46 protein-coding genes and 1 other RNA gene (1 of these 47 only partly in view) are annotated in these 57671 nt (G+C 38.1%); 30 read left to right on the plus strand and 17 right to left on the minus strand.

Features of this window, described 5'->3' with window-relative positions:
* The first annotated feature begins 10 nt into the window (after nt 1-10).
* Nucleotides 11-415, plus strand: a complete 405-nt coding sequence (locus B9A18_RS03770; protein ID WP_144009386.1) for a hypothetical protein — start codon at nt 11-13, stop codon at nt 413-415.
* A 6-nt stretch (nt 416-421) separates the two neighbouring features.
* Here B9A18_RS03770 and B9A18_RS03775 read toward each other — a convergent pair whose 3' ends face one another.
* Nucleotides 422-973, minus strand: coding sequence for a GNAT family N-acetyltransferase (locus B9A18_RS03775; RefSeq protein ID WP_084287317.1), 552 nt, complete (start codon nt 971-973; stop codon nt 422-424).
* Nucleotides 974-980: 7 nt separating this feature from the next.
* A complete protein-coding gene (locus tag B9A18_RS03780; RefSeq protein WP_084287318.1) occupies nt 981-1343 on the minus strand; it encodes a DUF4180 domain-containing protein in 363 nt (120 codons plus the stop codon).
* 75 nt (nt 1344-1418) lie between these two features.
* Here B9A18_RS03780 and B9A18_RS03785 point away from each other — a divergent pair, with 75 nt between their 5' ends.
* On the plus strand, nt 1419-1934 hold the full coding sequence (locus tag B9A18_RS03785; protein ID WP_084287443.1) for an O-acetyl-ADP-ribose deacetylase: 516 nt from the start codon (nt 1419-1421) through the stop codon (nt 1932-1934).
* A gap of 125 nt (nt 1935-2059) precedes the next feature.
* Here the strand turns inward: B9A18_RS03785 and B9A18_RS03790 are convergent, their stop codons facing one another.
* The gene (locus tag B9A18_RS03790) at nt 2060-2650 is read right to left on the minus strand and encodes a hypothetical protein (RefSeq protein WP_235005224.1); all 591 of its coding nucleotides are present in this window, start codon (nt 2648-2650) and stop codon (nt 2060-2062) included.
* A 77-nt stretch (nt 2651-2727) separates the two neighbouring features.
* Between B9A18_RS03790 and B9A18_RS25135 the strand changes: the two genes are divergently transcribed.
* Nucleotides 2728-2889 (plus strand): hypothetical protein, encoded by a 162-nt coding sequence (locus tag B9A18_RS25135; protein WP_159452598.1) that lies wholly within the window; start codon nt 2728-2730, stop codon nt 2887-2889.
* Here B9A18_RS25135 and B9A18_RS03795 read toward each other — a convergent pair whose 3' ends face one another.
* Together B9A18_RS03795 and B9A18_RS03800 are read right to left on the minus strand one after the other, a co-directional pair.
* Nucleotides 2890-3315 carry an acyl-CoA thioesterase gene (locus tag B9A18_RS03795; RefSeq protein WP_084287319.1) on the minus strand — a complete coding sequence of 142 codons (426 nt, stop codon included), beginning with the start codon at nt 3313-3315 and terminating at the stop codon, nt 2890-2892.
* Between the two features lie 190 nt (nt 3316-3505).
* On the minus strand, nt 3506-4636 hold the full coding sequence (locus B9A18_RS03800) for a histidine decarboxylase (RefSeq protein WP_084287320.1): 1131 nt from the start codon (nt 4634-4636) through the stop codon (nt 3506-3508).
* A gap of 150 nt (nt 4637-4786) precedes the next feature.
* On the opposite strand from B9A18_RS03800, the gene B9A18_RS03805 reads away from it, so the two are divergent.
* From B9A18_RS03805 to B9A18_RS03915, 23 genes are all read left to right on the plus strand, one after another.
* Nucleotides 4787-5254, plus strand: a complete 468-nt coding sequence (locus B9A18_RS03805; RefSeq protein ID WP_084287321.1) for an Lrp/AsnC family transcriptional regulator — start codon at nt 4787-4789, stop codon at nt 5252-5254.
* Between the two features lie 123 nt (nt 5255-5377).
* Nucleotides 5378-6598, plus strand: a complete 1221-nt coding sequence (locus B9A18_RS03810) for a sensor histidine kinase (RefSeq protein ID WP_084287322.1) — start codon at nt 5378-5380, stop codon at nt 6596-6598.
* Nucleotides 6599-6630: 32 nt separating this feature from the next.
* The gene (locus B9A18_RS03815) at nt 6631-8202 is read left to right on the plus strand and encodes a hybrid sensor histidine kinase/response regulator (protein WP_084287323.1); all 1572 of its coding nucleotides are present in this window, start codon (nt 6631-6633) and stop codon (nt 8200-8202) included.
* A gap of 89 nt (nt 8203-8291) precedes the next feature.
* Complete coding sequence (locus B9A18_RS03820; RefSeq protein ID WP_084287324.1) at nt 8292-10379, plus strand: PAS domain-containing protein; 2088 nt, start codon at nt 8292-8294, stop codon at nt 10377-10379.
* A 552-nt stretch (nt 10380-10931) separates the two neighbouring features.
* Nucleotides 10932-11375: a restriction endonuclease gene (locus tag B9A18_RS03825; RefSeq protein WP_084287325.1), complete on the plus strand. Its 444-nt coding sequence runs from the start codon at nt 10932-10934 to the stop codon at nt 11373-11375.
* Between the two features lie 228 nt (nt 11376-11603).
* Entirely contained in the window at nt 11604-12182 is a 579-nt protein-coding gene (locus tag B9A18_RS03830; RefSeq protein ID WP_084287326.1) for an RNA polymerase sigma factor, read from the plus strand.
* Between the two features lie 135 nt (nt 12183-12317).
* Nucleotides 12318-13469 carry a FecR family protein gene (locus tag B9A18_RS03835; protein ID WP_084287327.1) on the plus strand — a complete coding sequence of 384 codons (1152 nt, stop codon included), beginning with the start codon at nt 12318-12320 and terminating at the stop codon, nt 13467-13469.
* A 275-nt stretch (nt 13470-13744) separates the two neighbouring features.
* Nucleotides 13745-16405: a SusC/RagA family TonB-linked outer membrane protein gene (locus B9A18_RS03840; RefSeq protein WP_159452599.1), complete on the plus strand. Its 2661-nt coding sequence runs from the start codon at nt 13745-13747 to the stop codon at nt 16403-16405.
* Between the two features lie 71 nt (nt 16406-16476).
* Nucleotides 16477-17613 (plus strand): peroxiredoxin family protein, encoded by a 1137-nt coding sequence (locus B9A18_RS03845; protein WP_084287329.1) that lies wholly within the window; start codon nt 16477-16479, stop codon nt 17611-17613.
* Between the two features lie 923 nt (nt 17614-18536).
* Nucleotides 18537-19127 carry an RNA polymerase sigma factor gene (locus B9A18_RS03850; RefSeq protein ID WP_029275940.1) on the plus strand — a complete coding sequence of 197 codons (591 nt, stop codon included), beginning with the start codon at nt 18537-18539 and terminating at the stop codon, nt 19125-19127.
* Between the two features lie 594 nt (nt 19128-19721).
* Nucleotides 19722-20960 (plus strand): FecR family protein, encoded by a 1239-nt coding sequence (locus B9A18_RS03855; RefSeq protein ID WP_084287330.1) that lies wholly within the window; start codon nt 19722-19724, stop codon nt 20958-20960.
* 344 nt (nt 20961-21304) lie between these two features.
* Nucleotides 21305-24760 carry a TonB-dependent receptor gene (locus tag B9A18_RS03860; RefSeq protein ID WP_159452600.1) on the plus strand — a complete coding sequence of 1152 codons (3456 nt, stop codon included), beginning with the start codon at nt 21305-21307 and terminating at the stop codon, nt 24758-24760.
* Nucleotides 24761-24788: 28 nt separating this feature from the next.
* Nucleotides 24789-26474: a RagB/SusD family nutrient uptake outer membrane protein gene (locus B9A18_RS03865; protein WP_084287332.1), complete on the plus strand. Its 1686-nt coding sequence runs from the start codon at nt 24789-24791 to the stop codon at nt 26472-26474.
* A gap of 41 nt (nt 26475-26515) precedes the next feature.
* Nucleotides 26516-27802, plus strand: coding sequence for a TlpA family protein disulfide reductase (locus B9A18_RS03870; RefSeq protein WP_084287333.1), 1287 nt, complete (start codon nt 26516-26518; stop codon nt 27800-27802).
* Between the two features lie 70 nt (nt 27803-27872).
* The gene (locus B9A18_RS03875; RefSeq protein ID WP_084287334.1) at nt 27873-29933 is read left to right on the plus strand and encodes a carboxy terminal-processing peptidase; all 2061 of its coding nucleotides are present in this window, start codon (nt 27873-27875) and stop codon (nt 29931-29933) included.
* 17 nt (nt 29934-29950) lie between these two features.
* Nucleotides 29951-30850, plus strand: a complete 900-nt coding sequence (locus B9A18_RS03880; RefSeq protein ID WP_159452601.1) for a TraB/GumN family protein — start codon at nt 29951-29953, stop codon at nt 30848-30850.
* A gap of 6 nt (nt 30851-30856) precedes the next feature.
* Nucleotides 30857-32011, plus strand: coding sequence for a TlpA disulfide reductase family protein (locus B9A18_RS03885; protein WP_159452602.1), 1155 nt, complete (start codon nt 30857-30859; stop codon nt 32009-32011).
* A 57-nt stretch (nt 32012-32068) separates the two neighbouring features.
* On the plus strand, nt 32069-33226 hold the full coding sequence (locus B9A18_RS03890; RefSeq protein WP_159452603.1) for a TlpA disulfide reductase family protein: 1158 nt from the start codon (nt 32069-32071) through the stop codon (nt 33224-33226).
* A 107-nt stretch (nt 33227-33333) separates the two neighbouring features.
* Nucleotides 33334-34221: a DUF6263 family protein gene (locus B9A18_RS03895; RefSeq protein WP_084287338.1), complete on the plus strand. Its 888-nt coding sequence runs from the start codon at nt 33334-33336 to the stop codon at nt 34219-34221.
* Nucleotides 34222-34295: 74 nt separating this feature from the next.
* Nucleotides 34296-36167, plus strand: a complete 1872-nt coding sequence (locus B9A18_RS03900; protein WP_084287339.1) for a M61 family metallopeptidase — start codon at nt 34296-34298, stop codon at nt 36165-36167.
* 17 nt (nt 36168-36184) lie between these two features.
* Nucleotides 36185-39145 carry a M16 family metallopeptidase gene (locus B9A18_RS03905; protein ID WP_084287340.1) on the plus strand — a complete coding sequence of 987 codons (2961 nt, stop codon included), beginning with the start codon at nt 36185-36187 and terminating at the stop codon, nt 39143-39145.
* 64 nt (nt 39146-39209) lie between these two features.
* A complete protein-coding gene (locus B9A18_RS03910; protein ID WP_084287445.1) occupies nt 39210-40388 on the plus strand; it encodes a S8 family serine peptidase in 1179 nt (392 codons plus the stop codon).
* The gene (locus B9A18_RS03915; protein WP_144009387.1) at nt 40379-41338 is read left to right on the plus strand and encodes a recombinase family protein; all 960 of its coding nucleotides are present in this window, start codon (nt 40379-40381) and stop codon (nt 41336-41338) included. Before B9A18_RS03910 ends, B9A18_RS03915 begins: the two co-directional genes overlap by 10 nt.
* On the opposite strand, the gene B9A18_RS03920 is transcribed toward B9A18_RS03915, so the two are convergent.
* The 5 genes from B9A18_RS03920 to B9A18_RS03940 form a co-directional block, all read right to left on the minus strand.
* Nucleotides 41289-42272 (minus strand): ISAon1 family transposase, encoded by a 984-nt coding sequence (locus tag B9A18_RS03920; RefSeq protein WP_084287342.1) that lies wholly within the window; start codon nt 42270-42272, stop codon nt 41289-41291. The genes B9A18_RS03915 and B9A18_RS03920 overlap by 50 nt on opposite strands.
* The gene (locus B9A18_RS03925) at nt 42253-42618 is read right to left on the minus strand and encodes an ISAon1 family transposase N-terminal region protein (RefSeq protein ID WP_084287343.1); all 366 of its coding nucleotides are present in this window, start codon (nt 42616-42618) and stop codon (nt 42253-42255) included. Before B9A18_RS03925 ends, B9A18_RS03920 begins: the two co-directional genes overlap by 20 nt.
* A 135-nt stretch (nt 42619-42753) precedes the next feature.
* Nucleotides 42754-43119: a transfer-messenger RNA gene (ssrA, locus tag B9A18_RS03930) on the minus strand.
* A 65-nt stretch (nt 43120-43184) separates the two neighbouring features.
* Nucleotides 43185-44387 (minus strand): pyridoxal phosphate-dependent aminotransferase, encoded by a 1203-nt coding sequence (locus tag B9A18_RS03935; protein WP_084287344.1) that lies wholly within the window; start codon nt 44385-44387, stop codon nt 43185-43187.
* A 96-nt stretch (nt 44388-44483) separates the two neighbouring features.
* On the minus strand, nt 44484-44876 hold the full coding sequence (locus tag B9A18_RS03940; RefSeq protein ID WP_084287345.1) for a DUF1573 domain-containing protein: 393 nt from the start codon (nt 44874-44876) through the stop codon (nt 44484-44486).
* Nucleotides 44877-45007: 131 nt separating this feature from the next.
* Between B9A18_RS03940 and B9A18_RS03945 the strand changes: the two genes are divergently transcribed.
* Nucleotides 45008-47431, plus strand: a complete 2424-nt coding sequence (locus B9A18_RS03945) for an alpha-ketoacid dehydrogenase subunit alpha/beta (RefSeq protein ID WP_084287446.1) — start codon at nt 45008-45010, stop codon at nt 47429-47431.
* A 76-nt stretch (nt 47432-47507) separates the two neighbouring features.
* On the opposite strand, the gene aroC is transcribed toward B9A18_RS03945, so the two are convergent.
* From aroC to B9A18_RS03975, 6 genes are all read right to left on the minus strand, one after another.
* Nucleotides 47508-48596 (minus strand): chorismate synthase, encoded by a 1089-nt coding sequence (gene aroC, locus B9A18_RS03950; protein ID WP_084287346.1) that lies wholly within the window; start codon nt 48594-48596, stop codon nt 47508-47510.
* Nucleotides 48597-48640: 44 nt separating this feature from the next.
* Nucleotides 48641-49900, minus strand: coding sequence for a 3-phosphoshikimate 1-carboxyvinyltransferase (aroA, locus tag B9A18_RS03955; protein ID WP_084287347.1), 1260 nt, complete (start codon nt 49898-49900; stop codon nt 48641-48643).
* Between the two features lie 2 nt (nt 49901-49902).
* The gene (locus tag B9A18_RS03960) at nt 49903-51042 is read right to left on the minus strand and encodes a chorismate mutase (RefSeq protein WP_084287348.1); all 1140 of its coding nucleotides are present in this window, start codon (nt 51040-51042) and stop codon (nt 49903-49905) included.
* A 54-nt stretch (nt 51043-51096) separates the two neighbouring features.
* Nucleotides 51097-51930 (minus strand): prephenate dehydratase, encoded by an 834-nt coding sequence (locus tag B9A18_RS03965; RefSeq protein ID WP_084287447.1) that lies wholly within the window; start codon nt 51928-51930, stop codon nt 51097-51099.
* 339 nt (nt 51931-52269) lie between these two features.
* Nucleotides 52270-53337, minus strand: a complete 1068-nt coding sequence (gene aroB / locus B9A18_RS03970) for a 3-dehydroquinate synthase (RefSeq protein ID WP_084287349.1) — start codon at nt 53335-53337, stop codon at nt 52270-52272.
* Nucleotides 53337-53543 carry an RNA-binding S4 domain-containing protein gene (locus tag B9A18_RS03975; RefSeq protein ID WP_084287350.1) on the minus strand — a complete coding sequence of 69 codons (207 nt, stop codon included), beginning with the start codon at nt 53541-53543 and terminating at the stop codon, nt 53337-53339. The genes aroB and B9A18_RS03975 overlap by 1 nt, the downstream gene beginning before the upstream one ends.
* Nucleotides 53544-53638: 95 nt before the next feature.
* Here B9A18_RS03975 and B9A18_RS03980 point away from each other — a divergent pair, with 95 nt between their 5' ends.
* Nucleotides 53639-54823, plus strand: coding sequence for a proline dehydrogenase family protein (locus B9A18_RS03980; RefSeq protein WP_084287351.1), 1185 nt, complete (start codon nt 53639-53641; stop codon nt 54821-54823).
* Between the two features lie 108 nt (nt 54824-54931).
* Here the strand turns inward: B9A18_RS03980 and B9A18_RS03985 are convergent, their stop codons facing one another.
* Nucleotides 54932-55567 carry an HAD family hydrolase gene (locus B9A18_RS03985; protein WP_084287352.1) on the minus strand — a complete coding sequence of 212 codons (636 nt, stop codon included), beginning with the start codon at nt 55565-55567 and terminating at the stop codon, nt 54932-54934.
* Between the two features lie 127 nt (nt 55568-55694).
* Between B9A18_RS03985 and B9A18_RS03990 the strand changes: the two genes are divergently transcribed.
* Complete coding sequence (locus B9A18_RS03990) at nt 55695-56459, plus strand: hypothetical protein (RefSeq protein ID WP_084287353.1); 765 nt, start codon at nt 55695-55697, stop codon at nt 56457-56459.
* A gap of 272 nt (nt 56460-56731) precedes the next feature.
* Nucleotides 56732-57671, plus strand: partial view of a sensor histidine kinase gene (locus B9A18_RS03995; RefSeq protein ID WP_084287354.1) — the 5' portion only. It continues 248 nt past the right edge of the window; the window shows 940 of its 1188 coding nt (coding positions 1-940); the start codon lies at nt 56732-56734; its stop codon lies off the right edge, out of view.

Genomic DNA, 57671 nt, shown 5'->3' on the forward strand with positions numbered 1-57671 from the left:
TTTAATGATTATGAATTCAATACCTATTCAAGTCACCGAGCTTTTAAATTACAGTTATTCATTAGCAAAATCTCTTCTGGAAGGACAACAGGAGTTCTTCCCATTTGGAGTATTTATGGACTATAGGGGGAATATCTCTCAAAGATTAGTTCATGATGGGGATGAGTTCCCAGTTAGCGAGGTGCTTATTGAGCATATACAAAAGGATTTCGATGATCAACTGGCTTCCAGAAATATAACGGCTTATTCAATCGTCTATAATGCCCGGGTTAAAAACGAACAATTTCCTGTTGGGATAGATGTAGTAGTAGCGAAGGTTAAAGGTATTTATGACGCTCTTGAGGTATATTACTTACCCTATCAAAAGATGGGTGACCAACTGGAATACCTGGAGCCATGGGGCGAAAAGATGTAGTGAGATCTATGCTTTTAGCAAACCATAGATCTCACTATCCAGGAACTTGCCCTCGAAGTAATAATCTTCTCTGAAATATGCTTCTTTAACAAAACCATGCTTCAATAGCAATGAACGGGAGGCTTCATTTGCAGGATTGATATTTGCGCATATGGAGTGTAGTTTTACGTCGTTAAATCCGAAATCAATCACTTTGCTCAGGGCCTCAGAGAGGATGCCTTTTCGCCAGTAATCAGGCTGCAGCATATAACCAATCTCTGCTCTATGATTGGGTAGATCTGTTCGCCAAAAGCCCAGGTTCCCGATCATTAACTCTGGATTTGATTTTAAAGTAATAGCCCAGATCAGATTGGCCCCTTTATTGAAATTGTCATTAATGCTTTGTATGACCTGCTGTGATTCTTCTACATTTTTTGGGGTCGGGCGGTCAATATAACGCATAACCTGTTCATTGGTACGCAGATCGTAGAGTACAGGAGCATCAGAGATGCGTTGTTCGCGTAAAATAAGACGTTCTGTTTCGAGTTCAGGTAGTTTCGGTAGAATGATGTTGAGCATGATAAGTTTAATTTTTAGAAAGCTTCTCTACAGCTTGTGGTAATGAGGTTAAAAAGTTAACCTGTCTGCCTTTGTTGCTTTCATAGATGAAATCTTTAATACTTTGCCCCGGGTAACTGCTGAACTCGCCAATGATGACTAGCTGTACACGATAATTGGAGAACTTTTGAAGAATCTCTCCAGCTATACCGGTTTTTAGGTCGAAGAAATTGGGCGCAATATTCTTTTCGTAAACAATAATTTTATCAAATTCCTGATAGTAGAGATCTGCCAGCAATTGCAACCCATCCTCAGGATTGCTGATCAGGACATCTTCGGAGATGACTTCGGCTATTTTACTTGAATCAGACTGGTGAACTTCAATATTCATGGCGTAATTGATTTTCTTTTGCGCAAAATAGACATTATTTCAAATCAAAAAAAGGCCTGGAATGTTATCTTATCTATGCATAGAATAAAAGTAATCAAAGGAGACATTACCAGTATAGCTGTTGATGCGATAGTGAATGCGGCGAATTCTTCTTTAATGGGAGGTGGTGGCGTGGATGGAGCAATACATCGGGCAGGTGGACCTGCTATTCTTGAAGACTGTAGAAAAATCGTTGCTAAACAAGGTGGTTGTAAAACAGGAGCAGCAGTGATTACTGGTGCGGGTAGGTTACCAGCTAAATATGTAATTCATACTGTAGGTCCTGTTTATAATTCAGGAAAGGGGAAAGTAGCAGAACTGCTGGCTTCTTGTTATCAGGAGTCCTTAAAACTGGCTGTTGCAAATCATTGTAAGACCATAGCATTCCCAAGTATCAGTACTGGTATTTATGGTTATCCGAAGGCTCAGGCTGCAGTAATAGCTATGGATACGGTTAAAACCTTTTTAGCTGAAGATCATGAGATCGAAGAAGTGGTTTTTGTTTGTTTTGATGACGAGAATTACGATTTGTTGAAAAAGGAGTCAGGCTGAGGTTTTGCCCTAAAAAAAAATACATATGGATACAATATTTTTAATGTACCATCGTATTATATACGAGAGCGTTAATTTAGATGAGCGGGGAAAGGTCGGTAGGATCGTTCCCCGCTTTGTTTTATTTAAATTTTATTCTTTTTCAATTCCTTCGCTACTCCCTTAATGAACAAATAATTTACTGTCCCGCCAATAACAGCGCCTACCACCGGGACTAACCTTCGACTTGCTTTGGAGCCAAGATTAACCAGGATTTTCTCCGCAACTTCTTCCATGATGTTCTTACTGATGGCCAATTTTGTATCGGCCTTAAGAGAGGATGCTACAATCTTGAAAAAGTCTTCAAAACTGATTTTGTACTTCCCTGTGTTGTGGTAAGAAATAGCGAGCGTTACCCTGAACTGCTGAGTAATCAGGTTGATCAGGTCCAGGGGTGTGCCAATCAGCATAGTGCTAATTCCACCTACACCGGTAACCACACCAGAGCCTGCAGCCATTAATGCACATTGATTGATAAACTTATCAATACCCATGGTATCAACACCCTTTTTGATGCCTAACTGGTCGATCTGATTAAAGATCTTCTTAAAACCGCCTTCGGCTAGGTTTTTAAAGGCTTCCCGGACATCCGTTCTCATTTTTTTAAAATTAACCCGTTTTAACGATGGTAAATTCATGGTCTTTTGATTAGCTATCATTAGGAGTACTACTTTCATGCCAGAGCTGATGCTGAGGGCGGATTCTTTGCTGCATGCCCTTACAGGAGCACAAAAATTATTAAATTGCGCCAATTATGACAGAAAACGAATTTTTAGTGTATTGCCAGAATCAGGTTTCTGGTCCCTTAAAAGATGAGGATATCGTGCTGATGTTAACTGCCTGGGGTAGTATTAAATTTACCCAGGGTTATAATAAGGCATTAGAAGATAATGACTTGGTAGAGGGAGATAAATAACTATAAGTACTCAAAATCCTCGGTCTTTGGGAAATTTTCCAGTCCGGAAAGTATCGCATCTGGTACAGGTCTGGCTAATTTCCTTTTAACCGTATCAATCCAACTCCCTTCAACTTTGATAATGGCATGGAGTTTATCCTGCTCCGAAAGAAATTCGTGTTGAATGATCCAGAACGAGCCATCCCTTTTCATCTTTAGAAGTTTAGTGATGATATGTACCTTCGAGTTAAGATGAATCTCTCTTCTGAACTCACATTGCTCCTTGAAGAGAACCGGACCAACATTTTGCGCTTTCATCATGTCTATAGTGATGCCATATTGATCTAATATCTCTATACGCTCTTGTGCAGCAAGATCGTAGTAACTACTGTGTCGAAGATGAAAATTAGCATCTAAATCTGACCATCTTAAGCTTAGGTTTTTCATTAGTGTATAATTATTCGTTATAGGGTTTGTTTTTTATTGGTTATGAAGCTATCATAAGTATATTAAATTGCTATTTGTAAGCGGTATGCTTATGATGGTTTCATAATTATGGGTATGCTGCTTCTGATTACAATATAGGTATAATAGTAAAAAAGCCATTCCTGATTTTAACAGGAATGGCTTTTAGTATTTATACAGCCAATTTTTCCATTGACAATGATAAGGCATAATCTGTTAAGAACTCATCAAATTTCGCTCTGCTGATACCCGGCATGCAGATCAGGTGGCTCATGCCATCTTCTGTAGCCAGTTGCCATTTTACTTTTAGAGCTAAAGAGGGGGCAGGGAACACTACTGTTAGGGCCGATGGATTGCACCAGGCATCAACACCCATTTCTTTAAGTCGGCCAAGCACATACTGTGCGGTTTCCAAACTCTCTATCGCGCGTTTTTTCAAACCTTCTATACCCAGTTTTTTAATAGCATACCACATGAATATAGGACTGTGGCCATTTCTACTTCCGGTGATAGTTGTATCTACGGTGCCAATATAAGGAATAGCCTTGCCTATGCGTTCTTTGTAATTTTTCTTTACCAGCACTACACCACAAGGAATAGGTGAACCAATAAATTTATGTCCGCTTATGGCCAGACTGTCGCAACCATATTGAAAATCAAATCCCGGTTCAAGGTTTAACAATGCATTGTAAGTTCCTGCCAGTGCGGCATCACAATGAATATATTGATTTTTTACAGCCAGAGAAGCCAGCGTTTGTTTAATACGACTTAGATCATCCTTAGCTTCGGTCATCGTAGTGCCGATATTGGCTAAAATAATGACAGGCTTATCCCGGTTCATCTGTACCATCTGGCGCAAATCTTCATAGTCCATTTCGCCGTTTTCCTGTTTGCGGATAACGATGCTCTGGCAGTTCAGCAATTGAATGTTTTTTTGCACACTATAATGTGTAGCCTCTGAATAATAAACTACTCCGTTTGGATAGAGCTCACGTGCCACATACAAACCATACAGGTTTCCTTCCGAGCCGCCATTGGTTACATATCCCCACCAATTGTCGGTCGGTGCATGGAATAAATCCGCAAAAAAACGAAGAACTTCCTGTTCAAGAGATCTGGAGTTCAGGTCGTAAGTTGATTCCACCTGTGGATCACCCACGTTATTTAAAGGAAGTTTTAATAAGGGGTAAAGTTCTGAATAATCAAAATCCTGTGCTATAGGATAACCGATAAAATATTTAGAACGTTCTTCCGCCTTTTTCATGTAGGCATTTAATCTTTCACTATCAGTTTTTTGAAGCATTATTTCTTAGTATTTGGTATTGCAAAATTGAGAAATTGTGGATTAATTGTCTACTAATAAGAAATATTCAGGAAATACTTCTGTTAATATGTATTTGATCAGATTAAATAACTTATTTTGTTCTTTAAATCTTCATTTAAAGGAAATACTATGGCATCGGCACTAGACTTAATGGATATAAAAATCCTAAACCTCTTGCAAAGAGACTCATCCCTGCATGTAAAGGAAATCGCAAGTCGGATCGGACTCAGTCAATCACCGACCTATGAGCGTATTAAGAAGCTGGAGAAGGAGGGGTATATTGATCGGTACGTAGCGCTGGTTAACCGCGAGAAGCTTGGAAAGCATTTGATGGTTATTTGTACCGTAACGCTTAAAGAGCAGTCTATCGCTTCTTTAAAGGAATTTGAGCAATCCATCATTAAGTTTAAAGAGGTGCTTGAAGTATTGTGTATCGCCGGAAGTAGCGATTATCTTCTTAAAATAGCTGTGGAAGATGTAAATACTTATCATACGTTTGTAATTGAACAAATATCATCTATTGCAAACATATCTAATCTGAGTAGTAGCTTTGTGCTGAAGGAGCTTAAAAAAGATACAGCGATTGAAATAGGGTAGGATAATAAATCACTATTACTATGAGATACGAAGCACAAATAAACTTATATCCAGATTAAAAACACTAGATTGTTATTAATGCATCGGTAGGTGCAGTGTTGTTATTTATTAATCAAGCGTCTTATGGAGCAATCAGATCTTTCCGAACAAAAGTTCAATACCATTTTTACTTATGCGCCGATGGGATTGGCTGAAATTGACCAGGATGGCAAAATGATAAGGTTGAATTTAATGGGGCAGGCCTTACTAAATCCTATATGTGAGATTTACGAAATTGATGCAGAGAATATTTACCCAATTCTGGACCGTATCTTCCCGGGGATTTCCCAGAAAATTCGGGATTACAAAGAACCCATGGGGCAGATCATTTACAACCATTTGCATAATTTTAAACTACCTCTTCCAAACAACCTATCTGAAAAGCATTTCCAGTTCAACGTTACTAAAATGTTTGAGGATTGTATCATCGTTGGCTTTGAAGACCTTACCAATAAGTATCTGGAAGAAAAAGCCATGCAACAGGCTAATCTGGATAGTGCCGTGGCACAGGGGAAATTCGAAATTGCATCTGAAGTATTGCACGATATAGGTAATGCTGTAGTTGGTTTTGGCTCTTATTTAACACGTATCAGTCGTTCCATGGAACAGAACAATGTGGCGAACCTGCAAAATGTAGTCCTGTTCCTAAAAGGACAGCAAATTGCTTTAAGCACCGTGTTGGGGCAGGAAAAGGCAGAAGCGCTGGTGAATTTAATGGAAGGGATTGCCAAAACGCAAAAAGATAGCTACGAAGAAACCAATGGCTCCATTACCGAACAGCTCAATATCATCAGCCATATTCAGGAAATCCTGGCCATACAACGTCACTATGTAACTGGTCATGGTGCACCGGAACGCAAAGCGGTTAACCTGAAAGAGATTGTTCACGATTGCCAGTCTATGCTATTCGCTTCTTATGATAAAAAGGGGATTGCCCTTAGTTTTAATGCTGCTGAGCAAATGCCAATGATTAAAGGTGATCGCACCAAATTGATGCAGGTGATTTTAAACTTGCTGAAGAACAGTGTAGAGGCAATTGACATGGATGCTCCCCAAAAGAGAATTACTATTGATTTACAGTTTAAAGATAAACTGCTACAACTACGCATACAGGATACCGGAAAGGGTTTTGATACCCATACGGCTGCCAGGATTTTTGAGCGGGGATTTACAACTAAAGACACAGGGACCGGTCTGGGTCTGTACAATTGCAGGTCTATTATAGAGAGCCATGCAGGCTCCATAGATGTGCATAGCGAAGGCACTGGCCAGGGTGCAACTACCCTGATCAGGTTTGCCAGCTAAGTTTATCAATTCATCTCCCTAAATATTTTATAATGAGCCAAGTAAATACATCCGTATTAGTAATCGACGATGAAGAAATGGTACGTGATAATATTGAAGAAATATTGTTGCCCCGGAAAGTTGCCGTAATAGACAGTAAGATTAGTAAAGCAGCTAGCATTTTATTTGATACCCCACAAGAAATACTGATTCCTCGCGCCAGTAAAATCCCTGTTTTTACTGTTGACAAAGCTGCCAATGGAATGGATGGGGTGGAAATGGTAAAAAAGGCGAAAGCTGCAAACCGGCCCTATGCGGTAATTTTCCTGGACATTAGGATGCCTGGTTGGGATGGACTGGAAACGGCTATGCAAATCCGTAAACATGACAGCCAGGCGGAAATTATTTTTATCACTGCTTACAGCGACCGCTCCATAGAGGATATTGTAGATAAGGCAGGGCAAAATGTAGGTTATCATTGTAAGCCTTATGCAGCAGAGGAAATAATATTGCTGGCCACCAAAGCAATAACAGATTACGACCGATTGCGTAGCCTGGAGAAATTGATTGAATCGATATCCTCAATTGGTTTAAACGAGCACCAGTTAAACGCTTTGCTTAAGAATATTTTGGAACAGCTGGCTATGTCCCTGGGTACAGATATGGCTTTACTGGGTAAATTAAATGAAGATTTTAGTTACGAAAAAATACTTTCCATTGGTGCGATTGATTCAAAGATAAATCTGGATGAGCTGATTACCAGGGTGAAAACTATTGAAATTGAGCCGGATGAGGTAGTGCAGCAGGAGGAACTTGTACTGGCACGGCTAGATAGTTACTCGGTTTTTGCCGTACTACAAAAACAGGAGAAGCTGAAAACAGAGAAAATGTATTTGCTTAAATTGTTTGTAAAAAATGCGGCACAGGCCATTAGAAACGCAGAACTAACCGAAAAACTAATCCAAAAAGAAAAACTTTCTATCGTAGGAAAGGCTATCGGTATGGTGATGCACGATCTGCGTTCGCCCATCAAAAATATGAGGATCATCACTACGATGATGCAGGAAGAAAATGACCCAAAGGATTTGATCCCGATGCTGGATCAATGTGCAGTGCAGGCCTCCGAAATATTCGAAGACTTTTTAGATTTTATTAGGGAAAGCCCGGTGAAAAAAGAAACCGTAAACCTTAAACACGTAATTGATGCGGCGGTGAACCTTGCACTGGGTGCTGGTAACCAACAGCAGGTAGTTATTCATACGGATATTCCTGCTGACCTGGTTGCACAGCTTGATGAGCGGAAAATAAAAAGGGCAGTAATGAATTTGTTAAACAATGCTCTCGAGATCCTCCAAAACAAACAGATAGCCGATCCTGCTATCGGAATTAAAGTAAGTACTGATGAAATAAAAGATCAGTTGACTATCATCATCCGGGATAATGGACCTGGAATTGATCCAGAAATTATTAAAACAGTTTTTGAGGCCTTTGTGACCACAAATATAAATAATGGAACCGGACTTGGGCTGGCGATTGTAAAACAATGCATTACCGCACATCGTGGCACCATCGTTGCAGGTAATGACGAAGGAGCTGTTTTCACTATCCATCTCCCCCGTAAATGAACATCACTAGTCCGTAACCAGTTAGTCCTTTCAGCAAGAGATTAACTCTGCCAGATGCCAATTATTTTCACGCTGACTAAAAATGTAATATGTTAACGCTAGAAAATGTAACCACTGTTTTTAGATCTTCTCCAAATGGTTATATGGTGCTGCTACCCAATAGGCCTTATTTTACAATTGCAGCTGTAAACAAGCCATTTCTTGATGTATTAAAGGCCAATCGTGTTGATCTGGTTGGAAAAGGAATTTTTGAAACCATTTACGATAGGCCTGCCATTTGGGGCCCAAAGGGAATGAAAAGTCTGAAAAATGCACTGGAACATACGATGCAGTCTAAAAAGGCCTCCAATTATAACGTGGCAGACTGGGAAATTAATACCTTTCCATTACTGGATGATGAAGAAAAGATAAAGTTTATTGTTCACAATCTGACTGATACCACTAACTATGACCAACAAACAGCGTTAAATAATACGCTTCTGATTCAAAACAGTTTTCAGCACCCCCTTTTCAATGATTATCCTGATGCAGTTTTTACGCTTGATCCCGAAGGAAATTTCCTTAGCGCCAACAAAGCGTTAATTGATCTGACTGAATGTAGGGAGGAAGAGCTATTTAAGCTTTCCTTTACACCGTTTATAGCACCTGGAGATGTTGAAAAAGCGCATGATCATTTCAAAAAGACCATTCAGGGCGAACTCCAGAATTTCGATATCAGGATTATCAGTGCAAAAGGCATGCATCGGATGCTAAATGTGACCAATCTTCCTATTGTAATTAATCAGGAAGTAATTGGCGTACATGTGATCGCTAAAGACATCACTGCTATTACTAAAACACAAAAACAATTGGACGATTACCACTATAGGATATCGGACATTCTGGAAAGTATTACAGATGCCTTTATTGCGTTGGATAGAGATTTAATTGTGACCTATTGGAACAAGGAAGCAGAGCGGCTATTGCTCATGTCCCGGGAGCATATGATAGGAAAAAATATTTGGGAGGTGTACCAGGATACCATCCCAACAAAGTTTTATTCTGAGTATCGCAGAGCGGTTGATGAAAATATTTCAGTAAGGTTTGATGAGTATTTCTCACGCTTAAAGATTTGGGTTGAGGTATCTGTATTTCCTTCTGAGGAAGGTTTGTCGCTTTATTTTAAAGATATTACCAAAAGAAAACATGGAGAAGAACAGCTGCAGCAGGAAAAAGAAAAATACCTGGAACTGTTTAATCTTAGTCCATTGCCCCAATGGGTATTTGATGCAGAAACCCTTCAATTTTTAGATGTGAATAATGCCGCAGTTAAACACTATGGTTATAGTAAGGAAGAATTTTTGGAGATGACCATAAAGGACATCAGACCGGCAGCGGATGTTAAACGATTGGGGAAAATACTGAAGATGACCTTTAACACGGGTATATTCCAGGCGAGAATGGTAAGGCATCTGAAAAAGTCCGGAGAACTTATGCACATTTGTGTAGAGGCCAATGCGGTGACTTTTGAAGGTAAGGCTGCTATGCTGGTACTGGCAATTGATTATACAGAAAAACTGAAATCTGAGCGTGCCCTGGCCGCAAGTGAGCAGCGGTTTAAAGCGCTTGTACAGGATGGATCTGATTTAGTAGCCATACTAGATCCTACTGGCAATTATAAATATGTTAGTCCTACCTCGAAATCTATTTTGGGAATAGATCCTGAACTGCTTATAGGAAAAAATGTGTTTGATTTTATTCATAAAGATGACAAAGGAAAGGTGATTAGTGACTTTGGTTTGCTGACTGAACAAAAAAGGATTAAAATTATGCCTTTCCGTTTTAAGGGTTTTAACGGTCAGTATCATTGGATAGAGACCATCATTACGGATATGACAGAAGATCCTGTTGTTGCTGGTATAGTGGCCAATTCAAGAGATGTAACCCTGCGAATGGAAGAAGAACTTAAAACCCAGAATGGCATTGACCGTTTGCGGGAAATTGCCTGGATGCAATCCCATGAGGTGAGAGCCCCTTTAGCATGTGTTATGGGGTTATCCAAAATCCTTTTGGATAATAAGGAAGACGAAAGTTCAAGGAAGGAATCTTTACAGCATCTTATGCGTTCGGCGGGTGAACTGGACTCCATTATCAGAGAAATTATAAAGAAAGCTGAAGATTTACCTACAGGCCTATAAGTCTTGATTAAGGGGCTCTACTTATCAAAAATAGCAGTTGAATGAAACTTATTATAACCTTCCGGTAGCGTATTAATAACCTATGATTGATTAAAGAGTACAGGTATGTTTTAAATAAAAAAGGGAGGATTTAAAAAATCCTCCCTTTTGTGGAGCCGAAGGGGTTACAGTCGCACAGTTATTACCTATTTTAACTTACCTTGAAAACTTGAAAATTAATTCATAAACATCTTGTTATTAGGATGTTGTGTTTTTATTGTTCCTTCTATGTCTATGTGTTTCGTTAATTTTGTAATTATGTGCTTTAACAAATTCTGTCCCTGGATTTCATTTTTTAGTGAAAAAAGGTGAAATCTCTTGCGTTTTGAAGGTCACTTATCGAACACTTAAATACTAGATGTTGAGATCAGTTTTTAATTAAGATTTAATTTTTAGAAATATGTAGAATTTTCTTAATTCTACATACTTCAGTCATCATGTTTGGAAATCTGATTGCTTATGTTTGTGTAAGTCTAAAGGGACTTATAGCTGTTTACTTTACTAAAAATAAAAATGCAACTTATAATACTCGGAAAAAACTCAGACGACAAGGGGACGCAATTGGAAAAACTTACATCATCGATTTTAAGAGAACAAGGCTATACCGAGGTTCATACAAATGTTGTAAGGGCCGGAGCAAGCGAAGTTGACATTACTGCTATCTTTTCACAGCAATATTTTGGGACTACCTTGATCAGAGAGGTAATTGGCGAATGTAAGGCATACAGTAAGCCGATCTCTCTTCCAGACTGGCTTAAGTTTCTGGGCAAAGTGTTTTCAGAAGAGATAAACGATAAAAAAATACAGGGTTGTTTTATTGCCCTGTCAGGGGTTAACGGTAATGTCACAGGGCATTACAATACAATCAAAGCTAAGAGTGTATATTTCGGGAAAAGTGGTTCTTCGTCACTTTTGGTGAAAACCCTAAAAGATAAAATCATAGACTTTGCATTCTAAGCATAGTGATAACTTTTGGAGCGACAGAATCGATATGGTAAATAATGCAGGACGAATCCTTCACCAAAAGTGACGAAGAACCACTATGCAGCGGAATATCCACGGAATTAAGTGTCAGTTTAAATGCGGAACGAATGACCACTTTTGGCGAAATACCCAGTAAGCTACTGATTATTGGTTAAAAGCCGATATGTTGATGACATTTTATATATTTGATTACCTAAAAAAATGAACTATCAAGATTTAACCGATGTCGAGCTTTTGGCCTTAATGAAGGACGATGATGAAAAGGCTTTTGAAGAGATTTATTCGCGTTTTCATGATTTTTTATATACATATGCATTTAAATTAACTGGTGAAGAAAATGAAACCAGCGATATCTTACAGGTTCTTTTTGTAAATCTATGGACTAAAAGACATCATCTCGAAATATCAGGAAAGTTAGTTAATTATCTACATCAAGGAATTAAGTATGGCTTCCTTAATGAAGAGCGTAGACGTGCCACGCTGAGTAAATATCAGGAAAGTCTTAAACAGTATTTGAGTGAAGGTTATACACATACAGAAGAACAACTATTCGAAAAGGAACTTGTAAATCGCTTACGTAAGATTGCAGAAGAAATACCTGGAAAAGGGGGACAGATATTTTTGATGACATATTTTGATAATCTAAGTGTTTCTGAAGTTGCAGAAACGCTTGGTATTTCAGAGAAAACGGTAAGAAACCTACAATCAAAAGCTACAAAAGATGTGCGTTTGAAATCAGGATTAAGTATAGCTTTATTCTTTTTGTCGACTGGCCTCTAACCATTAGGCATATATCCTACAAGCCAGTAATTTCCAATAATTCATTCTTTTCAAAAAAAAATAAAATAAATCGGGATTATTTGTGGTCATGTGTTTCTTAATATAAAGGGGAAAACACTATTATCTAAAAGCGATATGCAAGAAGAAAGGATAAACGAGCTTATAGCAGCTTATTTGGAGGGTAGGTGTACTCCCGAAGAAAAGGGACTTATTGAAGGACATTTTATAAGGTATCTAGATAATTCTTCATATCGACCTTCTGTTAGTCAGCTAGAAACCTCTTTTAAGAGAACCTATAATAATATCGTAGAGGAAATTAAAAAGGAACCCGTAAAACAGCAAACTACTAAAAGACTTTATCTGAAATGGATCGGATATGCTGCCGCAGTTTTTTTTACTATAGGTTTATCTACATTTTTATCTATTCATTTTAAAGGTAATACCTTAAATCAAAGTGCTAAACAAGTTAGTGTTGAGCCTCCTATTGGTCCTGGTCAGGAAAGAGCTACCCTTACCTTATCTAATGGTAAAGAAATTGTTTTAGATAGGAGAAGTAAAGGGGAGGTGCTTGCGGATCAGGGACTTGAAATCATTAAAGGAAATGATGGGCAACTTGTCTATAAAGTGATAGATGGTCAGGTAAGTGCTATAGGAGAGAATACATTGAGTACTAATAAAGGAGAGACATATGCTGTTGTATTGTTAGACGGAACCAAAGTATGGTTGAATGCTTCATCTTCCTTAACCTATAATACTGCTTTCTTTAAGGAAGGCAAAAGAAGTGTGAAACTTAAAGGAGAAGGATACTTTGAAGTTGCGAAGGATAAGCATAGACCGTTTATCGTAGAAGTCAATCAGACAGTAGTAAAGGTATTTGGAACCCATTTTAATATTCATGCTTATGAGGATGAAAGTGTGATGAAAGCTACCTTATTAGAAGGATCTATTGGCATGAGTAAGGGGACTGAGAGTTCTTTATTGAGTCCCGGTGAAGAAGCGAGTGTGCGTAAAAATAGTACTAAGATTACAGTGAAAAAAAGCATCAATTTGAGCGAAGCTATTGCCTGGAAAAACGGCTATTTTCAGTTTGATAATGCTGATGTTCAATCGGTCATGCGGCAGTTAGCAAGATGGTATGACATCAATGTAGTTTATCAGGGAGAAATTCCAACGGTAAAGTTTAAAGGCAAAATACAACGCAATCTCGATTTATCTTACATACTTGAGTATCTTAAAAACGACATTCATTATGAAAGAAATGGTAATACTATCATTATTAAGCCCTAACGATTGCCTATGAGATAAATAGATACGAAAACTATTTTTTCTTCGCCTCGGGGCGTTGATCTAAACTAATACCATTTATTTTAGGCCATAAAAAACCGCCTCGTGGACTAGACGAGACGGCATAATTCGGTCTGGTAAAATGGTACAATTCTTCACCATTGTTTATTTTTTAACCTAAACCAATTAAAGGTATGATTTTAACCAAATTAAACCAGCGTATTCTCGTTCAAAAAAAGAAAAAACGAAGTAAACGCTTAAACAAACTATTGCTAAGTATGAAATTAATCATTCTAATGGTTTTTGCCACAACTCTGCAGGTCAGTGCAGAGACGTTTGCACAAACTATTTCCTTCACAGGTAAGAAGGTCAGTATTGAGACTATATTTGAAAGTGTCGAAAGACAATGTAACTATGTTTTCTTTTATAACGCTGAATCATTGAAAAATTCCTCACCTGTATCTGTCAATTTGAAAAATGTGTCAATTGAAACTCTACTACAGGAAAGTTTGAAGAATCAGCCTATTCGCTATTACATAAAAGACCATACGATTTTCATCGTGCGAAAAGAGGCTACAGTCTCTGCAGAAGAAAGAGCAGCTGTTTTTTTCCAATCTCAGCAAAAAAGTACCATAGAAGGGAATGTGAAAGGTGAAGATGGAAAAGCAATTAAAGATGTAAGTATTAAGGTGAAAGGGACCAACAGAGGTACAGTCACAGATATGAATGGTAACTTTTCTATTAAAGCTGAAAAAGGAGATGTTTTATTAATTTCATCTTTAAACTATCGTAGTAAAGAGGTTATTGTTGGTAACGATTTTCTATCTATTCGTTTGGAATCTTACGTGAATCCTTTGGAGGCAGTTGTAATTGGTGGAAACTTAACTGCAACCAAACGTAAGGCAGATGTGTCTTCTATAACCACGCTTACAGCAGAGCAGTTGCAAAGATCACCTTATCAATCTGTAGATCAGGTTTTGACGGGCTTGGTTCCGGGTGTTTCAGTGGTGAGGTCTTCAGAAGGTGGAACATATAGTTCCCAAGGTAGTGTTCAGATTAGAGGGGCAGCAGGCGTTGGTATGGGAAGTTTGTATTCAGGAAAAATTGCTGTTTATGTAGATGGAGTTGAAATGCCAGGTGGTTCATATTTTCTATCCACACTTGATAAAAATATTGTTGACCGGATAGAGGTAGTGAAAGGGCCTTCAGCAGCAACACTCTATGGTAGTGGGTCTAATGGAGGAGTGATTTTAGTTTATACTAAAAAGGGGAAGAAAGATCTGATGTCTATCGACGCAGGTGTTTATGCCGGCTGGTATGATTCAAAATGGCAAGATAAGAAACCTTTCAGGCACATGGAGAATTTTAATATCAAACAAGGTTTCGCTAAAGACTTTGTTTATAATATTGGAGGAAGTCATGAATCTGCACAAACTTACCAACCCGGTGGTCTGAACAGAACGGATAATCTTTTCGGAAACTTAACTTATTCCAAAGGTAAATTCGATGTAACACTTGGAGGACGTTACAACAATACCTATATAGAACCCTCTCGTAATGCAAGATATGACACTTCAAATGTGGCTTATTTTAATAAGGTAGGTAGGAAGTTACTGGATACCATCAATTATTACGAACAGGCAAGTAAATCAGCGAGTCTTAACCTAGGTTACAAGGCAAGCGATTTCTGGAAGCACAATTTAGTGATGGGATATTCTTCGGCATCTTATAAATCTAGAAACAGAGAGAAATATGCATTTACACCAGGTAATTCAGTGTCAGATAACTTATATACAGAGCCAACAATAAGATATTTTAACGCTTTAGAGCTCGGGAATAAAGAAGCGTTCAGTGTTAATCTACTTACAGGTGTTGAATATAAAAAGCAGGTATATAAGAATATGTTTAATTATCAACCTAGTGGTAAAGCAACTGTATATGCAGATGATGTGCAAGAAACAACAGGGCTTTTTGGACAATTATTACTCGGTTTTAAAGATAGATACTTTTTAACGCTTGGAGCTCGAGAAGATTGGGATAAAAATATAGGCTCAGGCCATGTTTTTTCACCTAGACTTGGATTCACAACCAATTTTACGCTGAATGATTTTATGGTAAAACCAAGGGTAAGCTGGGGTAAAGGTACAACTGCGCCTTTGGCTGATTACAGACATTTTGCCGGGCCAAATCCTAGTAATGGGAGTTATAGGATTGACAATCCCGATATTAAATCTCAAGAGCAAGCCGGTTGGGATTATGGTTTAGAAGTATATTCTAATTCAGGCAATTTAAAATTTGAAGCTGTATATTATAATAATATAATTTCTAATGCTTTTTCCAATGAATTTAAAAATGGCGTAGTAACACCTGATCCGAATGTTACGACTACATGGAAGGTTATCAACATAGGTAAAGTAGCCAACAGTGGTTGGGAATTCTCAGCAGATTATAAGTGGAATATATTTTATATTAATGCAAATTATAGCATTATAAATTCAACGTTAAAAGAATCCCAAAAGACATTGGATCCTAATTATGATTACCCACTGGTGGGAGAGAGAACTTTTAATAATCCCAAAAGTATTGTAGGTGCAGAATTGGGTGCTAATCTACCTAAACTTTTTAGAGCCAGAGATAGGTTTGTTGTTAGCGTTAATTTGAGTCGACAAAGTGATATTGTGGGCTCTGATGAATACAAAAGTAATATGATTTTTGCTTTTGGAGGTAAATATAGTCCACGAAATACAATGACTGTATTCCCAGGTGCAAATATCTATAATATTAACTTGGCGTATAGCATTACTTCAGTATTGGAGTTTTCTGCCCAATGCCGAAACTTAACCAATAATATTGATCCTATGCATTTTGGCAGAACAAGTGTAGGTAGGGGATGGTTGTTTGGTCTGAAATACAATTTCAACAATTTTGTAAAACAATAATTATAATGAGTAGGGTTATTTATCAATCATTTTGGTGATGATAGGTAACCCTATTTTTAAAATGATTAGCAATGAAAAAAATATTAATATTACTTGCTTTATTATCGACAATTTTTCAAAAAGGAATTGCTCAACAGGAAAAACAACTCATCATCAAAGGTGATGTAAGTAGGGTTAAAGAGCATATAGAACAAGTGAAAATTTATGTAGGTAAGGCATGGGATTCTTGCAAGGTTGTTAATGGAAAGTATTCTTTTAACATTAAGTCCCATAAACCTTCTGCTATGGTGATAGATTTTTGTCCAAAAATCGGAGTATTCCCTTTAACAAGGGATAAAGTTACGGAAAAGTATCGCCACAGATTATATTTAGAGCCAGGTGTAGTAATAATTACCTGCATAGATTCGCTTTTCACTTGTAAAACGGAGGGTTCGAAGTACAATTTAGCATTTCAGGATTTTAGTAGGAAAAGAAAGGCCCGATTAGATCTACTAAATTCCATTAAAAATGAAATAGAAAAGGCTGAAAGAGATAATGATACAACTAAATCGAAAAGTCTTCGAGCAGATTATAGAATTAAATACGATGGTATTGATACTGAATTTTGTTGTGATTATGCTTTAAGTAATTCCAATAGTCCAATACTGTTTTATATACTGAAAGAAGCGGCAGGTTATCCTTTTAATGCGGAACGGGTAAAGCCTGTTTTTAAAAAATTACCGAAGCATATTCAGCAGTCAACAAAAGGTAAAGATTTTATTGAAAGAATTGGGAACTCTTTTAAAGTGGGAATTGGAAAAATGGCTCCCACCTTTACACAAGCAGATACTTCCGGAAATCTAGTTAATCTTTCTGATTTCCGCGGTAAATATGTATTGCTGGAGTTTTGGGGCAGTTGGTGTGTTTTCTGTAGATTGGAGACGCCAAATATGTTGCAGGCCTTTAAAAATTACAAAGATAAAGGGTTTACGATTTTAAGTGTAGCTGCTGATGACAGTAAGAAAAAGTGGATGGATGCTATCCATGAGGATAAAACAGGCGTATGGACGCATATATCAGATTTGAAAGGTAGCAGCAATGGAGTCGCGAAATTGTATAATGTAACAGGTTATCCAACCAATTATTTGATTGATCCTGATGGTAAAATAATTGCAGAAAACCTAAGGGGTAAAGCTTTAGAAAAGAAGTTGTTAGAAGTTGTAAGGTAGAAAGTTCTGTTGTTGCTATTTTAGCTTTTTTAGGATTATAATTTCTACTAGATATGAATTCATTTTTGCATATCTACTATATAACTTATTTAAGCAGCATCGTTTTTCAACCGTTTTAAGACCTTTTCCAGACTGGCAATTTTTGCCAGTCTGAATTTTTCTTTATACTGTTCGGGGCCGAAGGGGTTACAGTCGCACAACTATTGCCGATTTTAACCTACTTTGAAAGCTTGAAAGTTAATATTTAAATCATTTGTGTTGAGTCGTTTATGTTTTTTTGTCTTACTTCTGTATAAATATGGGTTACTTAATTCTGTCTTTTCACTTTAACGAATTCTGTGTCAGAATTTCATTGTTAAGCGAAATAAGGCTAAATTCCTAATGTTTTGAAGGTCACTTGTCGAACACTCAAATGTTAGAGAGTGAGATAAATTTTAAATAACATTAACTTTTAGAAATTTCTTAATTTCCAATACGTAGGAAAGATGGATTGCAATAGTATTAAGTTTAAGAAAATAGGATAATTTAGCACGGTGTCTACCATCTGAGGAACATATTTCATTGTTATGATTCGTATCTGTATCGTAAAGTAGATATTTGATATTTTAATAAGATACTCTTTGTCACCGCACTCCTTTCTTTTAAGAATGGATGATACTTTATTACATCATCATATGACACTTAAAGGGATTATAGACGTATCGTCGGCCTCTTCGATTTTGACGAAGTTCAAAGAATGTATGTGTTTTTTTTAATTGTGCGCTATGTATTAAAATATAATTTTGCTAGACTTGCATTATCACAACTAATCTCATCCTTTTTTTTGTTTTATGGGTAAGTTATTCGGGGTATTAACTATCTTTCCTATAATTAACGATCTTTCCTATAATTTAAAGCGTTTGGCAGGGTGAAAAAATAACGTAATGAAGAAAGATACTGAAGATAGTATAATTTGGGATAATATTATTGGCGGCGATCAAAAGTCTTATCAAAAGATTTACAATAAATTTTTTGATATGCTGTATGAATATGGAATGCGTATCAACTATGATGAAGAATTGGTCAAAGAATGTATTCAAAATCTGTTTATAAAGCTTTGGGTAAACAGGCATACCATTCATTCAATCAGTAATTTTAAACCTTATCTGCTGGTATCATTACGGAGTGCAATTTACAACAGTATCCGCGATCAAAAAAGAGACAGAATAATTTCGTTAACAGGCGAATATACTTTCCAGCTGGAGTTTTCTGCCGAATCCGCCTATATAAAAAAAGAGATCGACAAAGAACAGGCTGCCAAGATTTTAAATGCGCTTAATAAGTTAAGCACCCGTCAAAAAGAGATCATCTTTCTTCGTTATTTTGAGGAACTGGATTATAAGGAAATCTCACAAATAATGAATATCTCCATAAAAGGGGGATATAAGCTTACTGCCCGGGCTTTGGATGCACTCAGAGATATCCTTCATGTTTCACTGCCAACTTTGATTTACTACCTGAAGTTAATGTCCTAAATTCATTACGGCAATCTAACAATTTAGCCATTTAGTTTAGTGTTTTTGGGAAGCTTATACTGTATTAAACATTCTTAACAGTACAATTGGACATGGTAAATAACGTGAGTTCGGGATAAGAAACCTCATAACCTGAACCGAGGCTTTGGCGAGTTCATGAAAATAATTAAAAACATAACACTTTTGAATAAAAACCTGCGTCCGTGCCTGATGCACCTGACGTTTGTGTTGTGGCTAATTATTGCATCCCGCATCAGTCAGGCCGACTTAAGCAGAACGGGGAGGTATTACCCTGGCTTGAGATGGCCTAAATAGTATGGTGTTTATCCCGAGCTCATTAGATTTTATATCTGATTTTCCCTATGTTTTAAAATAATATAAAAATATTTATCCTTTTTGGGGTGTTTTTATTTTTTGTTGTGTCCTGTGTTAAAATAAAGTTAAGGACTTGAGCCATTTAATAGGCTTACATAATTTGTAAATTAGATGGAGTTAAATGTAATTAATGGGTTTTAATATTTTTTAATCTTTGATAGCTTATATAGTAAGCCCGGAGATTACGCAAGTTCAATTGACAAATAAAAAATAATTCAAATGAGTTCAAAGCATAACCAATACACAAAGGAGGATTTCATGTCCGACAAATTCTTTTTGGAATACGTTAAGTACGCAAGTCTTGAGTCAGTGGCGTATTGGGAAAGCTGGGTGGCATCAGCTCCTGAGAATTTGGCAGAGATGCAGGCAGCTAAGATGGAGATAAGATTTTTATTGTCAGCAAAAAGGATAGAAATTCCATCTGCCATTCGTGAAGAAGTTTGGGATGCAATTAAAAACAAATGCGATGAAGCGGACAACTCGGTTCCGGAGGTTACTAATCAACCAAAAATAAGAACACTTTGGCAATCAATTGGCCGCATAGCTGTCGCTGCAGCCATCCTGGTTGGCATCGGGACTAGTATTTATCTTTATCAACATCATACAGAATCAATAGTCAACAATAATCAAGTGGCTGCAGATGTTGCTCCTGGTGGTAACAAGGCAATGTTAACTTTGGCTGATGGCAAAAAGGTAATACTTGATCATGCACAAAATGGCCTCCTGGCACAACAAGGTAGTATTATGGTTAATAAAACTGCTGATGGACAATTAACCTATCAAGGTGCCAATGGTAAAAATGGTGCAAAGGTGATGATGAATAAACTCGAAGTGCCAAGAGCAGGGCAATATCAGTTAACCTTGCCTGATGGTACTAAGGTGTGGTTAAATGCCGCGTCCACATTAATCTACCCTGCTGTATTCACAGGTAATGAACGTAAAGTAACGTTGATTGGAGAGGCATACTTTGAAGTTGCAAAAAATAAGGCCCTGCCTTTCCGCGTAATCAGCCATAACCAAGTGGTAGAGGTATTGGGTACACATTTCAATATCAAAGCCTATACTGATGACGCAGTTACTAAAACAACGCTGTTAGAAGGTGCTGTTAAAGTTTCGCAGCTTAGAACGCATAATTCAAAACTTTTACAACCCGGACAGCAATCACTTCTTCAATCATCAACCTATTCGCTTAGCGTTCAGCAAGCTGACATAGAACAAGCTATGGGCTGGAAAAACGGCGATTTTATTTTCAAGAAAGAGTCGTTAACAGAAATTATGAAAGCATTAAACAGGTGGTATGATATTGAAGTTGAATATCAGGGCAATGTTAAAACCGACCAAACTTATAGCGGTTCAATATCACGATCAATGAATTTATCGGCCGTTTTGGAGAGGCTTGAGTCAACCGGTCAGATTAAATTTAAGATTACAGGTAAAAAAATCACCGTATTGGAGTAAAATCTGATATATATATAAATTACAATAACTAAATATCATTAACTAATCAAATAAACTAAACTAAACCAAATGCAAGAAAAATACGCACAAGATCCCTGAATACGAGTGGTTAGGCTAAAAAAATAGCCGGAAATGTTGCAACATTCCCGGCCGTAAGTTTGGTCTATTCATTAATCCCGACGTTAATCGGGTTGCTTTTACACATTATTAATGAACCATTGTAAAGTGTTGCCGAACCATTAAATCAGGCTCACTTGACGAACTTAAACTCAACCAAAAGTATGAAATTTTACATTAAAAATGTATGCAGGCCACCGCTATGCATAATTAAAATTTTAAATGTTATGAAACTGATAATTGTGTTGTTAACAACAACTATTCTCCAGGTGAATGCTAGTGTTTACGGGCAGCAAATTTCTATCAAACAAAATAATGTTACCCTTGTACAGGTATTTAAGGAAATTAGGAAACAAACAGGATATGATTTCTTTTATAGCGATCAGTTAATAGAGCAGGCTCATAAGGTAAACCTTAACCTTAAAAATGTTACCATCGAGGAGGCACTCAAAGTCTGTTTTATTAACCAACCATTAACCTATTCGATTAAAAATAAGACCGTAACCATTAAAGCAAAGGAAAAACTTTTTTCAGGTATAATTGGTGCTGATATACTGATTAGCGGTAGTGTAAAAGATGAAAAAGGTAATCCACTTGAAGGGGTAACAATTGCCTTAAAGGGTACAACTAAAGGTGTAATTAGTGATAAACAGGGGAGATATTCTTTTAAAGTGCCAGAAAAAGGTATCCTTATCTTTTCTTTAGTTGGTTACGTTTCTAAGGAAATTGAAATAAACGGACAAATCTTGTTGAACGTTCAACTGCATGAGGATATAAAAGCTATGGATGAGTTGGTGGTAACGGGCTATTCTGCACAGAAGAAAAAATCAATTACAGGTTCGGTGTCAACGATTACAGAGGAAGATCTGAAAAATGTGCCGGTTACCAGCATATATGAAGCACTTCAAGGAATGATACCTGGGCTTGCTATTCAAAATTCTAATTATCAACCGGGCAAGAACGACTTCAATGTACAAGTACGGGGCAAAACTACAGGACTAGATATAGGCAGCTCAAACCCCTATGGGCTAACCTCACCACCTTCTATGAATAATTTTAGCCTTGGTAATAGCAATCCTTTAGTGATAATTGATGGTATAGAAGGTAATATGGATTTGATTAACACAAATGATGTAGAATCTATTACCGTATTGAAAGATGCATCGGCTGCCATTTACGGCATTAAGGCTGCCAATGGTGTAATATTGGTTACCACTAAAAAGGGGACAACCAATGGGTTAAATATAAATTACAGTAATTTTTTTGCAGTGAAAGAACTCAAAAGGCAGATTAAATATTTACCCTCTTGGCAGCAAGCTGTGCTTATTAATGAAGCATTGAATAATGAACCAGGCAGTAGTGGAAGCGGTGGAGTAGGCGGTGGAGTAGGCGGTGGCATAATTGGTCCTGGTGGCGCTACAGGTGGATTTGGCGACCAACTTGTACCTATTTCCCAGAGTGACATTGAAAAATACAAAGCAGGGGCTCCGGGTTATTATAATACCAATTGGGAAGATCTGTTTTATTCGCCTGTATCATACAGACAAAAACATGCACTGAGCATTTCGGGCGGCGATGCCAAGACGACCTTTAGAGCATCGTTAGGATATGGGCAAGACAATGGTAATGTAAAAAAAGTATCCAGTAAAGAATATACGGCAATGCTAAATTTTAAAAGCCGATTTAGCAGTAAATTTTATATATCCGGAGGGGCAGACTTCGTATATAACCCTGTAATGGAACCAAGTGGCAAAGGCTTATCAGGCGTGGGTGAATTAATGGCTGAGACATCCTTCTTATCTCCTATGATACCGAGTGTATTTGAAAACGGGGCGCCAGGCTATAACCGGGGTGCTATTAATCCTCTTGCTTGGTTAAATTCCCCTTCATATATGCAAACGATCACGCGTAATGGCAGGGGAAATTTAAATCTAAATTGGACACCCATAAAAGAGTTAACGCTTAATGGAACGGTTGGGATTGCCTACGGCAACACGAGTAGGGAAACGTTCAAAAGCGAATTATATGCTTATACCGGTGGGCCTGAGGGTACCTCACTTAATGTTATACCGTATCTGTCTGAATATATAAACAAATTAGATAAATTAGAAAGTCAGGGGGCGAGTTTGCAAAACTCGATAACAGCAAATTACGATAAATATTTTGGTAACCATCAAATTACATTTTTAGCTGGTTACCAAGCTAGTAGTTCAACCCAAAATAGCATGCAGGGCAGTAAGCAGGGCTTGCTTAATGATAAGATTCTGAATTTTAGTCTCGCTCCTAATGAGGGGCAGCAATTAATAGGCAGTAGATTAGAAACGGGGCAAAAATCGGTATTCGGTAAATTATCTTATAATTACAACGATATTTTTTTTACAGACTTTACATTGCGCAGCGATGCCACATCGGCATTTTCGCCGGAGCATTATTGGGGCTTGTTTCCATCTGTTGGAGCTGCCTGGGTAGTTTCCAATCATTCTTGGTGGGCCGAAAACCAGAAATTAAAAGATGCCATAAGTTACTTGAAATTACGAGGTACACGGGGTACTTTGGGTAATGCATCTGTTGGTTATTTTTCATATTTAAGAACGTTTCAGCAATATAATTATTCATTTAACCAGCAAAATGTTCCTGCAGTTTACCCCACTAATGGCTATGACCCGAATATTACATGGGAAAAAACGAAAATGACTAATGTTGGGCTTGATATACGCTTTCTGAAAGATAAAATGAACTTTTCTTTCGATTGGTATCATAAAAATACGGTTGATATTTTAACAAGCTTGGGTGCTCCCCTTAGTTATGGTCTTGGCTCAGTGCCCTTTGAAAACGTGGGGTCAATGGTAAATAAAGGGTTTGAAATGCAATTGGGTACAAGGGGACGCAACGGTGATTTTTCTTGGGCACTAATCGGCTTTTTTACATACAACCAAAATAAGATTACAAAATATAAGGCTATAAATCGAACCACGTCATTAAGCTCATCATCGGAAATGGTAGTGGGCAATGAGGCTAGTGCTATTTACGGGTTGGAGGCGGATGGGATTATGCAAAGCCAGGAAGAAGTAGATGCGGCACCTAAAATAGCGGGTATAAACCCAGCGAATTATGGTCCTGGTGATATTAAGTATATAGATCAAAACGGAGATGGACTTATTGATTATAAAGACAGGGTGAAATTGGGTGTTAACACCGCTCCTGTTAAATATGGGTTGACGATGCAGGGCTCATGGAAGAGACTTAGCGTTTCGCTGCTATTTCACGGCTCAACAGGTAATAAAGCCTATATTGGTGAGGCTTTGGGTGCTATTGGAAACGATCGAGGCAAAGCATCGGTTTATTTTTGGGATAGGTGGACACCCGAAAATAAAACAAACACTATGCCCAGGGCATATAACTCGTATTGGCAAAACAATCCCAATCAAGTGTTTTCTTCTTTTTGGCTAAGAGATGTTTCTTATGTGCGTTTAAGAACGTTAACGGTTACCTACGATTTGCCCTTAAACGTATGTAAAAAAATAAGTGCAAAATACTTGAAGGTTTTTTATAGCGGTGAAAATCTGGCTACTTTCAGTAATTTTTATAAGGGTCTTGATCCAGAAACTTCGGCGCCATATGTATCTGCACTTAGTTTCTCTGCACCGGTAGTACATTCATTTGGGATAAACGTACAATTTTAAATAGAATTAAAGACAAAAAGTTAAGCACATGAAAAAACTACGTTATAGTATCAATATTAGTATAGCCATAATGTTATTAACAATTGGCTGCAAGAAAAATATATTGGATGTGGCTCCGCAAGATGCTTATTCCGATAAAACCTTTTGGAGTACCAAAAAAGATGTAATAGCCGCCATAAATGGTTGTTATGCCAATTGGGAAAGTGCAAGTAATATATTACGGAACGACTGTTTTACAGATAATGAGTATTACAATGGATACAGTGGGATGTATGAATTGTTTGCTTCAGGCAGAGTTACGGCTGCGATAAATTTTAGCCCTGTTTTTTATGAATATGGTACTATTTATACCTGCAATTGGTTTTTAGAAAATGTAGATAAGGTAAATAGTTCTATTGTGGATGGCAGTTTAAGGGAAAGAGTAAAAGCCGAAGCCCGTTTTATACGGGTCTACCGTTACTTTATTTTAACCCAGTATTACCGGGATGTGCCTTTAATAACGGCCACACAAACGGCGGCAGAGGCAAGAGTCGGTAAACAAAAATCTAAAGCAGCAATTACCGATTTTATGTTAAATGAACTGGCGGCGATTGCCCCTAACCTGCCTGTCGAATATACTGATTTTGCCGATGTTGGACGTATAACAAGAGGGGCAGCGCTGGCGTTAAAAGCAAGGATAGAATTATTTAATAAAAAATATACCGATTGTATTGCCACCTGCACACAATTAATGACTGCTCCATTCAATTACAGTGTATATACTTTACCCAATCCTAACGCTAATGCGTACGAAGAATTATTCAGGCCAGGGAATGTAAATGCAATAGTGAATAAGGAGGATATTTTAGATATACAATATAAAATAAACCAAAATGAAAAAAATGTTTTATCGGAGATTGGTATTTATCCTGTTGGAAATAGTGCAGTAGGTATGACACAAAGTTTGGTGGATGAATACGAAACAATTAATGGCTTAACTATTGCCAACGACCCTAGCTATGATCCTTCACAACCGTATAAGAATCGCGACAAGCGATTGGATGCTAGTATTATTAGACCGGGATTATGGTACAATGGCATTTATTTTGATCCTATTACCCCTTCCGATCCCTCTGAATGGCCTATGCCGGTTCCTAATTCTTATCTTTTTTTGAGTAACGATAAAGCGGTTCCCTCTAATTCACCTACAGGGTATAACCTCAAAAAATACCTAAGTATTATAAAAGATTATTATGGTACTCCTTACGGAACAACCGCTGGGCTGAGTAATACCGGAGGCAATGTAATGGTGATACGCTACGCTGAAGTATTACTTACCTATGCCGAGGCGAAAATAGAAGCAGGACAGATAGATGCAAGTGTATATGACGCCATTAATCAATTACGAAGTAGGGCCGGTTTGCCTAATGCTACACCCTCTAATCAAACAGCCATGCGGGACTTGGTGCGCCGAGAACGTAGAGTGGAGCTGGTTGGCGAGGGTTTGCGCTGGTTCGATATTGTTCGCTGGAATATAGGACCTACAGTAATCACCCCTGTAATGGCCTGCCCCGAAGGTACTGTAGACAGGACAAACGGAAATATTACCTTACAGGTTGGTTCCAATGCAGTAGTTGCACCACGTTCTTATACACCTAAATATAATATATTTCCTATTCCTGCAATGGAACTCCAACAAAATTCTAATATTCTACAAAATATAGAATATAGATAGTTTTTAAATTAAAATTTTTTAATCATTAAATAAAAAAAGATATGAAACAATTAAAATTAGTAATGGCTATAGTTATTTTATTATGGGTTAGCAGTATGGTTACTGTTCATGCTCAGGATTCTAAAAAACCAGGAGACAATATACCGGCTTTAAAAGGGCTGGTGCCGCTTGATCCGTTTAAAATAACGCCAGAGCAAGGCAAAACCTTTAACCCTACCTTAGGTAAAGACGTTTATTTTGAAGATGGGACGTCCCTAACAGGAGATCAGTTTATGCAAAAAATGATGGATCCAAATATTATAGTGGTACCCTATGTAAAAAAGGAAGACCTCAATACCATATTGGCCATGCTGATACGTAGGGCATCTGCCGAGGAAAAAGAAGCAAAAGAGGCAATTATGAAAAAAGCTGGTATGGGGGAAGTACGAAATTTGGGTGATGGGGAGGATATTAATAATCCAGAACTGATGAAACCCATTGAATTTGACCCGAATACCAAGTACGAAGAATTTACAAAAGGCTTAACTAAATTCGTAAAAAAGCCGGGTGATCCGGTAATAAGAGGTGGTTCATTCTCGAATCCTACCCGGGTAGCTTTTTTTGATCCTGAAGGGAAATTTATTCCTGCATTCACTAAAGACGATAGTGATATGGATAAAAACAAAGGGTTGAGTAAAGAATTATGTAAATATTTCTTTAATGTTAAAGATTATGTAAATGGGGAAACTTTTGTTGATGGTAAAAATACCATAAAAGCGATTAAGTTTAGAAAGGCAACAATGGAGGAAAGAAAAAATGCACCAAATATGGCTTCAACATCGGTTAATGCTGAGGATGCCGGCTCAACAATGGCTTCCAGTTCCTCTAAATTAAGTGTTGATTATGAAAACAACACTTTGAAAGATAAGTTAGTTGGTACAAAGGCTGGTGATATCAATGTAATAGATATAAACGGCAACAAATTTAATATGGCCGAAGCCAAAGGGAAGGTAGTGGTGTTAAATTTTTGGTATGTAGAATGCATGCCTTGTAGAGAAGAAATGCCTTTATTGAATAAATTGGTAGATGCATACAAAGGCAAAGACGTAGAGTTTATAGGCGTTGCTACGAACAATAGGGAGTCTTTAATTAAATTTTTAAAAACAAAAGAGTTTAAATATCGCATTATTTCGAATGGACTCTCAATAGCTAACACCTGGGAAGTAGGCGCTTTTCCAACCAATATCGTGATTGATAAAAAAGGAAAAATAATCCTTGTAGAAACAGGCTATGTTGGGGATATCGATGCTAAAATAAAAGCGAAAATTGAAGAGGCCCTAAAAAAATAAGTGGATAAAATGCCTGATAAGGAAGGATTTATCAGGCATTTTATTTTCAAACAATCTGTAAAATAAAAATATGATACAACGATTTTTTTTGTTAATAAACCTCTTTTTGCTGGTTGTTACCTCTAACTGCCTCTATGCACAACAGGTAGAGAATGATAATGGTAATCAAATTTTTCATAGTGTAAGTCAAACCCTCAAGAAGAACTCATTTATTGGGAAATCCCTGTTTAATGATGCTTTTTCAGGTAAGTTGTTTCACTTGTACCTTAACTCGCTAGATGAAGAACACCTTATTCTATTGCAAACCGATATTGATTATTTGAAGAAATATGCCCTTACCCTGGATGATGAATTAAATGGAAATCCTCCCTTATTTTATATAGAGGTGCTGAAACGTTATAAAATAAGGGTAGATGAATTTGAAAAAAATTGCGAGGATATTTTAAAGAAACCTTTTAATCTGAATAATGAAGCGATTGATTTGCAAACGATATCCAAAACTTACCCAGCTAGCAGTTCAGTACAAAAAAGTAAACTGAAAAAATATTTGATGTACGAGGTGCTTAAAGCGATGGGGGTATTGCGAAAAAGCAATGTTAATGCAGGTATAGCTAATATACAAAAACAGGCGATGGCCTTAGTAAACACGAAGTTTGTAAATAGGTGCGCTAAAATTAAAATGGGCTTTTCTACGATTGATTTCTTAGGGGATTATTTAAAACAAGTATGCCTCACCGTTGACCCCCATACCGCTTATAATACTCCTAAAGAAGCGAGCGTAATGGATTCTAGAAATAAAGGGAATATTTGTGGCGTGGGCATGCAACTGGATGAAAAAAATGGCTATTTCAGCGTATTATCACTAATTAAAGGTGGGTCGGCATTATTATCAGGTAAAATAAAGAACGGTGATTTATTGTTAGCTATTCAGGAGCCGGGTAAAGAGACTCAAAACATTGCAGGCTGGAATCTTGGGGAAGTTATCCAACGTATAATAGGTGAAGAAGACAGTGAGGTGATTTTGTTTTTCCGTAATGCAAATGCTGAAAATTTTTCTGTAACACTAAAAAGAGGACAAATAGCAAATGCTGCCGCCAAAGTACGGGGTTTTATTATTAAAAAAGAAAATCGGAAAACCGGCTATATAGTTATACCGGAATTTAATAATAATGTAGCCCTTGATTTGGAGGGGCAATTAATAGCGCTAATAAAAGAAGGGGTGGATGGTATTGTCATCGATCTACGATCAAATCCTGGTGGTGCGCATGAGCTGGTCGCAACGTGTGCCGGCTATTTTATTCCTCAGGGGCCAATTTCACAAGAACGTTCTAGCAAAGAAGGAAAGGTAAGTGTAACGGTCGACCGTGACCCCACAATGCTTTACAAAGGGCCTCTGGCTATTTTAGTAAGCGAGCGTAGTGCCTCTGCCTCTGAATTATTTTCTTCCTGCCTGCAGGATTATAACCGGGCTATTATTATTGGCCTCCCTACATTGGGTAAAGGATCAATGTTTATGTCTTTCTCGCTAGCTATTGAGGGCGAATCAGCTGAGGATATACGCAATAATAAATATGGGCAGTTAAATATTACAATGGGCAAGTATTATAGAATTAAAGGGCCTTCGGTACAGTTAACTGGTGTAATACCCGATGTAATCGTACCCGACTATAGAGAAATGCCTCAGATAAGAGAGCGGAAACGCCCATGTGCGCTCCAAGCAGATACAGTACCTCCTGCCAATTATACCTATTATAATTTTGGGTATGACATCCCCAAGGCAAAACGCATACTTAATGAGCAGGTAAAAAAAGACCCACAATTTGCTGCTATACAGAAAGCAAAAACTTGGCTGCAAAAGCAGCAAACGAAACCTATACCTCTAAACTGGGAAAAGTTTGTAGCTCATGAAAAAGCAACCGCTAATGGAATAGGTGAAGCCGTACGTGTTTCTCTTTTAAAAGAGAAACTAATAGTGGGGCTACCTACTTTAAAGCAGCAGGAATTTATTATAAACGGCCAAGAGGAAGATGAGGAAGACAAAGCAAAACTCAACAAACAATGGCAGGAATATTTATCTGGAGATGTACAATTAAATCTGGCCGTCAAGGCGATAAAACTAATGCAAAAATAATTTATTAAATGAATTGTATGATACAGATACGAACAATAATCTTCCTTATGATAGGGCTTGTTGTTTCAACAAGGCTGCCTGCGCAAAGTAATGTCCCTGTTGTAAATACTTTATTTTGGAAAATCTCCGGCAATGGGTTAACCCAACCATCGTATTTGTTTGGCAGTAACCATCTCATTTGTAAAAAAGATGCAGAAGGCTTAATAAGCGATTTAGTAAAGCAGGCGATTAAAAGTGTAGATGAAGTTTGTTTTGAGGTTGACTTGAGCAATTCAGCACAAATGGTTATTGCACAGAAGTATAACGATATGGTTAATGATGTAAAACTTAATCAATTACTAACTACAAAGGAAATGGATACGGTAAACAATTATTATCAAAAACACCCAGAGATTGGAGTTCCGAAAGAAGCGCTAAACACGCTGAAGCCTGCGCTTTTTAATTCGATCATTAGCGTGGCTTTATTACCCTGCCCCAATGAGATAAGCAATATGGAAGATGCTATTTTAACATTGGGTAAGGAGAATGATAAAAAATTAACCGGCATTTCTACTTACAAAGAGCAAGCAGGGTTTATGGATAGCATACCTTATGAGGAGCAGGCAAAAGGCTTGATGGCAAAAATCAGGTTACTGAACAACCTTACCGAAGAAAATAATGGTTACTTAAAAACCTTAAAATTATATATAGGGCAAGATGCAGTAAAATTAGATAGTGTTCTCAGGAGCGGAACTTCCGATAGGTTTGCTAAAATTATAGGTGAAGAGCGTAATAAACTATGGATGCCTCGTTTTAAGCAAAAGTTGCAAACTCAAAGCCTATTTATTGCTGTTGGGTTTGCACACTTATTTGGCTCAGAAGGGTTAATTAATTTATTTATAAAAAACGGATACACCGTTGAAGGCATAAAAAATTAAATGGTTATGAAAAATAGAGGTTTAATAATAGTGGTGGTCATAATCACTGTCTTTTTTGCAGAGCCAATTTATGCCCAGCAATCGGGTTTGTTTCAAATAAATGGCACATTTAGTAATATTTCCAATGTGGAAAAAGTAATTCTTGAATATAGTAGAGCCGAAGGTCAAATAAAAGATACGCTGCTGGTAACCAACGGGCAGTATGCCTTTTCAGGCAAGATTAATGAGCCTCAAGTAATTACTTTAAAAGTAGAATATTTCGCAGATAAAGAATCGAAGAGGCGCCAAGAAAGGACAGCGAAGGATTTTGCTTATGTGTACATTGATCCTTCTGAAATTACGATAAGCTCAGAAAATGAATTTAGAAATATTACAGTTGAAGGCAGCAAATGGCAACATGATTATGTAGAATTAATGAATGGACAAAAATTTTGGGCAGATTCTGCGAAGCGAGCACTCGCCGTTTTTCGGAGCTATCAATCAAAAGGAGATACTGTAAATATGCACCGTACAGATGGTGATTATATAGGCGCCTTTGAACAAATGAATAAACGAGTTATGCTGCCTTATATAAAAGCAAAGCCCCAATCGCCATTGGCATTATATGCTTTAAAAACATATGCAGGCGTTGATGTTAAAAATTATCAGGAAATTGAACAATTATTTCAATCGCTTTCGCCCGAAATACGACAAATGCCTTCGGCCCAAAAATACGCGGCCTATTTAAGAAAAATTTCAACAGCGGCATCAGGTGCCATGGCCCCAGATTTTACATTATTAGATACAGTAGGTAAAAAAGTAAAATTATCCTCTTTTAAAGGTAAGTACGTGTTTCTTGATTTTTGGGCAAGTTGGTGCGGGCCTTGTATGGCCGAAATGCCCAGTGTAGTAAGGGCATATAACGGGTATAAAAATAAAAATTTTACGGTGGTTGGCATATCTTCTGATACGCCAGATAATTCGGAAAAATGGATGAAAGCTATTCGTACCAATAATTTGTTTTGGACACAACTTATTCAAGATAGGGGTAACGTATCTAAGCTTTATAACGTAACCAGCATCCCTAGAAATTTTTTAATCAATCCCGAAGGCGAAATTATTGCCAACGATTTAATGGGTGAAAAATTAGAAGAAAAATTAAAAGAAATATTTAGAAAGTAGCCCTTATCACAAATTTAAATAATGATGCTGCCAGTTTGCAGCGTAAAATCTAAGCATATGAAAAAAATAGTTATTTTAATTGTTATTTTATTTTCTTTTTTATTGAAAGTAAAAGCTCAATACCCAGCTTTATTACAATTAAATGGGACACTGACAAATATCCCCTCGGCAAAAAAAATTATTTTTTACTACGTGAACGCAGAAGGGAAATCTGTTGTCGATTCAGCAAATGTTGAAAATAACGAATATACTTTTGTTGCGCAAATATTGCAACCTCACGATGCTACTTTAAAAGTAATCCGTCAATATCCTAAAGGGGAAAAGCCCACCGTAAACCCTTTATATTCTCCTGAAAATATTGCCAAAATTTTTATTAATGCAGGCACTATTTCTGTCAATTCTACCGATTCTTTTTCAAACATTGCAGTAAACGGGGCTACCTGGCAAAAAGATTTTGAGTATATAAAAAAAGCCGAAGAAAAACTTAGGGCAACTGCAGGGGAGGGACAGAAAGAATGGTATGCGTATAAAGAGAAAGGCGATACGGCAGCCATGAGCAGAATAATAGAAGAAGGAAAACAAGACTCGGAAGCAATCATTAAAAAATTATATTACCCCTATGCTAAAACGCATCCCGAATCTCCTATGTCTATTTGGGCATTACGGGTGATCTGTAACGAAGGCAAATCCATCGGTAACAAAGAAATTATGGAGGCGTTTAATGCACTAATGCCTAACATAAAATCTTTGCCTGCCGCAAAAGATTTGGAGCGCTATATAAAGTTTACCGCAACAACGGAAATAGGAAGTCCGGCGCCGCAGTTTAGTTTACAAGATGTAGATGGAAAATCAGTTGCACTCTCTTCATTTAAAGGTAAATATGTGCTGGTGGATTTTTGGGCAAGTTGGTGTACGCCTTGCCGTGCTCAAAATCCATATATACAAGCCGCATTAGCGCAATATGGCAATAAAAAATTTACTGTTTTAAGTATTACATCGCCAAAAGAATCAAGTAGGGAAGCATGGTTAAAAGCTATTGAAGACGATAAAATGACTTGGATAAATGTGTGGGATAAAGAAGGAACTGTATCTAAAATGTATAATGTAGTCTCCATCCCCCGTAACTTTTTAATTAACGACAATGGAATTATTATTGGTAAAGATCTGTTTGGCGGAGAGTTGGATGAAAAACTGAAAGAAATATTGGACAAATAATGTTAAATAGGTTGCCTGTATAGGGAACTTTTTTTTACCAAGAGCTAAGAAAAATACATAAAGCCTATTTTTTGACAGTTCATTCTTTAATAATTATTATAAAAAAAATGAAAAATAGCAAAATAATCATGATCATGCTTTTTGTATTCATTGCTTTTTCGAGCAAGGCGCAAAAGGGTTTACAATTGAAACTACAGGTTGGTAGTAAGTGGTATTGTGAACAAAACAATAACAATATCCGAAAAATGAAAAAGGAGGGCGATAGTATAGTTCTCGTTATGGAAAATACTTTAGGCAGTACATTCGAAGTATTGAGTGAAGACAAAGGACTTTATAATATTAAACTCACATTTAGCGATATAAAGTCTCGTAACAAATCCCCAATGGCAGAAAACGATATTTTATTTGATTCGAAAAAGGAAGAAGATATGGCCGGAGAGATGGGTGAAAATGTGAAAAATATTCTTGGTAAAAGCTATGTGTTTACCATTACAACCGACACTCGAAAAGTTACAGCCATCAAAGAAAGGCCAGATCTAGAGAATCTATCCCAGCCCAATGATTTAGAACCAGATGTAAGGTTATTTCCCCAAACCGATGACGAATTGAATAAGTTCGTTAAAAAAATATTTGGAGGGGGGATCCCTGATGCTCAACTGGTAACGGGTTTAAAGTGGGATACCACCTTATCTGTGAATGCAGAGGGTGTTAATCATACGGTTAATGCTATTTATACGATTAACCGCATTGAAGGGCACATAATTTTTATCGATGTGACATCGAAGCGGTCGGCCGATGGGACACCGAACGGTACTGACTTCAAGTTTTCTGGCAATTTTACCACTAAAGGAACAGCATCAGTAGATCAAACAACGGGGCTTTTAATAGAAAGTAAAAGTGAGGAGAATGGTAATGAGGTTATGAAATCAGATAAGGGCGAAGATAAATGGACTGTAACTAAATTGAATTTGTTTACCATCAAAAAGTTGCAATAAATAGTCTATTCGCCTTTTGTGTTCGATAAAAACAGTAAATAAAGCATTTAACATTAAAAACATATCCGGATTCAATGAAACATTTTTTGTTTTCTATTTTGTTTGCAGGCTTTGTGGCTGCAAACCCTCTAAGCCTTTTTGCCCAGGCTAAATACCAGTATAAAATTGACCTTACCAAGGCAACCGATCATACTTTACAGGTGGAATTGTTAACCCCAGAAATCAATCATCCGAGTATTGAATATTTCTTTCCTGCTATTGTTCCTGGCACCTATTCCATCAGTGATTATGGCCGCTTTGTACACAATCTGAAAGCGTTTGATAAAACAGGGAAAGAATTAACAGTTGAGCATAAAAATGTAAATAGCTGGAAGATTGACCATGCGCAACAGCTGTATAAAATCACTTATGTGGTGGAAGATACTTGGCATACTAAAATTAGTGAAAATGCTATTTATCCCATGGGGGGCACCAATATCGAGCTAAACAAACAGTATGTTATCAATACACCCGGGTTTTTTGGCTATTTCGATAAACTAGAAAAATTACCCTTTGATGTAGAGTTTCAGAAACCTGCTGGTTTTTATGGGTCAACAGCGCTTACTCCATCCATCAGTACAAAAACGACTGATCTGTTTCAATTAAAAAATGTGCACGAGTTATATGATTCGCCCATTATGTATTGCAAACCCGATACTGTTAGTGTAAATCTGGGTCGCACGCAGGTGCTTGTTTCCGTTTATTCCCCAGATAAGCGGGTAGAAGCTGCAATTTTGGCCAAAACAATGGGGAATTTGCTTACCGCTACACAGACTTATCTTGGCGGAAAGTTACCTGTAAAAAAATACGCTTTCCTGTATAGTTTTAATGATGAGGTAAACCCGAAAGAGGTAATGGGCGCATTGGAACATAGCTATTCTTCTTTTTATGCATTTCCACAAATTAACGAGGCCAAAGTAAAATCAATGGTAGTCGATATGTCGGCGCATGAGTTTTTTCATATCATTACGCCATTGGCCATCAGCTCAAAAGAAATCCGTGAGTTCAATTATCAGCAACCTATTTTGTCAAAACATTTGTGGTTGTACGAAGGATCAACAGAATACGATGCACATCATGTGCAGGTTAAGGCAGGTATAACAACAGTGTCCAAATTTTTCAAGGAGCTCACCTCAAAAATCATCAAGTCTAAAAAGGAATTTAAAGATACCCTTGCGTTTACTGTAATGAGTAAAGAAGTAGCGACTACTTATGCCGATCAATACCCGAATGTGTACTTAAAGGGAGCGTTGATCAATGCCTGTCTTGATATATACCTACTGCATCTTTCTAAAGGGCGTTATGGATTAATGGAACTGAAACACGATTTGGGAATAAAATTCGGCGGAGGTAAATATTTTGAAGATGATCAGTTATTTGATGAAATAGCTGCACTCAGCTTTCCCGAAATAAAAGATTTCCTCAATAAATACGTAGCAGGCAAAGCGCCTATACCTTACACCGAATTTTTTGCAATGGCTGGGGTGTCTTACCACGATTATTTCAAACGAGAGGTAAATTCTATCGGTAATATCAGTATAACATCTCTTGGTGGGAGCAAAGTTAATATTGTGAATGCAAGCAAAATGGATGCTTTTGGAAAGCTTATGCAATACAAACTCATGGATGAGCTAGTGCAAATTAACAATATAGATGTTAATACAGATAATTATATGGAAGTAATCGAGACTGTAAAACGAAAAATAAAGCAAGGCGATACGCTGACTGTAGTTGTAAAACGTAAAAATGATTCAGGGGAAATGAAGGAAGTAAAACTATCCGCACCTGTTTCATCGTTGAGGGAAATAGAAGAGGAACGATATAAAATGCTGTTGATGGAGGAAAACGAACTTACCCCATCTCAACATCTTGTAAGAGATTCATGGTTAAAAAGTAACTGTTATTAAAGAAGATTATATATTTTATGAAACATAAACTTGTTCAGCTGTTTATTGCATTTTGTTATTTGTTGTTATGTGTTTTACCAGACGATGCTACTGCTCAAAATAAATACAATTGGAAAGAAGCAGGCACGGGTAAATATAAATACCGCTATGTAACAAATGATCCAGAGAAAGTCAGGTTCTATACTTTGGAAAATGGTTTGCAGGTAATACTGCATCTAAATAAAAAAGAACCCCGTGTAACGTACAAAATGATGGTGAGGACCGGAAGCAATAATGACCCAGCCGACCATACCGGTCTTGCACATTACCTGGAGCATTTATTGTTTAAGGGAACCGATAAATTCGGAACGCTCAATTGGGAAAAGGAAAAACCATATCTGGGTCAGATAGAAGAATTGTACGAAGCCTATAATCATACTTCTAATGAAGGCGAACGAAAAACCATTTACCGGAAAATAGATTCAATTTCGGGCATTGCTTCTAAATATGCCGTTGCCAATGAGTATACCAATATCATGAAGGAAATGGGCTCGCAGGGTACCAATGCGCATACGGAGTTTGATGCGACCGTATATGATGAAAATATACCTGCTGCTGCATTGGATAAATTGCTAAAAGTACAGGCCGAACGTTTCCGTAATCCCATCTTTCGCCTTTTTCATACTGAGCTGGAAGCGGTGTATGAAGAGAAGAACAAAGGTTTGGATGGCGATGAGTTCAGAATGTTCGAAACTGTAAATTCAATCCTGTATCCCCACAGTAATTATGGACAACAAACCACGATTGGTACCATTGAACATTTAAAAAATCCTTCTTTAAGGGCTATTAAAAAGTATTACGACACCTATTATGTGCCGAACAATATGGGGCTTATTTTATCGGGCGATTTTAATCCTGATGAAGTTATTCAAAAGATAGATCAGAATTTTTCCTACATGCGGCGGGGTAAGATCATTGAGTTTCAGCAAGCCGCGGAACCCGATTTCGCTGCTCCGGTTGTAAAGGAAATTGTTAGCCCTACACCGGAGATGGCCGTACTCGCTTTTCGGGTGCCCTTTAAAGGCGCTCACAGTAAAGATGAGCTGTTGGCCAACCTGCTTTCTCAGCTATGTTCTAATGGAAAAGCAGGGCTGTTTGATATCAATCTCACAATGCCACAAAAAATGCAAATGGCATCGATTGAGCTTTTGCCAACCTATCAAAAATATAATACAGTGTTGGGCGTAGCGATGCCTAAAGCTGGACAAACTGCAGACCAGGCATTGGAATTACTATGGCAGGAAATTAAAAAGGTGCAGCATGGCGATTTTGACGAGAAGCTTTTAACGGCTATTAAAAATAATATGGAACTGGAAGTAACGATGGCCAAAAGAAATAACATGGCCAGTGTTATGACATTGGAAAGAGATTTTATTGCCGACAGATGTCAAACCTGGGACAAAGAGTCAGCTTTTTTAGAGATTATGAATACCGTTTCTAAACAAGACATCGTAGATTATGCCAACCGGGTATTTTCAGGTAATTATGCTTGCATCTATAAACGTAAAGGAAAACGGACTTCCGCTACAAAAATAAAGAAGCCTAAAATTACGCCCATTACGATTAATAAAACCGACCGCTCTGCATTTGCAAAAAAACTGGATGCTGTTCCTGTTCCTGCCACAAAACCGGTATGGATAAATTTTGAGAAAGCGATTTCGAAGAGCAACATAAATAATGCAAGATTCCTGTATGTAACCAACAAGGAGAATGGTTTTTTTGAACTGCAATACCGGTTCGATATGGGAAGCTGGAATTCGAATTTATTGCCTGTTGCAGTGGACTACCTGAGTTTATTGGGTACAGATAAGTATTCTGCTGAAGAGATCAGTAGAGAATTTTACCAGATGGCCTGTGAATATTCAATACGTGTTAGTGATAAAGGCACATCCATTGTTGTTTCTGGTATTCAGAAGAATTTTGATAAAGCGCTTGCTTTATTGGAACACTTACTGGCGAATTGCAAACCAACAGCAGAAAGTCTTGATAAGCTGAAAGAAAAACTGAAGAAGGAACGCGCCGACGCGAAAACGTCAAAAGAAGCACTGATGCAGGCTCTGGTTAGTTATGCCAGTTATGGAGCCAAAAATCCATTTAATGAGGCGGGCCGTTTGCAGCCCGACCAACTGAATGCTTCAATATTGGTAAATCTCTTGCATCAGCTTACGGGGTACAAGCATCTGGTTACCTATTACGGACCAGAATCTATTCTGTCTATTACACAAAAAATAAAAAGCGTTCATCGCATTCCGGCTGCTTTTTTACCTATTCCGGCTCCGGCTGTAACATTTCAGCCCCGCATCCAGGAAAAAAATGAAGTGTATACTGCCGATTTTGATATGTTACAAACACAAATACAATGGATCAGGAATATACCGGGCTACCAGCCTTCGTTGCAACCTGGTATAAACCTGTTTAACAGTTATTTTGGCGGTGGAATGGGATCTGTTGTTTTTCAGCAGTTGCGGGAATCAAAAGCACTTGCTTATTCAACCTCTGCAACATTTCAAGCGCCTGCTTATAAAAATGACCCTTACCAAATGAACGCTTTTATTGGTTGCCAGGCCGATAAAATGGATGATGCCATTAATGGAATGGACTCTCTGATAAATGACCTGCCCCGATCTGACGATGGCATAAAAAATGCCAAAATGAGCCTCCGGAAATCACTCGAAACACAGCGGTTTACGGATGAAAAGGTGGTTGATTTTTATTTAGCGTTGGAGAATAAAGGGTTAACAACTGATTTCCGTCAGCAGATCTATGAAAAATTGGGAACGTTAAACTACAATGATCTTAAAGCCTTTGCAGATAAATACATCGCCCATAAAAAATATGCTTATTGCATAATAGGATCAAAAGAGGTAGTAGAAGGAGCGAATTTGAAGAACTATGGAGACGTGAAAAAGCTAACATTTGAGGAGTTGTTTGGGTATTAAAAAACTGTTTTTTGCAATAATACCACTAGTCGGATATATTAATAACATAAGAATTTATTTGGATATGAGAAGGACAATACGCTACTTTTTAACGGCAGTACTGAGTGTTTTTGTAACATTCTGTACGTTGGCTCAAAACAATAATGGCCCAAGTGTATCACTGAAAGGGTGGTATTTGCTTGACTGGAAACAGGATCATGTATATGGCATCAGTTTGCAACAGGCTTATGATTTTCTCAAGGCTCGTCATTTAAAACCAAATTCCACAATTTTGGGGGTGATTGATTCCGGTGTAGACACTACACATGAAGACCTGAAAAATGTTTTATGGACAAATCGTAGTGAAATTGCGGGCAATGGAAAAGATGATGACGGGAACGGGTATGTGGATGATGTTCATGGCTGGAATTTTTTAGGCAATAAAGACGGAAAGAATGTAGGCAAAGAATCCCTTGAGGAGGAAAGGGTGTACCAGGCATATAAATCGAAATGGGAAAATATAGACAGCGCCGGGATTTCAAGGTTATCCAGGGATGAACTCTATGATTATAATATGTGGCAAAGAGCTGCTAAAATGGCCAGGCGTTTTGCCAGCAAAAGTCAGGCTACCACAAAGGATTCCGAGATGTACAATTCTAAACCTAAAAATCACCGGGACGAAGTGGTAGGGGATAATTACAACGATATTAATGACAGCAATTATGGTAATGGCGATGTAACGGCTACTGATCCTATGCATGGCACTCATGTAGCTGGTATCATTGGTGCGCAACAAAATAATAATCCTGGGGTAAATGGCGTAGCAGATAATGTGCAAATTATGGTATTGAGAGCCGTTCCCGATGGCGATGAATACGATAAAGATATTGCCTTAGCTATCCGCTATGCTGTTGATAACGGGGCCAGAGTTATTAACATGAGTTTCGGCAAATTTTATTCACCGGGAAAAAAATGGGTAGATGATGCGGTGAAATATGCACAAAAAAAGGATGTCCTTTTGGTGCATGCGGCCGGTAACGATTCAAAAAATATTGATAAGGAATTTAATTATCCTTCGCCGGTATCGAAAGACAGTTTGTTTACTGCCTCTAACTGGATAACTGTAGGAGCCAGCGGCATGTCAGGCAGCGGGATAGCTGCCCCTTTTTCAAATTATGGAAAGCAAAATGTCGATGTTTTTGCCCCAGGTGTAAGGATCTACTCAACTCTTCCGAAAGCTAACAAATATGTGATGTGCCTTTAAATATAATTGGTGAGGAAGCAAAAAAAATGGGATATCTGCGAAAAGGAAAGATGACAATTGAGAGGATCTTGAAAAACCCGTCTTATGTTGGAATGGTCTACGCAAGAGCCTTCAAAGAACATCCTGGGGGATTGTTCCCGGCTAGGCATGAGCCACTAATTGATCTCACGACATGGGAAATGGTTCAAAACAAATTGCGGAGGCCAGAGAAAACCAGAACAATTTTTGACGAAAATATTCCATTAAGAGGGATATTAAAATGTCATTGCGGACAACCTTTAACCGGTGCACCATCCAGAGGGAAAGCAGGTAGATATTACTATTATTATAAATGCAAATTACCACGTCATAGCAATATTAGTGCAATCAAAGCACATGATCAGATGCTTGGCATAACTGAATTGATGAGTCTGGAAGGATCTGATGTTAAGTACATAAAGGAAACAATTGAAAAAGGACTTGATAAAGAAGCAGTTTTAAATAAAAAGGCGATAGTTGGTAAGAGAGAAGAGTTAGACAGTGTTCAAGACAAACTGAATGCAGTAGAAGAAAAGTTTATTAGTGATCAAATTACCCGTGAGACCTATGATAGATGGACTTCAAATTATAATAGCCAAATATTTTCTTTAAAGGCCGCCATTCAGCGTATGGGAACAGATATTAATAAGGCATTTAAAATTTTGGCGAGACATATTGACCTTCTAACTGATATGAAACATGTTTATACTGCATCTGATTTGCTCGGAAAGAGAGAATTCGTAAAATTGGTGTTCGACAGCAATTTATACTATTTTGAGGGTATCTATCGAACACCTACGATGCTACAGATGTTTGATCATAATGCGTTGAAAATGAAGGATCAATCCCAAAAGTTGTGGAGCAGGAATGATTTTTCCGTTGCTAAGCATATAGTTGAGTTAGTCTATACAGGAAGAATTCAATGTTTTTGACTCCCCTAAACTGTGATCTGAAAGCCTTTATCTTAGCGTTGAAAGATTCTGCAGAAGCATTCGTGGATCTATTATCAAAGTAGTTGAGAATGGTTTGATAGTGGTTTTGTATCGAACGAGCAATTGTATTAAAAGCCTTGAAACCAGTTTGCCTTACTTTTTCATGCCATTTGGCCAGATTAGCTAGTGCAAAGACTTTATCTGTTGTATTTTCAAAGATCTGACTAAGTCCGATACTGAGTCCGTAGGCGATTCTAAGATCAGGAAATCTTCCAAATAAGAGTTCTGCACGATCTTTTTGACTATCTGTCCAGCCCGAAGGCTTTTTGTACAGCACATACCTACTACGAGCTAGCAATTGTTTGATTGTATCTCCATTATGGAGTACTTCCGCTTGAAATGGGCGGCCTCTCTTTTTTGATTGTTCTATGGCTTCATTTTCTGCGTCCATAGCTTCCCACCTGTATTTGATCCGCATCTCTTGGAGCGCTTCAGTAGCTAGTTTCTGTACATGAAACCGGTCGGTCACTCTAGTTGCCTGTGGAAAACAACGTTTGCAGATCAATTCCATATTACCTGCCATATCCAGGGTAACTTCAGTTACCTTTTTCCTGGCTCTTTCAGGAATCTTTTTCAGTACTGAAATGACGGTTTCCGCTTTGGTTCCTGCTACAATGGCAACAATGGCCCCTTTCTTACCTTTTGCTGCTTTGTTGGTAAGGATCGTGTAAAGTTCGCCATGGGACAAACTGGTTTCGTCTATAGAAAGCTGTTCACCGAGGTTTTCTGGATATAACAGCCAGTCTTTTGCATGTGATTTCTGATCCCAGCTTTTAAAATCACTGAGGTAATCACGATATTGACGAAGTAGGTTTTTAGTCTTTACACCATAGAATGAACTGATGGCATCTACGCTACTCGGGGCTGTATCGATTGATTTCTTTTAAAAAAGCCGCGAAATCTCCTGTCATTCGCGTTCCCTTTTCTACTAAAGTCCAATTTCGGTAAACTACCTGAGAAGTCTCTGTATTGAGCCATCTACGTCTTCTGATGTGATAAAATACTTTATGCCCACGGATAGGGAAATCCTGAATCACAATCTGAGGGAAAAAACCTTTGGACAAAACTTTAATACCATCCCATTCCGAGGGTGGAGCATTCAGTTCTTCGAGTTCGATGTGAAAGGTTTCACTATCCTCAATAACTCCTTTGAATTCAAAATTCTCTAGTATAAAATCTGGCAGAAATAATCTGAGTAAAGATGCAGCAGCTGATGGCATAAATATAAAATGGTATAAAAATGCAAATCTATATTTTTAACCGCTGCTCCACAACATTTGGGATTGATCCAAAATGAAGGAGAAAGGCTTGTTGATTTATGAAAAAAAAAGGGGAATCATAAGTGATTCCCCTTTGGGTGGAGTCGAAGGGGTTCGAACCCTTGTCCAGTCGTGTGATAAATTATGCCTTCTACATGCTTATTTTCCAATTGATTGTAGGGATCTGGCGGGCTGGAAACCGACCTAACCGTTCACCTTAGGTACTTCATCTCGCAATTGTATCGTACCTTACAATTGCCAGCGTTGTTATTTCGATGCCCCAGATTCTAACCTAACATCGCAGCAGTTAGAGGGACAAAAGCTATTTAATTCTAAATTAAGCAGCTAAGGCGTAGTTATTTTCGCCAATTATAGTGTGAACGTTCTCTTTTAAGTGCTCTCCGTACAACGCACTGCATGCTAACATACTTAGCGTCACCCTGTCAAATCCAAAACGACCCCAGTACGCGTTGATGGTGTGTGGCTAACTACTCCTTTCCAACCATCAACGCACAAATATACGAATATTATGCCATAGTTCTACCAGGATACTGTTTTAATGCAATATCCAGACAATCCATAGCTTTATTAAGGTCTTCTGTATTAAGAACGTAAGCCATTCTTACCTGATTTTTACCTGAACCTTCAGTTGAATAAAATCCTGTTGCCGGAGCCATCATGACAGTCTCACCATTGTTGCTGAAACTTTCTAACATCCACTGACAGAACTGATCTGCATCATCAATAGGTAATTTAGCTACTACATAGAACGCGCCACCTGGATTAGGGCAAAACACACCTTCCATGTCGTTTAGCCTTTTTACCAGGGTATCTCTACGTAAAGTATACTCCTTGTTCACAGCTTCAAAATAACTATCAGGAGTATCAACTGCCGCAGTACCTGCAATTTGTTCAACCATACCCGGACTTAACCTTGCCTGCGCAAATTTTAATCCTGATTTGATCACTTCTTTGTTTTTAGTAATTAAACAACCCAATCTTGCACCGCAAGCACTATAACGCTTAGATACTGTATCCATAATGACCACATTTTCATCTAAGCCCTCAAGGTGCATAGGAGAGATGAATTCTCTGCCATCATAGCAAAACTCACGGTAGGCTTCATCCGAAAATAAGAACAGATCATATTTTAAGCACAGCTCTTTTAAAGCATCTAACTCTTCTCTTGAGTACAGGTAACCTGTGGGGTTGTTTGGATTACAAATGATGATGGCTTTAGTGCGATCCGTAATCAGTTTTTCAAATTCAGCAATAGCCGGTAAAGCAAAACCATTTTCAATATGAGAAAGGATAGGTTTCACTACTACGTTACTCATGCAGGCAAAACCATTGTAATTTGCATAAAAAGGCTCTGGAATGATGATTTCATCACCTTCATTAACGCAGGTTTGCATAGCAATAGTAATGGCTTCCGATCCACCGACAGTAACAAGAATGTCCTCCGGCGTAATATTGTAACCAAGTTTGTTGTAATATTCAGTAAGTTTAGTTCTATAACTAAGCGTTCCCTCAGATGGGGTATAAGCCCAAACATCAAAGTCGATATTTTTAATAGCATTCAACATGCCCTCTGGCGTAGCAATATCAGGCTGACCAATATTTAAATGATATACTTTTTTACCCTCTCTTTTTGCCTGATCAGCAAACGGAGTTAGTTTTCTTATAGGCGAAGCGGGCATTTGCAGCCCTTTTTCTGAAATATTTGGCATGATGGAAAATAAACAGGATTAATATGTTAGTCTGGGACAAAAATAAAAAACCTCGTTGATTAACGAGGTTTTAATAAAAAAATATCTCTTTAACGATTATTTACTTGCTGCAGCTACTGTTTCTCCTTTAATGTACAATACTTTGGTAGTAGTTTTTGCATTTGAAGTAATAGTAATGCTTTTGCTAAATGGAAGCGCAGCACCTGTTGGATTGTAAGTTACTTTAATCACACCTGATTCACCTTTTTTAATTGGGGTTTGGGTATACTCAGGAACAGTACAGCCACAAGTCGACTCAACTTTAGTAATGATTAACGGCTGATCACCAATGTTGGTGAACTTAAAGTCTACCTTAGCTGGTTTGTTCAAAGGTATTTTACCAAAGTCATGGGTTTCTTTTTCAAACTTGAATTCAGCTGGTTTCGACTGAGCATTCGCCGCAACACTTATACCTAAGATTAACGTAAATAACAGAATTAGTTTTTTCATTTCAATGTTGTTTTAGAACAAATTTAATGTTTTCATTTATAAAACAAAAAGTATTCCATGATATAAATTACCGCTCACTGTTAAGTCATACTTTAGATTTTATGTATCTTTGCCGCATAATCGATTTACTTATGATGCCAAATAATAAACTTACTACAAATCCAATAGACACTTCGGAGTTAAGTTTTGATGACTTCAAAACCATTGTTGTGAACGACTATAAAATAGCTTTCGAAAGCAGACAAGCTAGTTTATTGGGCCGAAAGGAAGTATTGACCGGGAAGGCTAAATTCGGAATTTTTGGTGATGGTAAGGAGCTTCCGCAAATTGCCATGGCTAAGGCCTTTAAAAAGGGCGACTGGCGCTCGGGATATTACAGAGACCAGACTTTCGCTTTTGCTGCCGGAATTTGTACCATAAAAGAATTTTTCGCCCAATTATATGCTAACCCAAGCGTAGAGGCAGACCCGGCATCAGCAGGAAGACAAATGAACTGCCATTTTGCAACACGTTCCATTAATGAAGACGGCAGTTGGAAGGATTTAACAGAAATGAAAAACTGTTCTTCTGACATTGCACCTACAGGTGGACAAATGGCCAGGTTAGTTGGATTGGCTTATGCCTCTAAATTATATCGACAAAACCCGGAACTTGAATACCTAAAGAATTTCTCTGTAAAAGGTAATGAAGTGGCATTTGGAACAATAGGAAATGCATCTACATCAGAAGGTGTGTTTTTTGAAGCCATCAATGCTGCAGGTGTTTTACAGGTGCCTATGGCAATGTCTGTTTGGGACGATGGATACGGAATTTCTGTTCCGGCAAAATACCAGACTACAAAAGAAGATATATCAGAAATATTAAAAGGCTTTCAGCGTGATGAAAATGCTGCCGGTTATGAAATATTTAAAGTAAAAGGCTGGGATTATCCCGCATTATGCGAAACATACCAGCGTGCAGTAGATATATGCAGGGATGAACACGTTCCGGTACTGATCCACGTAACGGAAGTAACTCAGCCGCAAGGCCATTCTACTTCAGGATCGCATGAACGCTACAAGGATAAAGCTAGATTAGATTGGGAGAAAGAGTTCGATTGTATCGTTCAAATGCGGAAATGGATGCTGGAATCGGCAATCATCGCTGAAGAAGAACTGCTGGAACTTGAAAATGCCGCCAAGAAACTTGTTCGTGAATTCCAAAAAGAAGCCTGGAATGAATTCCTTGCTGCTATAAAAACAGAGAAAGATCAGGCTATTGAATTGATCAACGGATTGGCTAATGGCGATCCCGCACTGATTAAAATTACTGCGCTGTTGGCTAGTACACCTGATGCACAGAGGAGAGAAGTGATCTCTTCAGCAAGAAAGGCATTGCGCTCAACAGTTCGTGATACTTCTTCTGAAAGAAAAGCACTTTTAGCCTGGTATAATGATCAGATTGGACTAAACGAAGACAGATACAATTCGAAACTATTTACTGATGGGGCCGAAAGTCCATTTTTAGTAAATGAACTGAAACCTGTATTCAACGAAGATAGTAAAATGGTCGACGGCCGTGAGTTGTTGAACGCTTGTTTCGACTCGAACTTTGCACGCGACCAGCGCCTTGTAGCCTTTGGCGAAGACCTGGGGGCTATTGGTGATGTAAATCAAGGCTTCGCAGGTTTGCAGGCAAAATATGGCGATCTGAGGGTTACTGATACAGGAATCAGAGAAATGACCATAGTAGGACAGGGGATAGGTTTGGCTATGCGTGGTTTACGCCCAATTGCCGAAGTTCAGTACCTGGATTACCTGTTGTTTGCGCTAAACATATTAAGTGACGATCTGGCCAGTTTGTCGTACCGCACCAAAGCAGGTCAAAAAGCACCTGTTATTATCAGAACACGTGGACACAGACTGGAAGGTGTATGGCATTCGGGCTCTCCAATCGGAATGATCCTCGGATCATTAAGAGGTATGCACATCTGCGTGCCACGTAACATGACACAAGCTGCCGGAATGTACAATACCCTGTTCAGATCTGATGAACCAGCATTGGTAATCGAATGTTTGAACGGTTACCGTTTGAAAGAGAAATTACCTGAAAATGTAGGTGAATATACCGTGCCATTCGGAAAAGCCGAGGTAATTAAAGAAGGAACAGATATTACCGTAGTTTCTTACGGTTCTACTTTAAGGATTGTGGAAGAAGCAGCTGAAGAACTGCAACAAATGGGTATTTCTATTGAAATTGTAGATCCTCAAACTTTATTGCCTTTCGATACAGATCATATCTGTGCAAAATCATTAGCCAAAACAAATAAATTACTGGTGGTTGATGAGGATGTGCCGGGTGGCGGAACAGCCTATCTGTTACAGCAGATTCTGGAAGTACAAAAAGGATATTATCACCTGGACAGTCAACCTAAAACGCTGAGCGCTAAAGCACATCGTCCGCCATACGGATCTGATGGTGATTACTTTAGTAAGCCTTCTGTTGATGATGTAATCGAAGCTATATATAGCATGATGAATGAAAGTAATCCGGGTAAATTCCCAGGTATATTTTAGGATCTGCTGCCTAAACATAAAAAGCCGCGTAAGTCTATACTTACACGGCTTTTCTTTTTAAAGACTTCTTTTGTTATTAAAGCCTGCTTGTTCTGTTTCTAAGCAAATGATCTGCAAGTACCAGTGCAGCCATTGCCTCAACAATAACTACTGCTCTCGGTACCACACAAGGATCATGTCTGCCTTTACCTTTAATCTCAGCGGCTTCGCCTGCCGCATTAATGGTCTGCTGGTTGTGCATAATTGTGGCAACCGGTTTAAAAGCAACTGTAAAATTGATCTCCATACCATTGGAAATACCACCCTGTATGCCACCCGAAAAATTGGTTAGCGTTTTAGGCTGATCACCATTGGCGAGGAAAATATCGTTATGTTCTGAACCCCTCATCTCACTACCGCTAAAGCCCGAGCCATATTCAAAACCGTGTACAGCATTAATGCTCAACATAGCCTTACCCAGATCCGCATGTAGCTTATCGAATACCGGATCGCCTAGGCCCACCGGACAATTTTTTACGATGCAGCTCACTTTTCCACCTACTGTATCACCATCTTTCCTTACCCCATCAATAAATTCTATCATCTGGTGAGCCGTTGCAGGATCTGCACATCTCACAATATTCTCTTCTCTTATCGCCAATAAGGTATCTACATCATCGTGGGCTAAATTTGGTGCCTGAATCTGACCTACAGCCGAAACATGGGCAAATATTTCGATACCGTGATGCTTCAATAATAACTTTGCAATGGCACCTGCCGCTACACGAGCCGCAGTTTCACGTGCAGAAGAACGTCCCCCACCACGGTGATCGCGGATGCCATATTTCGCATCGTAGGTATAATCAGCATGAGAAGGACGGTAAACGTCGGTATTGTGACTGTAATCCTTACTGCGCTGATCTTCATTAGGGATCAGCATGGCAATAGGAGTGCCGGTACTTTTACCTTCAAATGTTCCCGATAAGATCTGAACAGTATCGCTCTCTTTACGTTGTGTCGTGATTTTTGATTGTCCTGGTTTGCGTTTATCCAATTCCGACTGGATAAACTCCAGATCGATAGGTAATTGCGCAGGACAGCCATCTAAAACAACACCTATGGCCACTCCATGTGATTCACCAAAGGTAGTGATGCGAAATAACTGACCAAATGTATTGCCTGCCATATTTATGATTTTAGATTTAAATTTACTGTTTAGATTTTAAGGTTCTAAACTTCCCTAACTGTAAAGCCAGCTTTTTCCAGGTCTTTCCAAAAATCAGGATACGATTTTTCAACCACCTGGTAATCTTCCATCTCTACCTCATCAATAAATAAACTCAATGGGGCAAAAGCCATAGCCATCCGATGATCATCATAGGTTTGGAACTTTACCTTCTGCGGGAAATTCAGGTTCTCACAATCTAAAGTATACACCTCATTGCCCTCTATCAGCAAAACGCCAATTTTAGCCAATTCCTGTTGCAGGGCCAGAACCCTGTTGGTTTCTTTAATTTTAAGTGTTTCCAGTCCTGTAAAGGAAAGATTTAAGCCCTTTGCAGCAGCACATACAATAATTGTTTGTGCTAAATCAGGACAATCCTTTAGGTTCAATACCTCTTTAATCGCTACTGATGTTCCAGATTTTAAAGCAATGCCGTTGGGGATATACGAAGTGCGCACACCAAAGGGAATCATGATCTCGCTGATCTCGCTATCGCCCTGCAGACTTTCTTCCTTTAAATTCGGTAAGGTAATTGATGCCTGATCTGCCAAAGCTGCAATGCTATACCAATAAGAGGCTGCACTCCAGTCCGGCTCTACAGTTAAGTTACATTCCTTAAATGACTGGTGATCAATATGAATGGTGTTGCCTGCCCAATTGTGTTTAATACCTGCTTCTTCAAGCATGCTTAAAGTCATTTCCAGATATGGTCTGGAAGTTAACTCACCCTCAATTTCCAGCGATAATCCCTGAGGTAAAGCAGGAGCGATCATCAAGAGTGCAGATAAGTACTGACTGCTGATGTTCCCCTGGATTTTAATATTCCGGGTAATCTGTTTGAAATTGTCGTTAATATTTAATGGTGGATAACCTTCCTGTTCGGCATAGCTGATTGCTGCACCTAATTTTTGTAAGGCTTCTACCAGCAATTTTATAGGTCGCTCTTTCATCCTACCGGAGCCAGTTAGGTGAAATAAGCCTTTTGCGATAGATAAATAAGCTGTTAAGAACCGCATAGCAGTTCCTGCGTGACCAACATCAACCGTAATGTAATCGCCACCTTCAGTATGCCCACTGATGGTATTAAGTATGTTATTAAGGGTTACTGTATCAACAGCATCAGATAGGTTGTTAACTTTAACCAGGTTGTCAGACAGGGCGCTGATGATCAGCGCCCTGTTGCTTTCGCTTTTAGAACCGGTTAAGGCTATTTCAGCATTTATATCTTTAATCCCTTTAAAAGAAACAATTGCGTCTTTACCCATTGTTAAGATTTAACTTCAGTGTGAGTTTCTGCTGCAATACCTTTTTCTGCTTTACCTGCATTCATAATCTCAGTTTGCTTACGAATAGACTCTCCGTGAACAAGCTCCAGGAATTTCTCGGTAAAGTTTAAATCAAGTTTTAAAGCCTTTGCAAATGAAATTCCTTTTTTAATGATGGCATCCCAACGGTTTACCTGTAAAATAGTTACCTGGTTATCACGTTTGTATTCGCCGATTTTACCCACGATAGCCATACGCTCACCTAGCTTTTGTAACAAAAGGTCGTCAATTTTATCAATTTGTTTACGTAATTCAGCAAGCTGATCTGTAAAAGCTTCGTTTTGAGATTCTGGTTCACGAACAGTTAAACGTTCAGCAAGTTCACCAAGAGCAGCAGGAGTAAGCTGTTGTTTAGCATCTGTCCAGGCTATAGAAGGATCTACGTGCGACTCGATCATTAATCCTTGCATGTCCAAATCCAATGCTTTCTGAGAGATGTAAGGAATCAGTTCGCGGTTACCACAGATATGACTTGGGTCGTTAATGATTGGAAGATCAGGTAATAATGTTTTCAATTGGATAGCCAGTTCCCACATTGGTTCATTGCGGAATGAGCTTTTCTCATAAGAAGAGAAACCACGGTGAATAGCACCTAATTTAGTGATACCTGCACGGTTGATACGCTCTAAAGCACCAGCCCATAATTGCAGATCAGGGTTTATTGGGTTTTTAACCAATACCGGGATGTCTACACCTTGTAAAGCATCAGCAATCTCCTGAACAGTGAAAGGGTTAACAGTTGAACGGGCACCAATCCATAGGATATCAACACCGGCAGCTAAAGCTTCTTCAACGTGTTTCGCATTTGCAACCTCTACAGCTGTAGGTAAACCTGTTTCCGCTTTTGCTCTTTTTAACCACTCTAATCCGATGCTTCCAATTCCTTCAAATTCTCCCGGACGAGTACGAGGCTTCCAGATACCAGCTCTTAATACAGATACTTTTCCGGTTGCAGCCAATAAATGAGCTGTGGTTAATAGTTGCTCCTCAGTCTCCGCACTGCATGGGCCAGAAATGATTAGTGGTTCGTTTTTAATGTTAAGCCAGGTGTTTAATGGCTGAATGTTCAATTGTAGTTTCATTTTTTTGGGGTTTAAATTGTTGTTTTTATTTTACGAAGGCTGTTTTATAGAAGATTATACTTTGTCATTCTTCTGGTATTCACCCATGATGTTAAAGTTTACAGTGTATTTTAGTGCCTGGCGGATCGCTTTGTCATATTTTTCCATACTGGTCCATTCCATGTCCACATAGAAATAGTAATCGTTACGTTTCCCTAAAACCGGCATACTTTGTATTTTGGATAAGTTAACCTGCTGTTCTGCAAAAATATTCAGGACTTTAGCAAGGGCACCTACGTGGTTGCCTACCTGGAAACAAATAGAAGCTTTGTTAGTATCCGGCTGTTCTTCGGTCTTGTCCTGTTTAAGAATCAGGAAACGGGTAAAGTTCTTTTTGTTCGATTCTATTCTTCTTTCAATAATATTCAAGCCATACAATTCGGCAGCAAGGGTATTGGCAATAGCAACCGTATCCGTTAATTGTTCCTCTTTGATTCTTTTAGCGCAAGCTGCGGTATCGTTACCTTCAATTACCTGAATATTTGGGTAATCGTAAAAGAAATCTACACACTGACGAATAGCGATGGGGTGGGAGGTAGCAAATTTAACATCTTCAAATTTAACTCCTGGTAAAGCCATCAGGTGCAATTGAATAGGCAGGTATACTTCGCCTACCACTGCAAAATTATACTCGCGGATCAAGGTGTAGTTAGGCAAAAGGCTACCGGCGATAGAGTTTTCTATAGCCATGACAACGAAATCTGATTCTTTGTTTTCTAAACTCTCGCAAGTTTGTTTAAAAGAATTGCATTCAATGGTTTGAATGTCCTTTCCGAAGAATTTGAAAGCCGCTTCCTCGTGAAAAGATGCTTTGATGCCTTGAATTGCTACTCTTGTTCCTGTTTTCATTAGTTTATTGTTTTTCTTTTTTTTATGGTTCGGTTTGGCGTAAAACCAAAAAAGTCCCGGCGTTTGGCCGGGACTTTTCGTATACATTTATCGTGTTGATATTAGTGCATATTAGTCCCGGCTCTTACTAAAATAGTAGAAGTAACCAAACCAATATGTAGTAATATTTCTCATCTGTTTTTCTATTGTCTTTTATTTTGTTGCGGCTCGTACACAAGCCTTTTTATATTTTGTTTTTCCAAATGTACTAACAAAATTTAATTTGTCAATAGTTAAATAAAAAAAATATTTTTTTGTGGTTAAAGTTTTTCTTCGTGAGTCTCAAAACTTTAGCCCCGTTTATGAATTATTAATGGCATTAAAGTAGGCAAAACTCTCTAATATGTCACTTTCCGATACCCTGCAGTTATAATCGCACTTACCAATGCTGCTCAATAATGAAAACATGATTTGCCCGTTTTCATTTTTCTTATCACTCTGCATCAACTCCATTAATTGTGTAAAACTGTCGGCTTTAAGATGGTAAGCTGGGTATAGCTTACTGATATAGTCAGTGATGTCTTCTAAATCTGCTTCAGATAAAGTATTGTTTTTATGAGAAAGGAACGCCTCGCAAATCATACCTATAGCAATGGCTTCACCATGTGTTAAAGGCTTTTTGTCGTTAGTCAAGGCATAAGTTTCAACAGCATGGCCAATAGTATGTCCGTAATTAAGGATTTTTCTTAATCCTTTTTCATGAGGATCTTCCGTTACCACTTCGTTCTTTATCTCTACTGAACGGTAAATGGCTTGTGGATCAATTTGCAGGTAATCACTGTTTTTAAGCTCATTGTAATAGTTGCGGTCGACAATTAAACCATGTTTAATCATTTCAGCAAAGCCAGAAAGCAATTCTCTTGCAGGTAATGTTTTTAAAAAGGCAGTTTCAATAAAAACAGCTTGGGGAAGGGTAAAGGTACCCACCATGTTCTTAACATTATCTATATCGATACCTGTTTTTCCACCTACAGAAGCATCAACCTGGGAAAGTAAAGTAGTAGGAATATTGATGAAATCAATTCCACGCTTATAAGTAGATGCTACAAAACCACCCATGTCTGTAATTACACCGCCACCAAGATTAATCATCAGACACTTGCGGTCGGCACCAAAATCAAGTAATGTTTTCCATATACCTATACAAAAATCAATATTCTTGTTCTCTTCTCCCGGATCAGTTTCAATCAGGTCGAAACCATTAAAATCATCCAGCATCTCACGAAAAAGAGGCAAACACACCTCTGAAGTATTGCTATCCGCAAAAACAAATATTTTGCTGTACCTGCCAGATTCGAACACCTCTGTTAAAGGTGCGAGTTGAGTCTCAAAATGGATGGTGTGGCCAGCGCTATCTAGCTTATTCATTAAATTACTTTTATTTTTTGTCCCATAAAATCAATCACATCGCCAACACGAACTTTTAATCGTTTACGGTAATCAACTTTTCCGTTGTACTTTACCAAACCATCCTCAACAACGGTTTGCGCTTCGCCTCCGCTCTGAACCAGTGCAGCTGCTTTTAACAATTGGATAAGGGGAATAAATTCACCTTCTAATTTAAATTCTATCATTGTATGGCAAACTTACAATTAATTATAAAGTGTTTACCACCAATAACAGGGGAATTTATACTTTTGCATCCAAAATAATTAATAGATATTCTTAAATGGAACTTTCCCCCAAAAAATTATTAAATTTTGATAATACTGAAATTGCATTCCGCAATAAATCAAATAATGAATTAAATGCTGCCTATTGGTTGTTTAAGATGATTAGTAGTAACTTCTTGACAAAAGTAGGTCCTCCTATCACTAACTTTTTCCTTAACATCGGTTTGCCTATTAAGGGGATAATCAAAGCCACAATATTTAAACATTTCTGTGGTGGCGAAACCATTGCCGAATGTGAACATACCATCCAGCAATTGGCATTAGGTCGTGTTGGAACCATTTTGGATTATTCTGTTGAGGGAGAAGAAGAGGAAGAAGTTTTTGATTTTACCTGTGCTGAAATTATCAGAACAATTGAGCGCGCTGTGGGTGATAAGCGTATTCCTATTACTGTATTTAAAGTGACAGGTATTGGTCGTTTTGGCTTACTGGAAAAATTAGATGCTAAAAAAGAGTTGAGCCCGGTAGAGCAGGCGGAATTTGATCGCGTGAAACAACGTTGTGAGAAAATCTGCAGAACTGCTTTTGAAAAGAACGTACCAATTATGGTTGATGCAGAAGAAACCTGGATTCAGGATACTATCGACGAATTGGCTATAGATATGATGCGTTTATTTAATCAGAAAAGCATTATCGTTTACAACACTTACCAGATGTACCGCCATGATAAACTGGCCGACATGAAAGCCGATCACCTGATTGCCAGAGCTTCGGGCTTTATTTTAGGCGTGAAAATGGTACGTGGTGCCTATATGGAAAAAGAACGTAAACGTGCTGAAGAAATGGGATACCCTTCCCCAATTCAACCTGATAAAGCATCATCAGACAGAGATTACGATGCTTCTTTAAACTACTGCATGGAGCATATCAATGAGATTGCTATTGTTTGTGGAACCCATAATGAAGAAAGCTGCCGCGCTTTAGCTCAGTTACTGGATGCTAATAATGTAGCGCACGATCATCCTCACGTTTACTTCGCACAATTATTGGGCATGAGCGATAACCTAAGTTTCAACTTATCAGATGCAGGTTATAATGTAACGAAATATGTGCCTTACGGGCCAATTAAAGCGGTTATGCCGTACTTGTTCAGAAGAGCACAAGAGAACACTTCGATTGCCGGACAAACCAGCAGAGAGCTTGGACTGATCATGAAAGAAAAGCAGCGTAGAAGATTGTAATAACCTCAATCTTTTTAAACAAAAAAGGCAGTTGAATCCATTCAACTGCCTTTTTTGTTTCTATTAAATGTAAATATCTATACCGTTATAGAAAATTTATGTTTTTTGTTACAAAATCCGATGCTCAATTAACACCTGTTCCAGATACTTTGGATGCTTAGTCATCAGCAATGTATTTAATCCGGCCAGTTTAGCTCCTTCAATGTGCTGCGGACTATCATCTATAAACAAGGTTTCGGTCGGATCGAGGTTATTCTCCCTAATTACCTGTTCAAAAATTTCAACATTAGGTTTGCGCAAAAACATCTGCTGAGAATAATAAGCCCTTTCAAAAAGCTCACTGTTATCTGCCATATTGAATTCTCTTTTCAGGTACTCAACAATATAGTTGTAATGCGTTTCATTATTGTTGCTGAGTAAAAACGTGCGGTACTTCTGTTTTACCGTAAGCAATACCTCGTGAATTCCAGGAGGGACACCAATCAACAGGCTATTCCATGCTGCATCAATCTCCTCATCAGTCAGGTCGTTGTTATTTGCAGCTTCGCGAATGCCAGCTCTGAATTCGGCAGGCGTAATGGCAGCAGTTTCAAAATCATTGAAAAGATCATGGTGACTTTTATGTGCGAAAAACTCGGTACTGTTACTTATCCCGAGTTGTAACAGGGCATCTTGAGTTCTTTGAAAGTCTATTTCGAAGATCACGTTACCGTAATCGAATATAATGTTTTTAATTTTTTGCATAAAGAAGTTTCAAACTACAAATATGAGATAATGAACTCAATAAAATAATGGAATGTATTTTATTGTTTACAAAGTGATTTTTGGGGTGTGTTTTGTGTAATATTGATTACACACAAATGTAAACTCTATGAAAAAATTACTCATGGTAGTCATGGCAAGTTATGCCCTGACCGCTCGTGCCCAAATGCACGAATCTAAAAACTTTCTTCGCCTCTATTCCGACTCTGTGATCTATGCCAGGACGATTAAATTGCGACCCGATTTTGCAGGTTACTGGCAGCTCCGGGCCGATTCACGTCGCGTTCCAACCGAGCAGGTCAAGTTCTTTAATAATGAAGATGGATTTTTTGCCAATACCCGAAGGTTGAATTTAGGAGGGGAGACTTCATTTTCGGAACGGATTGTGGAGGGTAGGATCAATGTTTTTCAGGAAATGACCTATGATCCGTTTCTGCATGAAAGAGGACCCAGATACAGACACAGAAGGGAACCAGTTGTTGACTTTGGAATGTATTACAATAAAGGCTTTGGTGATCTGAAAAAGATGAATTACAACAACCTGAAGAAGGATATGGCCGACCATCCGGAGAGTATCGACTTACTCAATAATTATAGGAAAAGCATGACTACGAGCAAAATGCTGTATACGGCTGCCGGGGTATCAGTTGTAGCAGGATTGGTTTCATTCCTGGTTGCAGGTAGCAGCAATGGCTCTAGTTCATCTTTTGGTGATCATAAATTCGGTAGTTCCAGTATGAGCAGTTCAGGAGCGAATTTTACATCTAGTTTTGTATTGTTAGGGCTGGGGACCGGCCTCGCTATTGGTGGTTATTCTGTGCAAATATCCGGTTCCAGAAAACTGGAAAATGTAATAGATGCTTATAACAGGTAGCATTACAGCTGAAATCTGATCTTATACCCGTTGGATCCGGTATAAGATCAGATTTTGCAGAAACATCCTCTAAGCACCCAGAAATCTTAATAATGGGATGGGAAATGTACAGCAGCTTACTGTAGCTTTATTAAAAACATTGTACGATTACCCAGGTTTGGGAAATATTATGTTAGCTTTAGAAACTTACAAAAGGGAAATACTTTCCTTCTTACACATTATCCAATTCATATTTTCACTGTATTTTCAAAGTTTCACCTTTTATTAAGGATATGAAAAAAAACGATTCTAATGAATTGATCATTGCTAACAGAAAGATTGCATTTCAACATCAGGAAAAAGAGAACCGCGCAGCAGAATTAATCATCGCTAATAAAGAACTTGTTTTTCAAAACGAAGAGAAAGAGAATCGCGCAGCAGAATTAGTGATTGCTAACAAAGAGCTGATTTTCCAAAATGAAGAAAAGGAAAACCGGGCAGCTGAACTGATTATTGCCAACAAGGAACTCGCCTTCCAAAATGAAGAAAAGGAAAACCGGGCAGCTGAACTGATTATTGCCAACAAAGAACTCGCCTTCCAGAATGAAGAGAAGGAAAACAGGGCAGCAGAACTCATCATCGCCAATAAAGAACTCGCATTCCAAAATGAAGAGAAGGAAAAAAGAGCAGAAGAGCTAATTATTGCCAATAGAGAGCTTAAAAATGCAGAAGATGATATTCGTAAATTAAATGACGAATTAGAGCAAAAAGTAGTCGAACGCACCGCTCAGTTAGAATCTGTCAATAAAGAATTAGAATCCTTTTCCTATTCTGTCTCACATGATTTACGTGCTCCAATCAGGGCTATCAATGGATACACCAGAATTTTGGTAGAAGATTATGCCGATAAATTTGATACGGATGGTGTAAAAATCCTTCAGTCAATTATTAACAACTCAAAAAAAATGGGTGAATTAATTGATGATCTACTCGCATTTTCAAAATTAGGAAGGAAACAGGTAACGGTATCGGAAATTGATATGACTGATCTTCTTGATAGGGTTCAGGAGGAATTATCATTTGAGGACTACGAAAATATACCTGAATTTAATATAGGAACCCTTCCAAATGCTATAGGAGATAAATCCCTGATTAAGCAGGTATGGATCAACTTAATTTCCAATGCCGTTAAATATTCAAAACATAAAATAAAGACAAGTATCGAAATCGGTG

It is taken from the genome of Pedobacter nyackensis (genome assembly GCF_900176505.1).
Taxonomy (GTDB): domain Bacteria; phylum Bacteroidota; class Bacteroidia; order Sphingobacteriales; family Sphingobacteriaceae; genus Pedobacter; species Pedobacter nyackensis.

Excerpts from the sequence above, each read along its gene's own strand:
- B9A18_RS03770 (WP_144009386.1), top strand. The coding sequence starts at position 11 with ATGAATTCAATACCTATTCAAGTCACCGAGCTTTTAAATTACAGTTAT.
- B9A18_RS03775 (WP_084287317.1), bottom strand. The coding sequence starts at position 973 with ATGCTCAACATCATTCTACCGAAACTACCTGAACTCGAAACAGAACGT.
- B9A18_RS03780 (WP_084287318.1), bottom strand. The coding sequence starts at position 1,343 with ATGAATATTGAAGTTCACCAGTCTGATTCAAGTAAAATAGCCGAAGTC.
- B9A18_RS03785 (WP_084287443.1), top strand. The coding sequence starts at position 1,419 with ATGCATAGAATAAAAGTAATCAAAGGAGACATTACCAGTATAGCTGTT.
- B9A18_RS03790 (WP_235005224.1), bottom strand. The coding sequence starts at position 2,650 with ATGAAAGTAGTACTCCTAATGATAGCTAATCAAAAGACCATGAATTTA.
- B9A18_RS25135 (WP_159452598.1), top strand. The coding sequence starts at position 2,728 with ATGACAGAAAACGAATTTTTAGTGTATTGCCAGAATCAGGTTTCTGGT.
- B9A18_RS03795 (WP_084287319.1), bottom strand. The coding sequence starts at position 3,315 with ATGAAAAACCTAAGCTTAAGATGGTCAGATTTAGATGCTAATTTTCAT.
- B9A18_RS03800 (WP_084287320.1), bottom strand. The coding sequence starts at position 4,636 with ATGCTTCAAAAAACTGATAGTGAAAGATTAAATGCCTACATGAAAAAG.
- B9A18_RS03805 (WP_084287321.1), top strand. The coding sequence starts at position 4,787 with ATGGCATCGGCACTAGACTTAATGGATATAAAAATCCTAAACCTCTTG.
- B9A18_RS03810 (WP_084287322.1), top strand. The coding sequence starts at position 5,378 with ATGGAGCAATCAGATCTTTCCGAACAAAAGTTCAATACCATTTTTACT.
- B9A18_RS03815 (WP_084287323.1), top strand. The coding sequence starts at position 6,631 with ATGAGCCAAGTAAATACATCCGTATTAGTAATCGACGATGAAGAAATG.
- B9A18_RS03820 (WP_084287324.1), top strand. The coding sequence starts at position 8,292 with ATGTTAACGCTAGAAAATGTAACCACTGTTTTTAGATCTTCTCCAAAT.
- B9A18_RS03825 (WP_084287325.1), top strand. The coding sequence starts at position 10,932 with ATGCAACTTATAATACTCGGAAAAAACTCAGACGACAAGGGGACGCAA.
- B9A18_RS03830 (WP_084287326.1), top strand. The coding sequence starts at position 11,604 with ATGAACTATCAAGATTTAACCGATGTCGAGCTTTTGGCCTTAATGAAG.
- B9A18_RS03835 (WP_084287327.1), top strand. The coding sequence starts at position 12,318 with ATGCAAGAAGAAAGGATAAACGAGCTTATAGCAGCTTATTTGGAGGGT.
- B9A18_RS03840 (WP_159452599.1), top strand. The coding sequence starts at position 13,745 with ATGAAATTAATCATTCTAATGGTTTTTGCCACAACTCTGCAGGTCAGT.
- B9A18_RS03845 (WP_084287329.1), top strand. The coding sequence starts at position 16,477 with ATGAAAAAAATATTAATATTACTTGCTTTATTATCGACAATTTTTCAA.
- B9A18_RS03850 (WP_029275940.1), top strand. The coding sequence starts at position 18,537 with ATGAAGAAAGATACTGAAGATAGTATAATTTGGGATAATATTATTGGC.
- B9A18_RS03855 (WP_084287330.1), top strand. The coding sequence starts at position 19,722 with ATGAGTTCAAAGCATAACCAATACACAAAGGAGGATTTCATGTCCGAC.
- B9A18_RS03860 (WP_159452600.1), top strand. The coding sequence starts at position 21,305 with ATGAAACTGATAATTGTGTTGTTAACAACAACTATTCTCCAGGTGAAT.
- B9A18_RS03865 (WP_084287332.1), top strand. The coding sequence starts at position 24,789 with ATGAAAAAACTACGTTATAGTATCAATATTAGTATAGCCATAATGTTA.
- B9A18_RS03870 (WP_084287333.1), top strand. The coding sequence starts at position 26,516 with ATGAAACAATTAAAATTAGTAATGGCTATAGTTATTTTATTATGGGTT.
- B9A18_RS03875 (WP_084287334.1), top strand. The coding sequence starts at position 27,873 with ATGATACAACGATTTTTTTTGTTAATAAACCTCTTTTTGCTGGTTGTT.
- B9A18_RS03880 (WP_159452601.1), top strand. The coding sequence starts at position 29,951 with ATGATACAGATACGAACAATAATCTTCCTTATGATAGGGCTTGTTGTT.
- B9A18_RS03885 (WP_159452602.1), top strand. The coding sequence starts at position 30,857 with ATGAAAAATAGAGGTTTAATAATAGTGGTGGTCATAATCACTGTCTTT.
- B9A18_RS03890 (WP_159452603.1), top strand. The coding sequence starts at position 32,069 with ATGAAAAAAATAGTTATTTTAATTGTTATTTTATTTTCTTTTTTATTG.
- B9A18_RS03895 (WP_084287338.1), top strand. The coding sequence starts at position 33,334 with ATGAAAAATAGCAAAATAATCATGATCATGCTTTTTGTATTCATTGCT.
- B9A18_RS03900 (WP_084287339.1), top strand. The coding sequence starts at position 34,296 with ATGAAACATTTTTTGTTTTCTATTTTGTTTGCAGGCTTTGTGGCTGCA.
- B9A18_RS03905 (WP_084287340.1), top strand. The coding sequence starts at position 36,185 with ATGAAACATAAACTTGTTCAGCTGTTTATTGCATTTTGTTATTTGTTG.
- B9A18_RS03910 (WP_084287445.1), top strand. The coding sequence starts at position 39,210 with ATGAGAAGGACAATACGCTACTTTTTAACGGCAGTACTGAGTGTTTTT.
- B9A18_RS03925 (WP_084287343.1), bottom strand. The coding sequence starts at position 42,618 with ATGCCATCAGCTGCTGCATCTTTACTCAGATTATTTCTGCCAGATTTT.
- B9A18_RS03935 (WP_084287344.1), bottom strand. The coding sequence starts at position 44,387 with ATGCCAAATATTTCAGAAAAAGGGCTGCAAATGCCCGCTTCGCCTATA.
- B9A18_RS03940 (WP_084287345.1), bottom strand. The coding sequence starts at position 44,876 with ATGAAAAAACTAATTCTGTTATTTACGTTAATCTTAGGTATAAGTGTT.
- B9A18_RS03945 (WP_084287446.1), top strand. The coding sequence starts at position 45,008 with ATGATGCCAAATAATAAACTTACTACAAATCCAATAGACACTTCGGAG.
- aroC (WP_084287346.1), bottom strand. The coding sequence starts at position 48,596 with ATGGCAGGCAATACATTTGGTCAGTTATTTCGCATCACTACCTTTGGT.
- aroA (WP_084287347.1), bottom strand. The coding sequence starts at position 49,900 with ATGGGTAAAGACGCAATTGTTTCTTTTAAAGGGATTAAAGATATAAAT.
- B9A18_RS03960 (WP_084287348.1), bottom strand. The coding sequence starts at position 51,042 with ATGAAACTACAATTGAACATTCAGCCATTAAACACCTGGCTTAACATT.
- B9A18_RS03965 (WP_084287447.1), bottom strand. The coding sequence starts at position 51,930 with ATGAAAACAGGAACAAGAGTAGCAATTCAAGGCATCAAAGCATCTTTT.
- aroB (WP_084287349.1), bottom strand. The coding sequence starts at position 53,337 with ATGAATAAGCTAGATAGCGCTGGCCACACCATCCATTTTGAGACTCAA.
- B9A18_RS03975 (WP_084287350.1), bottom strand. The coding sequence starts at position 53,543 with ATGATAGAATTTAAATTAGAAGGTGAATTTATTCCCCTTATCCAATTG.
- B9A18_RS03980 (WP_084287351.1), top strand. The coding sequence starts at position 53,639 with ATGGAACTTTCCCCCAAAAAATTATTAAATTTTGATAATACTGAAATT.
- B9A18_RS03985 (WP_084287352.1), bottom strand. The coding sequence starts at position 55,567 with ATGCAAAAAATTAAAAACATTATATTCGATTACGGTAACGTGATCTTC.
- B9A18_RS03990 (WP_084287353.1), top strand. The coding sequence starts at position 55,695 with ATGAAAAAATTACTCATGGTAGTCATGGCAAGTTATGCCCTGACCGCT.